The organism is Streptomyces longisporus, assembly GCF_039532765.1.
GTDB classification, from domain to species: domain Bacteria; phylum Actinomycetota; class Actinomycetes; order Streptomycetales; family Streptomycetaceae; genus Streptomyces; species Streptomyces longisporus.
The window spans coordinates 225023-280442 of record NZ_BAAASG010000028.1 but is presented as its reverse complement, the minus strand read 5'-3'; the positions used below and the strand labels follow the sequence as shown (position 1 = coordinate 280442).

The 55420-nt window shown below is 70.2% G+C and carries 57 protein-coding genes and 1 tRNA gene (1 of these 58 only partly in view); 29 read left to right on the top strand and 29 right to left on the bottom strand.

What is annotated here, in order from left to right:
• The 3 genes in view from ABD355_RS42280 to ABD355_RS42270 are tightly spaced (at most 25 nt apart) and all read left to right on the top strand, a layout consistent with a single transcriptional unit that may run on beyond the window.
• A protein-coding gene (locus tag ABD355_RS42280; protein ID WP_344406729.1) for an NAD(P)-dependent oxidoreductase crosses the window boundary here: on the top strand, positions 1-333 show its final stretch. The gene continues 477 nt to the left of window position 1, outside the view; only the last 333 of its 810 coding nucleotides appear in the window; its start codon lies off the left edge, out of view; the stop codon is at positions 331-333.
• Positions 334-342: 9 nt separating this feature from the next.
• Complete coding sequence (locus tag ABD355_RS42275; RefSeq protein WP_344406594.1) at positions 343-732, top strand: RidA family protein; 390 nt, start codon at positions 343-345, stop codon at positions 730-732.
• Between the two features lie 25 nt (positions 733-757).
• A complete protein-coding gene (locus ABD355_RS42270; RefSeq protein WP_344406593.1) occupies positions 758-1096 on the top strand; it encodes a YrdB family protein in 339 nt (112 codons plus the stop codon).
• A gap of 46 nt (positions 1097-1142) precedes the next feature.
• Here the strand turns inward: ABD355_RS42270 and ABD355_RS42265 are convergent, their stop codons facing one another.
• Positions 1143-1721, bottom strand: coding sequence for a TetR/AcrR family transcriptional regulator (locus ABD355_RS42265; RefSeq protein ID WP_344406591.1), 579 nt, complete (start codon positions 1719-1721; stop codon positions 1143-1145).
• Positions 1722-1826: 105 nt separating this feature from the next.
• Between ABD355_RS42265 and ABD355_RS42260 the strand changes: the two genes are divergently transcribed.
• The gene (locus ABD355_RS42260; RefSeq protein ID WP_344406589.1) at positions 1827-4271 is read left to right on the top strand and encodes a beta-glucosidase family protein; all 2445 of its coding nucleotides are present in this window, start codon (positions 1827-1829) and stop codon (positions 4269-4271) included.
• Between the two features lie 77 nt (positions 4272-4348).
• On the opposite strand, the gene ABD355_RS42255 is transcribed toward ABD355_RS42260, so the two are convergent.
• Both ABD355_RS42255 and ABD355_RS42250 read right to left on the bottom strand, forming a co-directional pair.
• Complete coding sequence (locus ABD355_RS42255; protein ID WP_344406588.1) at positions 4349-5323, bottom strand: aldose epimerase family protein; 975 nt, start codon at positions 5321-5323, stop codon at positions 4349-4351.
• 52 nt (positions 5324-5375) lie between these two features.
• On the bottom strand, positions 5376-6257 hold the full coding sequence (locus tag ABD355_RS42250; protein WP_344406587.1) for an SGNH/GDSL hydrolase family protein: 882 nt from the start codon (positions 6255-6257) through the stop codon (positions 5376-5378).
• Positions 6258-6523: 266 nt separating this feature from the next.
• On the opposite strand from ABD355_RS42250, the gene ABD355_RS42245 reads away from it, so the two are divergent.
• Positions 6524-7018: a DUF3145 domain-containing protein gene (locus tag ABD355_RS42245; protein WP_344406586.1), complete on the top strand. Its 495-nt coding sequence runs from the start codon at positions 6524-6526 to the stop codon at positions 7016-7018.
• A 165-nt stretch (positions 7019-7183) separates the two neighbouring features.
• On the opposite strand, the gene fabF is transcribed toward ABD355_RS42245, so the two are convergent.
• The 5 genes from fabF to fasR form a co-directional block, all read right to left on the bottom strand.
• A complete protein-coding gene (gene fabF, locus ABD355_RS42240; protein WP_099928643.1) occupies positions 7184-8455 on the bottom strand; it encodes a beta-ketoacyl-ACP synthase II in 1272 nt (423 codons plus the stop codon).
• 79 nt (positions 8456-8534) lie between these two features.
• A complete protein-coding gene (locus ABD355_RS42235; RefSeq protein WP_015660680.1) occupies positions 8535-8783 on the bottom strand; it encodes an acyl carrier protein in 249 nt (82 codons plus the stop codon).
• Between the two features lie 108 nt (positions 8784-8891).
• Positions 8892-9890, bottom strand: coding sequence for a ketoacyl-ACP synthase III (locus tag ABD355_RS42230; protein ID WP_344406585.1), 999 nt, complete (start codon positions 9888-9890; stop codon positions 8892-8894).
• Positions 9891-9910: 20 nt separating this feature from the next.
• The gene (locus tag ABD355_RS42225) at positions 9911-10828 is read right to left on the bottom strand and encodes an ACP S-malonyltransferase (RefSeq protein WP_344406584.1); all 918 of its coding nucleotides are present in this window, start codon (positions 10826-10828) and stop codon (positions 9911-9913) included.
• A gap of 89 nt (positions 10829-10917) precedes the next feature.
• A complete protein-coding gene (fasR, locus tag ABD355_RS42220) occupies positions 10918-12123 on the bottom strand; it encodes a fatty acid biosynthesis transcriptional regulator FasR (RefSeq protein WP_344406582.1) in 1206 nt (401 codons plus the stop codon).
• Positions 12124-12185: 62 nt separating this feature from the next.
• Here fasR and ABD355_RS42215 point away from each other — a divergent pair, with 62 nt between their 5' ends.
• Positions 12186-12845 (top strand): pirin family protein, encoded by a 660-nt coding sequence (locus ABD355_RS42215; protein WP_344406728.1) that lies wholly within the window; start codon positions 12186-12188, stop codon positions 12843-12845.
• A 48-nt stretch (positions 12846-12893) separates the two neighbouring features.
• Here the strand turns inward: ABD355_RS42215 and ABD355_RS42210 are convergent, their stop codons facing one another.
• Both ABD355_RS42210 and ABD355_RS42205 read right to left on the bottom strand, forming a co-directional pair.
• Positions 12894-13718, bottom strand: coding sequence for a serine hydrolase domain-containing protein (locus tag ABD355_RS42210; RefSeq protein ID WP_344406581.1), 825 nt, complete (start codon positions 13716-13718; stop codon positions 12894-12896).
• 18 nt (positions 13719-13736) lie between these two features.
• On the bottom strand, positions 13737-14207 hold the full coding sequence (locus ABD355_RS42205; protein ID WP_344406579.1) for a GNAT family N-acetyltransferase: 471 nt from the start codon (positions 14205-14207) through the stop codon (positions 13737-13739).
• Between the two features lie 97 nt (positions 14208-14304).
• On the opposite strand from ABD355_RS42205, the gene ABD355_RS42200 reads away from it, so the two are divergent.
• Together ABD355_RS42200 and ABD355_RS42195 are read left to right on the top strand one after the other, a co-directional pair.
• Positions 14305-14745, top strand: a complete 441-nt coding sequence (locus ABD355_RS42200; protein WP_115908394.1) for a MerR family transcriptional regulator — start codon at positions 14305-14307, stop codon at positions 14743-14745.
• Complete coding sequence (locus tag ABD355_RS42195; protein WP_344406577.1) at positions 14742-15758, top strand: aldo/keto reductase; 1017 nt, start codon at positions 14742-14744, stop codon at positions 15756-15758. The genes ABD355_RS42200 and ABD355_RS42195 overlap by 4 nt, the downstream gene beginning before the upstream one ends.
• Before the next feature lie 29 nt (positions 15759-15787).
• On the opposite strand, the gene ABD355_RS42190 is transcribed toward ABD355_RS42195, so the two are convergent.
• The 3 genes from ABD355_RS42190 to ABD355_RS42180 form a co-directional block, all read right to left on the bottom strand.
• Complete coding sequence (locus ABD355_RS42190; RefSeq protein WP_344406726.1) at positions 15788-16657, bottom strand: DUF4429 domain-containing protein; 870 nt, start codon at positions 16655-16657, stop codon at positions 15788-15790.
• Positions 16658-16714: 57 nt separating this feature from the next.
• Complete coding sequence (locus tag ABD355_RS42185) at positions 16715-17932, bottom strand: alpha/beta hydrolase (RefSeq protein ID WP_344406576.1); 1218 nt, start codon at positions 17930-17932, stop codon at positions 16715-16717.
• A gap of 113 nt (positions 17933-18045) precedes the next feature.
• Positions 18046-18672 carry a TetR family transcriptional regulator gene (locus ABD355_RS42180; protein ID WP_344406575.1) on the bottom strand — a complete coding sequence of 209 codons (627 nt, stop codon included), beginning with the start codon at positions 18670-18672 and terminating at the stop codon, positions 18046-18048.
• Positions 18673-18738: 66 nt separating this feature from the next.
• On the opposite strand from ABD355_RS42180, the gene ABD355_RS42175 reads away from it, so the two are divergent.
• Positions 18739-20358 (top strand): MFS transporter, encoded by a 1620-nt coding sequence (locus tag ABD355_RS42175; protein ID WP_344406573.1) that lies wholly within the window; start codon positions 18739-18741, stop codon positions 20356-20358.
• 279 nt (positions 20359-20637) lie between these two features.
• Positions 20638-20946 carry a small hydrophobic protein gene (locus ABD355_RS42170; protein ID WP_344406725.1) on the top strand — a complete coding sequence of 103 codons (309 nt, stop codon included), beginning with the start codon at positions 20638-20640 and terminating at the stop codon, positions 20944-20946.
• A gap of 66 nt (positions 20947-21012) precedes the next feature.
• On the opposite strand, the gene ABD355_RS42165 is transcribed toward ABD355_RS42170, so the two are convergent.
• The gene (locus tag ABD355_RS42165; protein WP_344406572.1) at positions 21013-21750 is read right to left on the bottom strand and encodes a potassium channel family protein; all 738 of its coding nucleotides are present in this window, start codon (positions 21748-21750) and stop codon (positions 21013-21015) included.
• A gap of 38 nt (positions 21751-21788) precedes the next feature.
• Positions 21789-24536, bottom strand: coding sequence for a pyruvate dehydrogenase (acetyl-transferring), homodimeric type (gene aceE / locus ABD355_RS42160; RefSeq protein ID WP_344406571.1), 2748 nt, complete (start codon positions 24534-24536; stop codon positions 21789-21791).
• A 353-nt stretch (positions 24537-24889) separates the two neighbouring features.
• On the opposite strand from aceE, the gene ABD355_RS42155 reads away from it, so the two are divergent.
• From ABD355_RS42155 to ABD355_RS42130, 6 genes are all read left to right on the top strand, one after another.
• Positions 24890-25321, top strand: a complete 432-nt coding sequence (locus ABD355_RS42155; protein WP_020116104.1) for a DUF3052 domain-containing protein — start codon at positions 24890-24892, stop codon at positions 25319-25321.
• Positions 25322-25428: 107 nt separating this feature from the next.
• The gene (locus ABD355_RS42150) at positions 25429-25887 is read left to right on the top strand and encodes a peroxiredoxin (RefSeq protein WP_123964840.1); all 459 of its coding nucleotides are present in this window, start codon (positions 25429-25431) and stop codon (positions 25885-25887) included.
• A gap of 113 nt (positions 25888-26000) precedes the next feature.
• The gene (locus ABD355_RS42145) at positions 26001-26576 is read left to right on the top strand and encodes a calcium homeostasis/redox stress adaptation protein (RefSeq protein WP_115908402.1); all 576 of its coding nucleotides are present in this window, start codon (positions 26001-26003) and stop codon (positions 26574-26576) included.
• Between the two features lie 91 nt (positions 26577-26667).
• Positions 26668-27246, top strand: a complete 579-nt coding sequence (locus ABD355_RS42140; RefSeq protein WP_115908403.1) for a TerD family protein — start codon at positions 26668-26670, stop codon at positions 27244-27246.
• Between the two features lie 52 nt (positions 27247-27298).
• Positions 27299-28447: a DUF475 domain-containing protein gene (locus ABD355_RS42135; RefSeq protein WP_344406567.1), complete on the top strand. Its 1149-nt coding sequence runs from the start codon at positions 27299-27301 to the stop codon at positions 28445-28447.
• Between the two features lie 132 nt (positions 28448-28579).
• Positions 28580-29317, top strand: a complete 738-nt coding sequence (locus ABD355_RS42130) for a TerD family protein (RefSeq protein WP_344406566.1) — start codon at positions 28580-28582, stop codon at positions 29315-29317.
• 37 nt (positions 29318-29354) lie between these two features.
• Here the strand turns inward: ABD355_RS42130 and ABD355_RS42125 are convergent, their stop codons facing one another.
• Positions 29355-30128: a TerD family protein gene (locus tag ABD355_RS42125; RefSeq protein ID WP_344406565.1), complete on the bottom strand. Its 774-nt coding sequence runs from the start codon at positions 30126-30128 to the stop codon at positions 29355-29357.
• A gap of 205 nt (positions 30129-30333) precedes the next feature.
• On the opposite strand from ABD355_RS42125, the gene ABD355_RS42120 reads away from it, so the two are divergent.
• The 3 genes from ABD355_RS42120 to ABD355_RS42110 are packed head-to-tail and all read left to right on the top strand — an operon-like array spanning position 30334 to position 34965.
• A complete protein-coding gene (locus ABD355_RS42120) occupies positions 30334-31500 on the top strand; it encodes an HpcH/HpaI aldolase/citrate lyase family protein (RefSeq protein WP_344406564.1) in 1167 nt (388 codons plus the stop codon).
• Between the two features lie 28 nt (positions 31501-31528).
• Positions 31529-34147, top strand: a complete 2619-nt coding sequence (locus tag ABD355_RS42115; protein ID WP_344406563.1) for a phosphoribosyltransferase — start codon at positions 31529-31531, stop codon at positions 34145-34147.
• Positions 34147-34965 (top strand): HAD family hydrolase, encoded by an 819-nt coding sequence (locus tag ABD355_RS42110; RefSeq protein ID WP_344406561.1) that lies wholly within the window; start codon positions 34147-34149, stop codon positions 34963-34965. The genes ABD355_RS42115 and ABD355_RS42110 overlap by 1 nt, the downstream gene beginning before the upstream one ends.
• A gap of 87 nt (positions 34966-35052) precedes the next feature.
• On the opposite strand, the gene ABD355_RS42105 is transcribed toward ABD355_RS42110, so the two are convergent.
• Positions 35053-35274 carry an FmdB family zinc ribbon protein gene (locus ABD355_RS42105; RefSeq protein WP_344406560.1) on the bottom strand — a complete coding sequence of 74 codons (222 nt, stop codon included), beginning with the start codon at positions 35272-35274 and terminating at the stop codon, positions 35053-35055.
• A gap of 290 nt (positions 35275-35564) precedes the next feature.
• On the opposite strand from ABD355_RS42105, the gene ABD355_RS42100 reads away from it, so the two are divergent.
• The 3 genes from ABD355_RS42100 to ABD355_RS42090 all read left to right on the top strand — a co-directional run bounded on the left by ABD355_RS42100 (position 35565) and on the right by ABD355_RS42090 (position 38642).
• The gene (locus tag ABD355_RS42100; RefSeq protein WP_425585857.1) at positions 35565-36674 is read left to right on the top strand and encodes a penicillin-binding transpeptidase domain-containing protein; all 1110 of its coding nucleotides are present in this window, start codon (positions 35565-35567) and stop codon (positions 36672-36674) included.
• 78 nt (positions 36675-36752) lie between these two features.
• The gene (locus ABD355_RS42095; RefSeq protein ID WP_344406724.1) at positions 36753-38030 is read left to right on the top strand and encodes a polysaccharide deacetylase family protein; all 1278 of its coding nucleotides are present in this window, start codon (positions 36753-36755) and stop codon (positions 38028-38030) included.
• A gap of 63 nt (positions 38031-38093) precedes the next feature.
• Positions 38094-38642, top strand: a complete 549-nt coding sequence (locus tag ABD355_RS42090; protein ID WP_344406557.1) for a hypothetical protein — start codon at positions 38094-38096, stop codon at positions 38640-38642.
• A 53-nt stretch (positions 38643-38695) separates the two neighbouring features.
• Here ABD355_RS42090 and ABD355_RS42085 read toward each other — a convergent pair whose 3' ends face one another.
• Positions 38696-40069: a hypothetical protein gene (locus ABD355_RS42085; protein WP_344406555.1), complete on the bottom strand. Its 1374-nt coding sequence runs from the start codon at positions 40067-40069 to the stop codon at positions 38696-38698.
• Between the two features lie 81 nt (positions 40070-40150).
• On the bottom strand, positions 40151-40933 hold the full coding sequence (locus ABD355_RS42080; RefSeq protein ID WP_344406554.1) for a DUF4097 family beta strand repeat-containing protein: 783 nt from the start codon (positions 40931-40933) through the stop codon (positions 40151-40153).
• A gap of 206 nt (positions 40934-41139) precedes the next feature.
• Between ABD355_RS42080 and ABD355_RS42075 the strand changes: the two genes are divergently transcribed.
• On the top strand, positions 41140-41751 hold the full coding sequence (locus ABD355_RS42075) for a hypothetical protein (protein ID WP_344406723.1): 612 nt from the start codon (positions 41140-41142) through the stop codon (positions 41749-41751).
• Between the two features lie 76 nt (positions 41752-41827).
• A tRNA-Val gene (locus ABD355_RS42070) sits at positions 41828-41899 on the top strand.
• A gap of 93 nt (positions 41900-41992) precedes the next feature.
• On the opposite strand, the gene ABD355_RS42065 is transcribed toward ABD355_RS42070, so the two are convergent.
• Both ABD355_RS42065 and ABD355_RS42060 read right to left on the bottom strand, forming a co-directional pair.
• On the bottom strand, positions 41993-42646 hold the full coding sequence (locus ABD355_RS42065) for a hypothetical protein (protein ID WP_344406552.1): 654 nt from the start codon (positions 42644-42646) through the stop codon (positions 41993-41995).
• Positions 42647-42886: 240 nt separating this feature from the next.
• Positions 42887-43213: a hypothetical protein gene (locus tag ABD355_RS42060; RefSeq protein WP_344406551.1), complete on the bottom strand. Its 327-nt coding sequence runs from the start codon at positions 43211-43213 to the stop codon at positions 42887-42889.
• A 23-nt stretch (positions 43214-43236) separates the two neighbouring features.
• Here ABD355_RS42060 and ABD355_RS42055 point away from each other — a divergent pair, with 23 nt between their 5' ends.
• On the top strand, positions 43237-43689 hold the full coding sequence (locus tag ABD355_RS42055) for a GNAT family N-acetyltransferase (RefSeq protein WP_425585864.1): 453 nt from the start codon (positions 43237-43239) through the stop codon (positions 43687-43689).
• 17 nt (positions 43690-43706) lie between these two features.
• Here ABD355_RS42055 and ABD355_RS42050 read toward each other — a convergent pair whose 3' ends face one another.
• Positions 43707-44609, bottom strand: coding sequence for a ketopantoate reductase family protein (locus tag ABD355_RS42050; protein ID WP_344406549.1), 903 nt, complete (start codon positions 44607-44609; stop codon positions 43707-43709).
• 93 nt (positions 44610-44702) lie between these two features.
• Between ABD355_RS42050 and ABD355_RS42045 the strand changes: the two genes are divergently transcribed.
• Positions 44703-44927: a DUF2277 family protein gene (locus ABD355_RS42045; RefSeq protein WP_344406722.1), complete on the top strand. Its 225-nt coding sequence runs from the start codon at positions 44703-44705 to the stop codon at positions 44925-44927.
• A gap of 151 nt (positions 44928-45078) precedes the next feature.
• Here ABD355_RS42045 and ABD355_RS42040 read toward each other — a convergent pair whose 3' ends face one another.
• The 4 genes from ABD355_RS42040 to ABD355_RS42025 all read right to left on the bottom strand — a co-directional run bounded on the left by ABD355_RS42040 (position 45079) and on the right by ABD355_RS42025 (position 49148).
• A complete protein-coding gene (locus tag ABD355_RS42040) occupies positions 45079-45690 on the bottom strand; it encodes a DedA family protein (protein WP_344406547.1) in 612 nt (203 codons plus the stop codon).
• Positions 45691-45931: 241 nt separating this feature from the next.
• Positions 45932-46387 (bottom strand): DoxX family protein, encoded by a 456-nt coding sequence (locus ABD355_RS42035; protein ID WP_344406546.1) that lies wholly within the window; start codon positions 46385-46387, stop codon positions 45932-45934.
• Positions 46388-46719: 332 nt separating this feature from the next.
• Positions 46720-48354, bottom strand: coding sequence for an alkaline phosphatase D family protein (locus ABD355_RS42030; protein ID WP_344406544.1), 1635 nt, complete (start codon positions 48352-48354; stop codon positions 46720-46722).
• A 149-nt stretch (positions 48355-48503) separates the two neighbouring features.
• A complete protein-coding gene (locus ABD355_RS42025; RefSeq protein ID WP_344406543.1) occupies positions 48504-49148 on the bottom strand; it encodes an HNH endonuclease family protein in 645 nt (214 codons plus the stop codon).
• Positions 49149-49527: 379 nt separating this feature from the next.
• Between ABD355_RS42025 and ABD355_RS42020 the strand changes: the two genes are divergently transcribed.
• Together ABD355_RS42020 and ABD355_RS42015 are read left to right on the top strand one after the other, a co-directional pair.
• A complete protein-coding gene (locus tag ABD355_RS42020) occupies positions 49528-50109 on the top strand; it encodes a TMEM165/GDT1 family protein (protein WP_344406542.1) in 582 nt (193 codons plus the stop codon).
• 160 nt (positions 50110-50269) lie between these two features.
• Positions 50270-50938, top strand: a complete 669-nt coding sequence (locus tag ABD355_RS42015; protein WP_344406541.1) for an HAD family hydrolase — start codon at positions 50270-50272, stop codon at positions 50936-50938.
• Positions 50939-51086: 148 nt separating this feature from the next.
• Here ABD355_RS42015 and ABD355_RS42010 read toward each other — a convergent pair whose 3' ends face one another.
• Complete coding sequence (locus ABD355_RS42010; protein ID WP_344406539.1) at positions 51087-52034, bottom strand: peptidoglycan-binding domain-containing protein; 948 nt, start codon at positions 52032-52034, stop codon at positions 51087-51089.
• A 169-nt stretch (positions 52035-52203) separates the two neighbouring features.
• On the opposite strand from ABD355_RS42010, the gene ABD355_RS42005 reads away from it, so the two are divergent.
• Positions 52204-54285: an MDR family MFS transporter gene (locus ABD355_RS42005; RefSeq protein WP_344406538.1), complete on the top strand. Its 2082-nt coding sequence runs from the start codon at positions 52204-52206 to the stop codon at positions 54283-54285.
• Here the strand turns inward: ABD355_RS42005 and ABD355_RS42000 are convergent.
• Both ABD355_RS42000 and ABD355_RS41995 read right to left on the bottom strand, forming a co-directional pair.
• The gene (locus ABD355_RS42000; protein WP_344406536.1) at positions 54278-54769 is read right to left on the bottom strand and encodes a GNAT family N-acetyltransferase; all 492 of its coding nucleotides are present in this window, start codon (positions 54767-54769) and stop codon (positions 54278-54280) included. The two genes, ABD355_RS42005 and ABD355_RS42000, sit on opposite strands and share 8 nt — an antisense overlap.
• Positions 54770-54773: 4 nt before the next feature.
• Entirely contained in the window at positions 54774-55406 is a 633-nt protein-coding gene (locus ABD355_RS41995) for a dihydrofolate reductase family protein (RefSeq protein WP_344406535.1), read from the bottom strand.
• Positions 55407-55420 lie beyond the last annotated feature (14 nt).

Genomic DNA, 55420 nt, shown 5'->3' with positions numbered 1-55420 from the left:
GCCGCCCTCAAGCTCGTCCTCAACTCGGCCGTCATCGGCGGTGTGGCCCTCGTCGCCGAGGCGTTGCGTCTGGCCGACGCCCTGGGGGTGGACGGCGACACCGCGCGCACCGCCCTCGCGAACAGCCCGCTCGGCGGAGCCGTCACCCGTGCCTTCGCCGAAGGCGTGCACTTCGGCACGGCCCTGGCGGTCAAGGACCTGACCCTGGCGACGAAGGCGGCCGAACTGCCGGCCGTGGAAGCCGCGTTGGGTCACTATCTGCGGGCCGCCGCCGACCCCGCCCTCGCGGACGCGGACCTCTCCCGCGCCGCTGCCCGCATCCGAACCGCCTGAAGGGACCCCATGAAGGTCACGCTGGACAACCCGGCCGACGCCCCTCAACCCGCCGGCCCCTACTACTCCCAGGTCGCCCGCGTCGAACACACCGACGGCAGCGCCCTGTTGTTCGTCTCCGGTCAGATCGCCGAGGGCGCCACTCTCGCCGACCAGACACGCGGCATCTTCGAGGGGCTCGACGCCCTGCTCCGCGCGCATGGCGCGACGCTGTCGGACGTCATCAACATCCGCACCTATCTGACGGACATCACCAAGCTGCAGGAATACGGCTCCGTGCGGCGGGAGTTCCTCACCGGGACACCGCCGACGAGCATGACCTTCGAGGCCTCGCGGCTGTTCCGGCCCGAGGCGCAGATCGAGATCGAGGTCGTCGCCGCCGTGCCCGCACCGGAGTGATCCCTTCCGGGCGATACTGCCGCCCATGAAGGCAATCAAGGCAGTGAACCTCGGCGTCCTGTTCCTCATCGAACTCGGCGCTCTGGTGGCCGCCTCCTACTGGGGCTTCACCCGGGACGTGGCAGCCCCGCTCGCCTGGCTCCTCGGCCTCGGCTCCCCGGCCGTACTGATCGTGCTGTGGGCGCTGTTCGGCTCCCAGAAAGCGTCGTACAAGACGCGCGGCGCGGTCCGCGTCGGGTTCGAACTGCTCTGGTTCGGGGCCGGCGTGGTCGCGCTGTTCGCCGCCGGAGCGGTGGGCTGGGCCGTCGCCCTCGCCGCGGTGTGCGCGCTGAGCAAGACGCTCGCCGTCGTGTGGCGCCAGTAGCGACGGAGTTCGGCGCGGGCAACCGGGACCGGTCAGAACAGGGAGCTCAGGCCTCCTCCCCCAGCAGCGCCAGAAAGTCCCGAAACGCCCCCGGCATGTCCACCGACTCCGGGTCCAGCAGCCACTGGTACTGCAAGCCGTCCATCACGGCCACCAGCAGCGGAGCCGTCCGTTCCGGGGTCAGCCCGTTCGGCAGCCGCTCCCCGTACTCGGCCCGCAACACCGCCGCCATACTCTCCCGCACCTGCCGGTACCGCCCGGTGAAGTACCCCCGCGCCGGATGCCCCTCCGTCACACTCTCGCCCAGCAGCGCCGAGAACGTCTGGATGATCCCGGGACGCATCGCGTTGTACTCGACCAGCGAGGCCAGCAGATCCACCCGCCACTGCGTGGCCGGTACGGCATCCCACTGGTCCCGGTCCTTCAGCACCGCGACCAGCAGCGCGTCCTTGGTCGGGAAGTAGTGCAGCAGTCCCTGCTGGGTGAGCCCGACGCGCTCCGCCACCGCGGCCAGGGACGCGCCCCGGTACCCGCGCTCGGCGATCACCTCCAGCGCCGCCCGCACGATCTCCGCGCGCCGCTCCTCGCTTCTGACCCTGGCGTTCATGGCGTCACCGTACGACATCCCCGTACAGTAAATATTACGGCACGATAACGAAACCTACCGTGTTACAGGGAGCGGGTGCACGATGGGGCGCAGGACGACATGACTCGATGAGGAGGCACCGCCATGGCGGGAACCCCTGGAACCTCTCCGGCCGACAGTGCGCGCGAGGCCGCCGTGGACGCGGCGCTCGGCAAGCTGGACCTGGACGCCAAGGCCCGGCTGCTGTCCGGCCAGGACATGTGGTCCCTGCCCGCCCTGCCGGAGATCGGCCTGAAGTCGCTCGTCATGTCCGACGGCCCGATCGGCGTCCGGGGAGTGCGCTGGACCGCCGACGACCCCTCCGTCGCCCTGCCGTCCCCGACCGCCCTGGCCGCCACCTGGGACCCGCAACTCGCCCGCCGCGCGGGCACCCTGCTCGCGCAGGAGGCCCGGCGCAAGGGCGTGCACGTTCTCCTCGCGCCGACGGTCAATCTGCACCGCTCCCCGCTCGGCGGACGGCACTTCGAGGCCTACAGCGAGGACCCGTATCTGACCGGGCTGATCGGTACGGGGTATGTGCAGGGCGTCCAGTCGGGCGGCGTCGGCACCACCGTCAAGCACTTCGTCGCCAACGACGCCGAGACCGACCGCTTCACCGTCAACAACCTGGTCTCCCGGCGCGCCCTGCGCGAGCTCTACCTGGCGCCCTTCGAGCTCATCGTCGAGAACGCGCACCCCTGGGGCATCATGACCGCCTACAACACGGTCAACGGCACGACGATGACCGAGCACCGCCACCTGGTGAACGAGGTCCTGCGCGGCGAATGGGGCTTCGACGGCTACAACGTCTCCGACTGGATGGCCGCCCGCTCGACGGTCGGCGCCATCGAGGGCGGCCTGGACGTCGCCATGCCCGGCCCGCAGACCGTGTACGGAGCCCCGCTAGCCCAGGCGGTGCGGGACGGCAAGGTCGAGGAGGCCGTCGTCGACGAGGCCGTACGCAACGTCCTGCGGCTCGCCGCCCGCGTCGGAGCCCTGGAGAGCGCCGAGCCGGCCGTCACCGCACTGCCCGAGCCCGTCGACGGCATCGCACTGGCCCGTGAGATCGCCCGCCGCGCCTTCGTCCTGGTGAGGAACGAGAACAACGCCCTGCCCCTCAAGCCGGGCACGGTGGCGCTGATCGGCGCCGCCGCCCGCGACGCCCGCGTCCTTGGCGGGGGTTCGGCCACGGTCTTCCCGGCCCGGATCGTCTCCCCGCTCGACGGCCTCACCGCCGCCCTCCCCGAGGGCACCCTCAGCTACGCCGTCGGCGCCGACCCCACCACCGAACTCGCCGTCGCCGACAAGGGCTTCGAGCTGCGGGCGGTGTGCCGGGACGCGGACGGGAACGTCATCGGCACGGCCTCCGCCCCCAGCGGCCAGATCCAGTGGATGGGTTCCGACCTCCCCGAGGGCGTCACCCACGACCGCCTGCACACCGTCGAGCTGACCGGCACCTTCACCCCGCGCGAGACCGGCCTGCACACCTTCGGTATCAAGGGCACCGGCCACTTCACCCTCACCGTCGACGGCACGACGTACTACGACGACCTCCAGGGCCCCGCCGACGACAGCGACCCCTTCGAGGCGTTCTTCGGCGCCCCGGTGCCCCGCGCGCAGGCCGAACTGACCGCGGGCCGACCGGTCGAGGTCTCCCTCACCTACGTCTACGCGCTCCCCGAGGACTTCCCCCTCAAGGTCGTCGCCTTCGCCCTGGCCCATCTGGAGCCGCAGCGCGACGGCGACGAGCTGATCGCCGAGGCCGTCGAGGCCGCCCGCGCCGCAGACACCGCGGTCGTCGTGGTCGCCACCACCGACCGAGTCGAGTCGGAGGGCTTCGACCGCAAGGACCTCGACCTCCCCGGCCGCCAGGACGACCTGGTCCGCGCGGTCGCCGCCGCCAACCCGAACACCGTCGTGGTCGTCAACTCCGGCTCCCCGGTCGAGCTGCCGTGGCGGGACGAGGTCGCCGCGGTCCTGCTCAGCTGGTTCCCCGGCCAGGAGGGCGGCGCGGCCCTCGCGGACGTGCTGACCGGCGCGTACGAGCCGGGCGGCCGCCTGCCCACCACCTGGGGCTCGCTGTCCGACGCCCCGGTCACCCAGGTGGTGCCCGAGCGCGGCGAACTCGCGTACACCGAGGACGTCTTCATCGGCTATCGGGCCTGGGAGAAGCAGGGCCGCACCCCCTCGTACCCCTTCGGTCACGGCCTCGGCTACACCGACTGGACCTACGAGTCCGTCGAGGTCGACGGCACCACCGCCACGATCCGCGTCCGCAACTGCGGCGAGCGCGCGGGCCGGGAGGTCGTCCAGGTCTACCTGGCGCCGGCCGAGCCCGGCCCCGACCGCCCGGCACGCCGGCTGGCGGGCTTCGCGGGCGTCGAGGCGGCCCCCGGCGAGACGGCCGAAGCGGTCATCGAGATCCCCCGCCGCGCCTTCGAGGTCTGGGACGAGGAAACGAACTCATGGTCATTTGTGAAGGGTTCGTACGAGATCCAGGTGAGCCGCTCGATCACCGACCGCCGACTCACCGCGACGATTAACGTCTGATCCGGGACAAGTCTCCCCACGAACAGCCCCGGCCCGGGACCTGACCCCTGGGCCGGGGCTCGTGCGTTCCCCCGCCGCTAGCGGGTGGTGAAGCCGTACACCGTCTCCGACCGGAACGCCCCGCCCGGCCGCAGCACCGTGCTCGGGAAGTCCGGGTGGTTCGGGGAGTCGGGGAAGTGCTGGGTCTCCAGCGCGATGCCGTCGCCGGGGGCGAAGGGGGCCGACAGGTGGTCCGCGGTGTAGAGCTGGAGGCCGGGTTCTGTGGTGGCCACGGTCAGCACCCTGCCGGAAGCGGGATCGTGCAGTTCGGCCACCTCACGGGCGGTCTCGGTGACTCCGCCGTCGAGCACGAAGTTGTGGTCGTACCCGGCGCCGACCTTCCGCGCCTGACGGAAGTCGAAGCGGGTGCCCGTCACGTCGGCGAGCTCGCCGGTCGGGATCAGGTCGGCGTCGACCGGCGTGTAGCGGGAGGCGGCCAGCCGCAGTTCGTGGCCGCCGGCGCTGCCCGAGCCGCCGAGGCTGAAGTAGCTGTGGTTCGTCAGGTTCACCACGGTCGGCGCGTCCGTCACCGCCTCGTACGCGATGCGCAGGGCGCCGGACTCGTCGAGCGTGAACGTCGCCGAGACCTCCAGCCGCCCCGGGAAGCCCTCCTCGCCATGCGCACTGACCCGGCTCAGCCGCACCCCGTACTCCCCGGCCCGCGTCACCTCCCACACCCGCTTGTCGAAGCCGCGCCCGCCGCCGTGCAGGGAGTTGGGCGGCGTGTTCTGCTCCAGCGCGTACGTCACCCCGTCCAGCGGGAAGCGGCCGCCCGCGATCCGGTTGGCGTACCGGCCGATCAGCGCGCCGAGGTACGGCTCCGGGTGCGTGAGATAGCCGTCCAGGTCCGCGAACCCCAGCACCACGTCCCCGGCCCGCCCGTCCCGGTCCGGGACCTCCAGGGACTGCACGATCCCGCCGTACGACAGGATCCGGACCCGCACGCCGGCCCGCTCCAGGGTCCAGCGGTGGACCGGGGTGCCGTCGGGAAGTGTGCCGAAGAGTTCGTTCATGTGCGGAACTTTAGGTCACGGCCCTGTCGCCCCGGATCACAGCACCTCACGCCTACCTCCCCGTGACCTTCCGGTAGGCGATCTCCGCGAGCCGCGCCTGCCCGTTCACACTGGGATGGAACCAGTCCCACTGGCTCAACTGGGCCGTACCGAACCGGTAGTCGTACACCGCGCCCCCGTCGAACCGGCACCGCCGGTCCTTCGCACAGACCTCCTTGAGCACCGTGTTGTACGCCTCCACCCGCTTCTGCACGGTGTCCCGCCGCAGCGTCGCCGCCGCGTCCAGCGCGTCCGCGTCGCCCAGCATGGAGGGGCAGATCCCGAGCTTCCACACCTGCTTGCCCAGCGGGTTGGTGCGCCCCTCGGACCACAGCCGCTTCAGGTTCGGCACGCTCGCCACGTACACCTGTGTCTTCGGCAGCGACCTGCGCAGGGTGCTCAGCGCGTCCTGGAAGTCGGCGCGGAAGCTCTCCACCGAGGTCATGGCGGCGGTGCTGGCCCGGCAGGCGTCGTTCGCCCCCGCCATCACCGTCACCAACTGCGGCCTGCGCGTCACGGCCTGCGCCATCTGACCCGGCAGGTCCGCCATCCGCGCCCCGGTCACCGCGTAGTTCCAGCTGCGCTCGGCGGCCTGCGCCTTCCCCAGCAGCCGTACGGCGAGGCTGTCGACCTCGGCGCTGCTGCCGGTCGCCCAGGACACCTCGGGGCAGTCCGACAGGACCGTACAGGCGTCGAAGCCGCGGGTGATGGAGTCGCCGACGGCGGCGATCGAACGGGGACTCACGTCCCACGCCGGCGCGGGCTTCGCGCTGTGCGCCTTCGTGCCCGTCGGCCCGGCGGAGTTGCCACCGACGGCGTCACACCCGGCGACGCCCAGGACGGTCGCCGCCACGGCGGCGAGAACGGTCCGTGAACGGTGGCTTGGCTTCCGCATACGCCGGTGATCCCCTCGGTGCGTCCGTCTGTGTACGGATGTGTCACCCCATAACAACGCGCGGGAGTTCCCGATCCACGCACCCTGCAACGGTTCACACCCGTACAAGCGTCCTGCCGGGTGAATGGCGGACGTTTCAGCGCATCGGGACCGACGGTACGTCACACTCCTTGCGCCGCCGCACGGTAGCCTCGCCATCAACGTGGCCGTCCGGCCACGGCCGTCCGCCCGTTCGCCAGATTGTCCTGCTCTGCCCGGAGGTCCCGGTGACGACACGTGGGGTTCTGTACGTGCACTCCGCGCCGCGCGCGCTGTGCCCGCACGTCGAGTGGGCCGTCGCCGGGGTGCTCGGCACACGCGTCAACCTCGACTGGATCCGGCAGCCCGCCGCGCCGGGCACCTGGCGCTCGGAGTTCTCCTGGAAGGGCGAGGTCGGCACGGCGTCCAAGCTCGCCTCCGCGCTGCGCGGCTGGCAACTCCTGCGCTTCGAGGTCACCGCCGAGCCCTGCCCCACCGCGGAGGGCGAACGCTACAGCTGCACCCCCGACCTAGGCATCTTCCACGCCGTCACCGGCATCCACGGTGACATCCTCATCCCCGAGGACCGCCTCCGCGCCGCCCTCGCCCGGTCACAGCAGGGCGAGACGGAACTGGAGTCCGAAATCACCAAGCTCCTGGGCAAGCCGTGGGACGACGAGTTGGAGCCGTTCAGGTATGCGGGGGAGGGCGCTCCGGTGCGCTGGCTCCACCAGGTGGTCTGAACCGCCCTGTTCTTGGTCTTCAGGGGCGCGGGGCTGTATCGATGTGCGGCTCCGCCGCGTGGGCGCGATCAGCCACAGACGGCCCGCAGTCGGCCGACAACAGACGTCAGAACGGCGAGCGGCCCGCCCCCACCCCGGGGACGGGCCACTCGCCGTTCACGGCAATCAGACCGTACGGAACGCCAGCACCACGTTGTGCCCACCGAACCCGAAGGAGTCGTTGAGGGCCGCGATACGGCCCTCGACGGGCAGCTTCCGCGCCTCACCGCGGACGATGTCCGCAGCCGCCTCCGCCTCAGGATCAAGGTTCTCGACATTGATGGTCGGCGGAGCAACCCGGTGGTACAGCGCCAGGATCGTGGCGACGGACTCGACCCCGCCCGCACCGCCCAGCAGATGACCGGTCATCGACTTGGTCGCCGAGACCGCCATGTGGTCGGCATCGTCGCCGAACACCTTCCGCAGCGCCTTCAGCTCGGCCACGTCACCGGCAGGCGTCGAGGTGGCGTGCGCGTTGACGTGCACGATCTCCGCCGGGTCCAGATCGGTGCGCTCCAGCAGGTTCTGCAGGGCGTGCGAGATGCCGCGGCCCTCGGGCTCCGGCTGCACGATGTCGTGGCTGTCGGCGGAGATGCCCTGGCCGACCGCCTCCGCGTACACGCGGGCGCCGCGCTTGGCGGCGTGCTCGGCGGACTCCAGGACGAGGACGCCGGCGCCCTCGCCGAGGACGAAGCCGTCACGGGCGACGTCGTAGGGCCGCGAGGCGCCCTGCGGGTCGTCGTTGTTCTTGGACATCGCCATCATGTTGCCGAACGCGGCGATGGGCAGCGGGTGGATGGCCGCCTCCGTGCCACCCGCGACGACGACGTCGGCGCGGCCGGTGCGGATCATCTCGATGGCGTAGCCGATGGCCTCGGCGCCCGAGGCGCACGCGGAGACCGGCGTGTGCACGCCCGCACGGGCGCCCACGAGCAGGCCCACGTTGGCGGAGGGGCTGTTCGGCATCAGCATGGGGACGGTGTGCGGGGAGACGCGGCGTACGCCCTTCTCCTTGAGCACGTCGTACTGGTCGAGCAGGGTCGTCACACCGCCGATGCCGGAGGCGATGACGGCACCGAGACGGTCCGGGTCGATGCTCGCGTCGTCACCGGCCTTCTCGGTGAAACCGGCGTCCGCCCAGGCCTCCTTGGCCGCGATCAGCGCGAACTGCGCCGAGCGGTCCAGGCGGCGGGCCTGCGGCCGGGGGATGACCTCGGTGGGCTCCACGGCGACCGGCGCGGCGATACGGACCGCCTGCTCGGCGGCCCACTCCTGCTCCAGGGGCTTCACGCCGGACTTGCCGGCGATCAGGCCCTCCCAGGTAGAGGCTGCGTCGCCACCCAGCGGTGTGGTTGCGCCGATACCGGTGACGACCACGGTGCGATTGGTCGGGCTCACGGGAATTCTTTCTCCAACGGATCGGGATTCAGCGGCGCCACCGCCGGGTGGCGGGGCAATGCAGCCTGGCCTAGAAGGCTCAGGCCTGGTGCTTGAGGATGTAGTCGGTCGCGTCGCCGACCGTCTTGAGGTTCTTGACGTCCTCGTCCGGGATCTTGACGTCGAAGCGCTCTTCGGCGGCGACGACGACCTCGACCATGGACAGCGAGTCGACGTCCAGGTCGTCGGTGAAGGACTTGTCCAGCTGGACGTCCTCAACCGGGATGCCGGCGATCTCGTTCACGATGTCGGCGAGACCGGCGACGATCTCTTCCTGAGTGGCGGCCATGTCAGGCGCTCCTTCGTAGTAATCCAGAGGGTGTGGCGCCCGCCGCGTCAGCGGCAGGTTTTGCAGTGCTTTCCGCACCGGATCCGATGATGATCCGGCACGGAGTGCCTAGGGGAGGGTAACGACCGTCGCGGCGTACACGAGACCCGCCCCGAAGCCGATGACGAGCGCGGTGTCGCCGCTCTTCGCCTCACCGGTCGCCAGAAGCCGCTCCATGGCGAGCGGAATCGAGGCGGCCGAGGTGTTGCCGGTGGTGCGTACGTCACGCGCGACCGTGACGTGCTCCGGCAGTTTCAGCGTCTTCACCATCGAGTCGATGATCCGCTCGTTGGCCTGGTGGGGAATGAAGACGTCCAGGTCGTCCGGGGTGATCCCGGCCGCGTCCAGCGCCTGCTGGGCGACCTTCGCCATCTCGAACACGGCCCAGCGGAACACCGCCTGGCCCTCCTGCGTGATCGCAGGGAACTTGTCCGTGGAGCTGTCGTACTCGTTCCACGCCACGGTCTGCTTGATCGTCTCGGACTTGTCGCCCTCCGAGCCCCACACCGTCGGGCCGATCGCCGGCTCCGTGGAGGGGCCGACCACGACCGCGCCCGCACCGTCGCCGAACAGGAAGGCCGTCGCACGGTCCTCAAGGTCGGTGAGGTCGGACAGCCGCTCCACGCCGATGACCAGGACGTACTCCGCGGAGCCCTCGATGATCATGCCCTTGGCGAGGGTGAGGCCGTAGCCGAAGCCGGCGCAGCCCGCGGAGATGTCGAATGCGGCGGCCTTGTTCGTGCCGAGCTTGTCGGCGATCTCCGTGGCCACGGCGGGGGTCTGCTTGAAGTGCGACACGGTCGACACGATCACGCCGCCGATCTGCTCGGCGGAGATCCCGGCGTCGGCGATCGCCTTGCCGGACGCCTCGATCGACATCGCGGCGACGGTCTCCTCGGCGGAGGCCCAGTGCCGGGTCTCGATGCCGGAGCGCGAACGGATCCACTCGTCGGACGAGTCGATCGTCTCGAGGATCACCTCGTTGGGCACCACCCGGGTCGGGCGGTAGCCGCCCACACCGAGGATGCGCGCGTACGGGGCGCCCTTGCTGGGCTTGATCTTCGACATGTTCGTACGGCTCCTTGGTGTCAGGCGTTGGCGTGCTCGGAGATGAGCTCGCGGGCCGCGTCGAGGTCGTCGGGGGTCTTCAGCGCGAGCGTCTTCACGCCCGGCAGCGCGCGCTTGGCGAGGCCGACCAGCGTGCCTCCGGGGGAGACCTCGATCAGGGCGGTCGCGCCGAGCTCCTTGAAGGTCTCCATGCACAGGTCCCAGCGGACCGGGTTGGCGACCTGGCCGACCAGGCGCTCCAGCACCTCGGCGCCGGTCGCGACCGTCTGCCCGTCCTTGTTGGACACGTACGTGAACTTCGGGTCGGCGGGCGCCAGTTCGGCGGCGGCCTTGGCCAGCGCGTCGACGGCGGGCGCCATGTGGTGCGTGTGGAAGGCGCCGGCGACCTTCAGCGGGACGACCTTGCGGACGCCCTCGGGCTTGTCCTCGTTCAGCACGGCGAGCTGCTCCAGCGTGCCCGCGGCGACGATCTGGCCCGCGCCGTTCACGTTCGCCGGGGTGAGGCCCAGCTTCTCCAGGTGCGCGACGGAGACCTCCGGGTCGCCGCCGAGCAGCGCAGACATCCCGGTCTCGGTGATCGCGGCGGCGTCGGCCATGGCCAGACCCCGCTTGCGTACGAGGGTGAGCGCGGAGGTGTCGTCGAGGATGCCCGCGAAGGCGGCGGCGGTGATCTCGCCGACGCTGTGGCCCGCGACGGCCCCCGGCGTGATGGCACCGAGTGCCGCGGCGGACAGGATGCCGGCGGCGACGAGCAGCGGCTGGGCCACGGCGGTGTCGCGGATCTCCTCCGCGTCGGCCTTCGTGCCGTAGTGGGCGAGATCCAGTCCGACGGCGTCCGACCAGGCGGCGACGCGGTCAGCGGCACCGGGCAGTTCGAGCCAGGGAGTCAGGAAGCCGGGCGTCTGGGCGCCCTGGCCGGGAGCGACGAGTACGAGCACTCTCACACTCTCTCTTGTGGACGGCCAAGGCCGCCCGTGGGGACAGGGACGAAGAACACGGGGGGGTTTTGTGGACCCCCGACAAAAGACTAGGCGGGGAGATCCCCGTCGGCCAGACGCCCCAGGATCAGCGCGATCCGCAGCGTGAAGGCGGAGCGTACATCGGAAGGTGACCAACCGGTGACGTCAGTCACACGTCGGAGCCGGTAGCGCACGGTGTTCGGGTGAACGAAGAGCATCCGGGCGGCGCCTTCCAGACTGCTCGCCTGCTCCAGATAGACGGAGAGCGTCTCCAAAAGCGCCGACCCGGCCTCCTCCAGCGGTCTGTAGATCTCCTCCACCAGCTGCTCGCGCGCGCTCGGGTCACCGGCGATCGCGCGCTCCGGAAGCAGATCGTCCGCCAGTACCGGCCGCGGCGCGTCCTGCCAGGCGGAACACGCTTTGAGACCGGCGGCAGCGGCCTGCGCGGAGCGGGTCGCGGCGAGCAGATCGGCCACCACCGGCCCGGCCACCACGGCCCCGGCCGCATACGGCCCGATCAGCGACTTGGCCACACCGATCGGGTTGTCGCTGCCGCCGGCGATGACGACGAGCCGATCCCCGAGCACCCCGGTGAGCACCTGCAGCTTGGCGTGCCGGGCGGCCCGCCGGATCGCCTCCACCGTCAACTCGGAGTCCCCGTCGGGGGCGGTCCCGAGGACGACACACACATGCTCGGGGGCGTTCCACCCCAGGGCGGCGGCCCGGCTGACGGCGCCCTCGTCGGCCTCCCCGCTGAGCACCGCATTGACGACGAGCGACTCCAGGCGCGCGTCCCAGGCACCGCGTGCCTCGGCGGCCTGGGCGTACACCTGCGCGGTGGCGAAGGCGATCTCCCGGGCGTACACGAGCAGCGCCTCGCGCAGCACGCTCTCGTCGCCGGGCGCCGCCACCTCGTCGATCGCGGACTCCATGACCTCGATGGTGGTGCGCACCATCTCCACGGTCTGCCGCAGCGTGATCGCCCTGGTCAGCTCACGGGGCGCGGTCCCGAACACATCCGTCGAGATGGCCTGCGGGGCATCGGGATGCCGGAACCACTCGGTGAAGGCGGCGATTCCGGCCTGGGCGACCAACCCGATCCAGGAACGGTTCTCCGGGGGCATCGCCCGGTACCACGGCAGCGTCTCGTCCATGCGTGCGATGGCCTGCTGGGCGAGAGAGCCGGAGGACTTCTCCAGTCGCTTCAGGGTCGCTGCGTGCGGGTGGACGCGGGGCGCGGCGGCTTCGGGCTTGCTCGTTTCGGGTTCGGGCACGGGGACAAGACTGCCTTATCCGGACGGGAGCGTGCGTCGCCGGGTCTACCGTGGACTTCGTGATGGACGTACGGCGCGCTGCGGAGCGCTACCCAGGGGGCGACCCGGCAGCCGGCATCGAGTCGTGGCACGCCTTCTCCTTCGGCCCGCACTACGACCCCGACAACCTCCGCTTCGGCGCGGTGATCGCCTGCAACGAGGAGCGGCTCGCGCCAGGCGCCGGCTTCGACGAACACCCGCACAGCCACACCGAGATCGTGACGTGGGTGGTCGAGGGCGAGCTGACCCACCGTGACTCCTTCGGCCACGAGACGACGGTCCGGCCCGGCGACGTCCAGCGGCTGAGCTCGGCCGCGGGCGTACGACACGTGGAGCGCAACGACGGCGACGTCCCCCTGACCTTCGTCCAGATGTGGCTGGCCCCCCGCGACCCCGGCGGCGACCCCGCATACGAGATCGTCCACGGCATCGCGGACTCGACCCCGTACGCCGTCCCGGAGGCGGGCGCCATGCTTCACGTACGCCGCCTGACCGCGGGGGAGCGCACGGCGGTCCCGGACGGGAGCCACGTCTACGTCCACGTCGTACGCGGCGAAGTGCGCCTGGAGGGCGAGCGTTTGGGCCCGGGAGACGCGGCCCGCATCACGGACGCCAAGGACATGGAGGCACTGGCCGCGACGACCGCGGAGCTGTTGATCTGGGAGATGACGGTCCCTTCCTGACGCCGGCCGGCACCACTCAGCCCGTCCGGCGTCTGAGGACGAGGCCGGTCAGGCCGACCTCAGCTCCGAGAGCACCGCATCCGTGAACACCGGCCAGGCCTCCACCGCCCACGGCCCGAAGGCCCGGTCGGTCAGGGCCACGCCCGCCACCCCCGCGTCGGGGTCGACCCACAGGAACGTACCCGCCTGCCCGAAGTGCCCGAAGGTCCGCGGCGAGGACGAAGAGCCCGTCCAGTGCGGCGACTTGGAGTCACGGATCTCGAAGCCGAGCCCCCAGTCGTTCGGATTCTGATGCCCGTACCCCGGCAGGACCCCCTTCGTCCCCGGGTACTGCACCGTCATCGCCTGCGCCACCGTCCGCGGATCCAGCAGCCGCGGCCTCTGCACCTCGGCCGCGAACCGCAGCAGGTCCTCGACCGTCGAGACGCCGTCCTTGGCGGGGGAGCCCTCCAGTGACGTACCGCTCATCCCCAGCGGCTCCAGCACCGCCTGCCGCAGATACTCCCCGAACGGGATGTCCGTCGCCTTGGCGATGTGGTCGCCGAGCTGCTCGAACCCGGCGTTGGAGTACAGCCGCCGCTCCCCGGCCGGCGCGGTCACCCGGTGCTCGTCGAACGCGAGCCCCGAGGTGTGGGCCAGCAGATGGCGCACCGTCGAGCCGGGCGGCCCCGCCGGTTCGTCGAGCTCGATCGCGCCCTCCTCGTAGGCGACGAGGGCGGCGTACGCGGTGAGCGGCTTGGTGACCGAGGCGAGCGGGAAGCGGTGGCCGACCGGACCATGGGTGCCGAGGACCGTGCCGTCGCCCCGCACCACACCCGCCGCAGCGGTGGGAACCGGCCAGTTTTCGATCAGTGCAAGGCTCTTCAGCGACATGCCGTCGAGCCTAAGCGCTCACAGGGTGAGCTCCAGCAACGGGTCGGGCTTGGGCTTGAACCCGAGCGACACATAGAGCGGCTCGGCGTCCGGGGAGGCGGTCAGGTGCACACGCGCGGCGCCGCGCTGCCGGAACCAGTCCAGCAGTACGTCCATGCATGCCCGCGCATACCCGCGACGGCGCGCGTCCGGATCGGTCGCCACACTGAAGACGAAGCCGACCGCCCCGTGCGGATCGCCCGCCTTCCCGATGCGGTAGTCCACCGTCCCGGCCACCAGCGCGGCCAATGCCCCCGGCCGCTCGGGATGGTCGACGACGAACGCGGCGAAGTTCCCCTCCGTCTCGCCCAGCCTCTCCCGCAGCCCCGGCAGCGACTGCGCGTGCCAGTCCGTGGCAGGATCCGACCCCGGCAGCGCATCGATCATCACCTGGCGCAGCCGCAGCACTTCCTGCGCGTCCTCGGGCACGGCCCGGCGTACAAGACTCATGCCCCGCACGCCAGCCACCGCCGACGCGCCATGTCCCGCCGATTTCTTACCGGTTCCGCTTGCTTGGAGTGCACTCGAAGGCCATAGCGTTGAGGTCATGACGGTGATGGAGACCACGCCCACCCGGACCGACAGCTGCGGTGCCCCGCCCCACCCCCATCGACGCCCCGAAGGCCAGGACAGTTACACGATCAGCGAGGTCGTCGCGTTCACCGGCCTCACCGCGCACACCCTGCGCTGGTACGAGCGCATCGGCCTGATGCCGCACGTGGACCGCTCGCACACGGGCCAGCGCCGCTACAGCAACCGCGACCTCGACTGGCTGGACCTCGTGGGCAAGCTCCGGCTCACCGGTATGCCGGTCGCCGACATGGTGCGGTACGCGGAACTGGTGCGCGAGGGCGACCACACGTTCGGCGAGCGCTTCGAACTGCTCGAGCAGACCCGCCGGGACGTGCTGTCCCGGATGGCGGAGCTCCAGGACACCCTCGCGGTGCTCGACCGGAAGATCAGTTTCTACGCGGAGAAGGTGCGATGACGGACAGCAGGATCCCGACCGTACGACTGGGCGCCGACGGCCCCGAGGTCGGCGTACAGGGCCTCGGCTGCATGGGCATGAGCTGGGCGTACGGCCCCTCGGATGCGGAGGAGGCGCGGGCCACCCTGGAGCGGGCGCTGGAGCTGGGCGTCACGCTGTACGACACGGCGGAGGGCTACGGCGACGGCGACAACGAGCGTTTCCTGTCGCCCTTCTTCAAGGCGCACCGCGACGAGGTCGTCATCGCGACGAAGTTCGGCGTACGCGTGCCGGCGGGCGACCGCACCAAGCGGGTCATCCGCGGCGACGCGCCGTACGTCCGCCAGGCCGCCGAGGGCAGCCTGCGCCGCCTGGACGTCGACGTCATCGACCTCTACTACATGCACCGGCGCGATGTGAACGTCCCGATCGAGGAGACCGTCGGCGCCATGGCCGAGCTGGTCCGCGAGGGCAAGGTCAAGCACCTCGGCCTCAGTGAGGTCACCGCCGACGAACTGCGGGCCGCGCAGGCCGTGCACCCGATCGCCGCCGTGCAGTCGGAGTGGTCCCTGTTCAGCCGGGACATCGAGGCCAACGTGGTGCCGGCCGCGCGCGAACTGGGCGTGGCCCTGGTGCCGTACTCCCCGCTCGGCCGTGGCTTCCTCGCCGGCTCCTTCTCCAACGCGGACAAGGACCTCACCGACGGCGACGTCCGCCGCACGATGCCCCGCTTCCAGGGCGACAACGCGGCCGCCAACGCCGCCCTCCTCGACCCCATCCGCACCGTGGCCGAGGCCCACAACGCCTCCCCGGCCCAGATCGCCCTGGCCTGGGTCCAGCAACGAGCCACGGTCCACGACCTGGCCGTGGCCCAGATCCCGGGCACGACAAAGGTCAGGCGGGTGGAGGAGAACGCAGCGGCAACGGCGATCGTCCTGACGGACGACGAACTGGCGGCACTGGAGCCGATCGCGTCCAAGGTGGCCGGCACGCGTTACCCGGACATGTCCTTCGCTTCAGCAGGCAGGGAGTAGGGCAAGCGCCCCCGCACCCGGCGACCTGCCTAAAGCTCCGCCAACAACTCCGCCTTCTTGACGGAGAACTCCTCGTCCGTCACCAGCCCCGCCTGATGCAGCTCCCCCAGGTGACGAATGCGCTCGGCGATGTCGGCCGGATCGCGCCTCGGCGCACCGGCCGACACCACAGCCGCCGCCCCGGCCCCCCGCACCGCAGCCAGCACAGCCGCCGCGAACGGCAACGACTCATGCACAGGCCCGTACCCCAAGCCGAACACCACGGCCGCCGGATCCTGATCGACCTGCACAGCCTGCGCAGCCTCCTGCGCAGCACTACGCCGCAACAACCGCAGATGCCCCTCGAACACCTCCGGCGACCGCCACTCCACCCCACTCAGCTCCCCGACGGGAAAGCTCTGGTCGCCGGCCTTCCACTTCGCCGACGACGCCCCCGTCCAGAACCACCTGAAGTGCACGGTCTTCCCGTCGAAGGACGCCTTGGCGTCATACGCCTTGAACTGCCGGGGCGCCTCGGGCGCGGCCACCAGAAACCGCTCGGCGGGCTCCCCGTCCGCGGTCAGCAGCCCCCGCAGTTCATCGGCGTAGTACTCGGCGAGAGCGTCCCGCTCGGCAGGCAGCACCAGCCGGTACGGATCGCACCCTTCCTTCAGCTGCCCCGCAGCCGCCTCCAGCAGCGGATCCGCCCCGGGCCGCAGCTCCGCCCGCAGGACGACGGTGCCGCGCTTGCCGGGGGACAGCGTCACCCCGGAGATCGCCTCCAGCGGCACCCGGCGTTCCCCCAGGGCCTGGAAGAGCTTGGGTGTTCGAATCCCCCGTTCGTAGCGGATGAGCACGGAGTCGGACTCGAACTCCCAGGCGGCATGAAATCCGGCCAGTACGTCACCCATGCGGCTCATCGTATGCATGACCCGCTCCTTCGTCTCCACCCCGCGCAGACCGCAGTTTCTGCGCCTCTACGCGCGTCCGGACGTGGACGCGCCGGACAAACCCTCCCGGCACACGTTCTCCTCGCGTGCGCAGTGCACCGACCGGTACGCGCCAACTCCGATCTCCGCGAAGTTCCGCACGCTCTCCGTGCCCGGCTCGAAATAACCGGCATGTCCCTTCGCACCCCGCGCGGACAGCACCCGCGCCCCGAACGCGGCCGACACCGGGTCGGCCCCGTGGCCCAGCCCGCCGAGCTCCAGGTACGGCACGTCCTGCACCCAGTCGGTGGCGTCCCGCATCGCCCACACCTGGGCGGTGGTGCGCAGATGGGAGGCGTTCGACACGCGCATGCCCGGGCTGGCGGCCACCGCTATGTCGGCCACCCGGCGCGGCAGTCCGGGCGCGGCGATGCCGCACACCACGGAGCCGTAGCTGTGGCAGAACAGCGAGACCGGCGCCTTGCCGGGCAGCCCGCGCAGCATGGCGTTCAGCCGCAGCGAGCCCTCCGCCGCGCGCATGGCCGTCGCCGAGTCGATGCCGAGCCCGGCGGGCGCCGTGTAGTCGGCCCAGGCGATCACGGCCGTACGCATCGTCGGGCTCGCCGCCTGCTCCGCCGCGTACAGCGACTGGGCCATGCCGAGGGCCGCCGAGTACGGGCGGTTGGTCTTCTGGAAGGTGAGCAGGTCGGTGTCGACGCCGGGGACCACGACCGACACACGCTCCGCGCGCTGCAGGTCCCCGATCACCTCCGCGACCCGCCCCGAGCCCTCGGGGTCGAAGGCCAGGATCTGCCGGCCCTTCTGCAGCAGCGACTCGTAGCGGTGCATGCGCCGGCCGGCGTCGTGCTGCCCGAGGAGCGAGAGCCGGCTGTCGTGCATACGCCCGAGCTCGACCTTGCGCTGCTCGGCGAGCGCGAGCCGGTTGGCGCGGTAGCGCAGCGCGAGGGGGGCACCGTTCATGTTGCCGACCGCGAGGGGGTAGCGGTGGGCGAGGTGGGTGCGCTCCTGGGCGGTGAGCGAGGCGAAGAAGCGGGCGAGGCGCGCGGGGGACGCGTCGGGGTCCGGCAGATGGTGTCCGTGGAGGGCGCCGTGCTCCCAGGAGGAGAGCGAGGCCTGCAGCGGAGTCACCGCGCGATGGCTGCGCAGGGCGGTCCATCCGGTGGTCGCCAGCATCACGAACACGACGGCCAGCGCGAGCAGGGCGCGCCAGACGTTCAGTTGCGGGGAGGTGTCGAAGGAAGTCACTGGGAGGACACACTAGGAGAACGAGAGGGTCTCGCGTGAGCTGAGTGACGGGTATCACGTTTCGATAAACGCGGCGATGACCTCAGTGTCTGTCAATGTCCTCGCGATGTGTCTCAGCGTGTTCGCCAGCTCTCCGTGAGTGCGGGCCCCACCTGTTCGAGGTACGAGATCGTCAACGCGCGCATCGCCTCGACGCTGAAGTCCTCACCGGTGGACCACTGCCGTTCCGTCACCCGCATCACCCCGCCGAAGATCGCCACGGCAAGGCGCGGCCGCGGGTCGGCGTCCACGTCCAGGCCCTCCCGCTCGGCGAGCACCCGCGCGATGGCGTCCTCCGTCTCCTCGTTGCGCCGCAGATGTGCGGCGAGCAGGACCGGCGTCGACTCGATCACCCGGTACATCCGCAGATACAGCTCGACCGGTACGACGGCCTCGATGACCTCGTGGAGCCTGTCCCAGCCCTCCAGGACCGCCTGGCGCAGCGCCGCCATCGGCGCCTCGTCCGCCGGCCGCTCGCGCAGGGCCTCGACGAACCGCGCCACCGCCAGCTCCTGCAGGGCGAGCGCGGCCTCCTCCTTGCCGGCGAAGTAGCGGAAGAAGGTGCGCTGCGAGACGTCGACGGCCTCGGCGATGTCGTCGACGGTCGTCTGCTCGTACCCGCGGGTGGTGAACAGTTCGACGGCGGCCCGCAGCAGCGCGTCCCGGGTGCGCTGTTTCTTGCGTTCGCGGAGTGTTTCCATATGCGTCAGTTACTGACTTGTGAATTGGTTTGTCAATTGTCAGTGGCTGTCACTAGCCTCGAACGCATGACTAGTCAGACCACCATCGACACGACGGGGCCGGGGGACGAGGTGCCGGCAGCCCCGTCGGACGCGCCGGGGGCCTCCGGGCTGCGCGGCCACCCGTGGTTCACCCTCATCACCGTCGCCGTCGGGGTCATGATGGTGGCCCTCGACGGGACCATCGTGGCCATCGCCAACCCGGCCATCCAGAAGGACCTCAAGGCGAGCTTCGCCGACGTCCAGTGGATCACCAACGGGTACTTCCTGGCCCTCGCGGTCTCCCTGATCACCGCGGGCAAGCTCGGCGACCGCTTCGGGCACCGCCAGACCTTCCTGATCGGCGTGACCGGCTTCGCCGCCGCCTCCGGTGCCATCGGCCTGTCGAACGGCATCGCCGCGGTCGTCACCTTCCGCGTCTTCCAGGGCCTGTTCGGCGCGCTGCTGATGCCGGCCGCGCTCGGCCTGCTGCGGGCGACCTTCCCGGCCGAGAAGCTCAACATGGCCATCGGCATCTGGGGCATGGTCATCGGCGCCTCCACCGCCGGCGGCCCGATCCTCGGCGGCGTCCTGGTCGAGCACGTCAACTGGCAGTCGGTGTTCTTCATCAATGTGCCGGTCGGCGCGATCGCCCTGCTCCTGGGCCTTCTCATCCTGCGCGACCACCGCGCGGAGAACGCCCCCCGGTCCTTCGACCTCCTGGGCATAGCCCTGCTCTCGGGCGCGATGTTCTGCCTGGTCTGGGCCCTGATCAAGGCCCCGGCCTGGGGCTGGGGCGACGGCAGGACCTGGACGTTCATAGCCGCCTCGATCGTCGGCTTCGTCCTCTTCTCCTTCTGGGAGACGAAGGTCGAGGAGCCGCTGATCCCGCTGACCCTCTTCCGCTCGGTCCCGCTGTCCGCGGGTGTCGTGCTGATGGTCCTGATGGCCATCGCCTTCATGGGCGGCCTGTTCTTCGTGACGTTCTACCTGCAGAACGTGCACGGCATGAGCCCGATCAAGGCCGGCGAGCATCTGCTCCCGCTCACCGGCATGATGATCGTCGGCTCCCCGCTCGCGGGCGCGCTGATCACCAGGCTGGGCCCGCGCATCCCGCTGGCCGGCGGCATGGCGGCCACCGCGATCGCCATGTACGGCATGTCGACGCTGAAGGCGGACACCGGCAGCGCCCTCATGTCCCTCTGGTTCGCTCTGCTCGGCCTCGGCCTCGCGCCGGTCATGGTCGGCGCCACGGAGGTCATCGTCGGCAACGCGCCCATGGAGCTCTCCGGCGTCGCCGGCGGCCTCCAGCAGGCGGCGATGCAGATCGGCGGCAGCCTCGGTACGGCCGTCCTCGGCGCCGTGATGGCGTCCAAGGTCGACAGCGACCTCGCCGGCAACTGGAAGGACGCCGGCCTCCCGCCGCTCACCCCGACCCAGCTGGGCCAGGCCTCCGAGGCCGTCCAGGTCGGTGTGGCCCCGGTCGCCAAGGGCACCCCGGAGGCGATCGCTGCGAAGATCGCGGGCGTCGCGCACGACACGTTCATCTCCGGCATGAGCCTGGCGTCCCTGGTCGCGTGCGGAGTCGCGGTCGTGGCCGTCTTCGTCGCCCTGCTCACCAAGCGCGGCGAGAACGCGGAGGCGGGTGCGGGCGCGGCCCACATCTGACGCGGTGAAGCCCGGCGAACTTGACGGGTTTTCAACGGACTTCGCCTATCAGGGTGAAGAAGCTAAAGATTCCTCGCGTCCGGTGCGCACCGCAGGCCACAGTGGTCAAGCCCTCCCACACGGCATGTTCCTCGGGCAAGTTCGTACGGTGTGGAGGGTGACCGGTGCTGCGGCGCGCTGCCGGAGGGGGGCAGCGCGCCGGCAGCTCCGAGGATTAGGAAGCGCACCGTGGGTACCCGCTCGTTGAACCCCGAACAGACCCCGGGGTTCAGGGAGTTGATGATGGCGGGCTTCGGACACGGAACGCGCAGGTACCCCCGCTCACGTGGCCGTACGTGGTCACGGACCGGGCCGGATCGCGCAACGCTCGGAATCATCGGAACCATCTGCGCGGTCGCGGGATTCTTTGTGCTGGGGATCATCCTCGGCCCCGCCGCGATCGTCTGCGGCTGGCTCGCAATGGGCCGCACCTGGGCGGGCAGCCGCTCGGTTCCGGCCTTGGTCGCCTTCGTACTGGGCGCCATCGACACGCTCCTGGCGATCGTGTGGCTCGCCGGAGCGGCAACCCCGGGCAACGGTCTCTTCTGACCCGGGGCGAGTGAGGGAAGGGCCCCCGGCGGATCGGCCGGGGGCCCACCCGCGGGGCAGCCCCGTTCACGGTCTGGCCGACGGCTCCCGCAACGCCGCCACCTCGGCCCGAAGCGCCCGCACCTCCTCCGTGAGCGCCTCGATCGCCTCCGTCTGCCGCCGCTCCTCCACGTCGTCCATCTCGAACCGCGAGATGAACCACGCGGCGATGTTCGCGGTCACCACACCCAGCAGCGCTATCCCGGCCAGCATCAGCCCGACGGCGATCATCCGCCCCAGCCCGGTCGTCGGCGCATGGTCCCCGTACCCCACGGTCGTCATCGTGGTGAACGACCACCACACCGCGTCACCCAGCGTCCGGATGTTCCCGTTCGGCGAGTCCCGCTCCACCGAGAGCACGGCCAGCGACCCGAACATCAGCAACCCGATGACGGCACCCGCGACATACGTCGTCAGCTGGATCTGCGAGGCCATCCGCGCCCGCCGCCCGACGAGTATCAGCGTCGACACCATCCGCAGCAGCCGCAACGGCTGAAGCATCGGCAGCACGACCGCACACAGGTCTATCCAGTGCGTCCGCACGAACTCCTTGCGCCGCGGGGAGAGCCCCACCCGTACCAGATAGTCCGTGGCGAACGCCCCCCAGACCACCCACTCCACCACCGTGCACGCGGACGTCAGCGAGTGCCCCGCGGAGTGGTCCACGATCGGCACGGCATACGCAACGGCAAAAGCCACCGCGAGCGCCAGCAGGGGCCGTTGGGTGTGCTGCTCCCAACGCCCCTGCGCCGTCTGTTGCTTCATGCCCGCATCGTATGGAACGCGGACGCGCGGTTTTGCGACTAGGCGTCGCCGCCCGCGGCACCCGGGTCCGCCGCCGCAACATCCAGCAACTGATACCGGTCGATGGCCTGCTTGAGCACCGACCGGTCCACCTTCCCCTCCTTCGCCAGTTCCGTGAGCACCGCCACCACGATCGACTGCGCGTCGATGTGGAAGAACCGCCGAGCCGCCCCCCGGGTGTCGGCGAAGCCGAACCCATCGGCACCCAGGGACTGGTAAGACCCCGGCACCCACCGAGCGATCTGGTCCGGAACCGACCGCATCCAGTCGGAAACGGCCACGAAGGGCCCCTGCGCGCCCGACAGCTTCTGCGTCACATACGGCACCCGCTGCTCCTCCTCGGGGTGCAGCAGATTGTGCCGCTCGACGTCCACGGCCTCGCGACGCAGCTCGTTCCAGGAGGTCGCCGACCAGACGTCGGCCCTGACGTTCCACTCCTCGGCGAGGATCTTCTGCGCCTCGACGGCCCACGGCACCGCGACACCGGACGCCATGATCTGCGCCGGAATCGACCCCGAAGTCCCCTCGGAGAGCCGGTGGATGCCCTTGAGGATGCCCTCGACGTCCACGTTCTCCGGCTCGGCCGGGTGCTGGATGGGCTCGTTGTAGACGGTGAGGTAGTAGAAGACGTCCTCGCCGTGCGGGTGCTCCGCGTCCCCGCCGTACATCCGCCGCAGACCGTCCTGCACGATGTGCGCGATCTCGTACGAGTACGCCGGGTCGTAGGCGACACAGCCCGGGTTGGTCGAGGCGAGCAGCTGCGAATGGCCGTCCGCGTGCTGCAGCCCCTCACCGGTCAGCGTCGTACGGCCGGCGGTCGCACCCAGTACGAAACCGCGCGCCAGCTGGTCGGACATCTGCCAGAACTGGTCACCGGTGCGCTGGAAACCGAACATCGAGTAGAAGACGTACACCGGGATCAGCGGTTCGCCGTGCGTGGCGTACGCCGAGCCCGCCGCGATCAGCGAGGCCGTGCAGCCCGCCTCGGAGATGCCGTCGTGCAGCATCTGGCCGGTCGGCGACTCCTTGTACGCGAGCAGCAGATCGCGGTCGACCGCCTCGTACTGCTGGCCGAGCGGGTTGTAGATCTTCGCGCTCGGGAAGAAGGAGTCCATGCCGAACGTGCGGTACTCGTCCGGCGCGATCAGCACGAACCGCCTGCCGAGCTCCTTGTCCCGCATGAGGTCCTTCAGCAGCCGTACGAAAGCCATGGTCGTGGCGATCGACTGCTGACCGGAGCCCTTCTTCACCGTCGCGTACGTCTTGTCGTCCGGCAGCGCGAGCGGCTTGGAGCGCACGACGCGGGTCGGGACATAGCCTCCGCACTGCTTGCGGTGGTCGTGCATGTACTGGATCTCTTCCGAGTTCCGCCCCGGGTGGTAGTACGGCGGAAGCCCGCTCTCCAGGTCCTTGTCGGAGATCGGCAGGTGCAGCCGGTCGCGGAAGCGCTTGAGGTCGTCGACCGTCAGCTTCTTCATCTGGTGCGTGGCGTTGCGGCCCTCGAAGTTCGGGCCGAGCGTCCAGCCCTTGATCGTCTTGGCCAGGATCACCGTCGGCTGGCCCTTGTGCGCCTTGGCCGCCGAGAACGCCGCGAAGATCTTCCTGTGGTCGTGACCGCCGCGGCCCAGGTGCAGGATCTGGTCGTCGGTCATGCCCTCGACCATCGCGCGCAGCCGCTGGTCGTCGCCGAAGAAGTTCTCGCGGATGTACGCCCCGGACTCGGTGGCGTACGTCTGGAACTGACCGTCCGGCGTCGTGTTCATCTTGTTGACGAGGATGCCGTCGCGGTCCTGCGCGAGCAGCGGGTCCCAGGAGCGGTCCCAGATCAGCTTGATCACGTTCCAGCCGGCGCCGCGGAAGACCGACTCCAGCTCCTGGATGACCTTGCCGTTGCCGCGCACGGGGCCGTCCAGGCGCTGCAGATTGCAGTTGACGACGAAGGTCAGGTTGTCCAGGCCCTCACGGGCGGCGATGGTCAGCTGGCCGAGCGACTCCGGCTCGTCCATCTCGCCGTCGCCGAGGAACGCCCAGACATGGGACTTGCTCGTGTCGGCGATCCCGCGCGCATGCATGTAGCGGTTCATCCGGGCCTGGAAGATCGCACCGATCGGGCCGAGGCCCATCGACACGGTCGGGAACTCCCAGAAGTCCGGCATCGAGCGAGGGTGCGGGTAGGAGGACAGGCCGTTCGGAGCCTTCGACTTCTCCTGCCGGAAGCCGTCCAGCTGCTGCTCGCTGAGGCGGTCGAGCAGGAACGCGCGGGCGTAGATGCCCGGGGAGGCGTGGCCCTGGAAGAAGACCTGGTCGCCGCCGTCGCCCTCGTCCTTGCCGCGGAAGAAGTGGTTGAAGCCGACGTCGTAGAGGGACGCGGAGGAGGCGAAGGTGGCGATGTGGCCGCCGACGCCGATGCCGGGGCGCTGGGCGCGTGAGACCATGACCGCCGCGTTCCAGCGCGTCGCGTTCAGGACCTTGCGCTCGATCTCCTCGTTGCCGGGGAAGAACGGCTCGTCCTTGGTCGCGATCGTGTTGACGTAGTCCGTGCTGCGCATCTCGGGGACGGCCACGCGCTTCTCGCGGGCCCGCTCGATCAGCCGCAGCATCAGATAGCGGGCCCGCTCACGGCCGCGCTCGTCGACTGCGGCGTCCAGGGAGTCGAGCCACTCCTGGGTTTCCTCGGGATCGAAGTCAGGAACCTGACTCGGAAGGCCGCCAATGATGATCGGGTTGCGATCGGATCCGGAAGCCACGCTGTTCCTTACCTGTCAGAGGGCTGCATTGAGCTGCTTTTCGGTATGCCTGCACCGTTCCCCATCGTGTACCTCGGGGAAGCAAACGTCATCTCTACTGAGAGGTAACCGAGACCTACGTCAGCTCCGGCTGGTTCCCAATGCCACAAAGGGGGCAGAAGGGTGTGGTGTAGGTCACTTGTGGCGGCGGTTGCATGCCTGGAGTTGGGGTGACACGGCCAGGATCGTCACCGTTTCGGCGGTCTGAACGGCCGGGTACTTGCGCGATCCGCCCCGCCCGTGTGGACTACGGCCAATGCTTCGCGCACGCGCGTGGCTGAGATACTCACCAAGACATGATCAGGAGGCAACCCGTGAGCGCGACCGCGGACCACGCGGAGACGAGCCCTGCCGTCAGGCTGGGGTTCCAGCCCGAACAGGTGGTCCAGGAGATCGGCTACGACGACGACGTAGACCAGGAACTCCGCGAGGCCATCGAGCAGGTCATCGGCAGCGACCTTGTGGACGAGGACTACGACGACGTCGCCGATGCCGTGGTGCTCTGGTTCCGCGACGAGGACGGCGACCTGACCGATGTGCTGGTGGACGCCACCACGTACATCGAGGAGGGCGGCTCGATCCTGCTGCTGACGCCGAAGACCGGCCGCGACGGCTACGTGGAGCCGAGCGACATCTCCGAAGCCGCGACGACGGCGGGGCTGTCCGCCTCCAAGAGCGTCAGCGTGGGCAAGGACTGGAGCGGCAGCCGGCTGGTGACGCCGAAGGCCGCGAAGTCCAAGAAGTAGACCACTGGGGGACGGGCTGAGGACGCTCAGCCCGTCCGTCGGCTTTCGGTGATCTCTGCGTAGGGTGGGAGCCACCCGAACAGCCCCACCGAAAGGGACGTATCCCGATGGCGATCCAGGTCGGCGACAAGGCCCCCGACTTCGAGCTCAAGGACAACCACGGCGCCACCGTGAAGCTCTCCGAGTTCCGTGGCAGCAAGAACGTGGTCCTGCTCTTCTACCCCTTCGCCTTCACCGGTGTGTGCACCGGCGAGCTGTGCGAGGTGCGGGACAACCTGCCGCAGTTCTCCGACCGCGACACCCAGGTGCTCGCCGTCTCCAACGACTCCATCCACACCCTGCGCGTCTTCGCCGAGCAGGAGGGCCTGGAGTACCCGCTGCTGAGCGACTTCTGGCCGCACGGCGAGGTCTCCCGCGCCTACGGCGTCTTCGCCGAGGACAAGGGCTGCGCGGTGCGCGGCACCTTCGTCATCGACAAGGAGGGCGTGGTGCGCTGGACCGTCGTCAACGCGCTGCCGGACGCCCGCGACCTGAACGAGTACGTGAAGGCGCTCGACACCCTGTGATTCTTCGGCTCCAAGCCATGCGTGGGGCGGGAACCCGTCACTAGGATCGACTCGTTGATCCGGTATCAAACGCACGGCGGGGCTCCCCGCCCCTGGACACCAATGGAGGACTCGTGGGAGTCAGCCTCAGCAAGGGCGGCAACGTATCGCTGACCAAGGAGGCCCCGGGCCTGACCGCGGTCATCGTCGGTCTGGGGTGGGACGTCCGCACCACGACCGGTACCGACTTCGACCTGGACGCCAGCGCACTGCTGCTGAACTCCTCGGGCAAGGTCAGCAGCGACGCCAACTTCGTCTTCTTCAACAACCTCAAGAGCCCGGACGGCTCGGTCGAGCACACCGGTGACAACATCACCGGTGAGGGCGAGGGCGACGACGAGCAGATCAAGATCAACCTCGCGGCCGTCCCGGCCGACGTCGAGAAGATCGTGTTCCCGGTCTCCATCTACGACGCCGAGAACCGCCAGCAGTCGTTCGGCCAGGTGCGCAACGCGTTCATCCGCGTGGTGAACCAGGCGGGCGAGGCGGAGATCGCACGCTACGACCTCTCCGAGGACGCCTCGACGGAGACCGCCATGGTCTTCGGCGAGCTGTACCGGCACGGCGCGGAGTGGAAGTTCCGCGCCATCGGCCAGGGGTACGCGTCGGGGCTGCGCGGCATCGCGCAGGACTTCGGCGTGAACGTCTGAGACCCGTCACCGTCCGGCGTCGCACCGTTTGAGTGCGGCGCCGGACGTGCAGGACAACCAAAGAAGCACCATCTCGGGGAGGACCAGCATCATGGGCGTCACGCTCGCCAAGGGGGGCAATGTCTCCCTGTCCAAGGCCGCACCCAACCTGACCCAGGTGATGATCGGGCTCGGCTGGGACGCGCGCTCCACCACCGGAGCCCCGTTCGACCTCGACGCCAGCGCCCTGCTGTGCGGCGCCGGCAACCGGGTCCTGGGCGACGAGTACTTCGTCTTCTACAACCAGCTCAAGAGCCCGGAGGGCTCGGTGGAGCACACGGGCGACAACCTCACCGGTGAGGGCGAGGGCGACGACGAGTCGATCCTGGTCGACCTGACCCGGGTGCCGGCCCACTGCGAGAAGATCGTCTTCCCGGTCTCGATCCACATGGCCGACGAGCGCGCCCAGACCTTCGGACAGGTCAGCAACGCCTTCATCCGCGTCGTCAACCAGGCCGACGGCCAGGAGCTCGCGCGCTACGACCTGAGTGAGGACGCCTCCACCGAAACCGCGATGATCTTCGGTGAGCTCTACCGCTACCAGGGCGAATGGAAGTTCAGGGCGGTGGGACAGGGGTACGCGTCGGGGCTGCGCGGCATCGCTCTAGACTTTGGGGTCAACGTTTCGTAAAGCCGAGTACGGCGCGGGGGAGAGACCCGTACCGATACGGATTGGGTAGCCAGTGCTTCTGAAAACCTTCGGCTGGTCGTTCGCGATTACCGCGGTCGGCCTGGCCGTCGCCGTCCTCTACGGGGGGTGGGAGGCCTTCGGCATCGTGGCGATCCTCTCCATCCTCGAGATCTCGCTGTCGTTCGACAACGCGGTGGTCAACGCCGGAATCCTGAAGAAGATGAACGCCTTCTGGCAGAAGATCTTCCTCACCGTCGGCGTCCTCATCGCGGTCTTCGGCATGCGGCTGGTCTTCCCGGTCGTCATCGTCGCGGTCACCGCCAAGAAGAGCCCCATCGACGCCGTCAACCTGGCCCTGACCGACAAGGACCAGTACCAGCAGCTCGTCACCGACGCCCACCCGGCGATCGCCGCCTTCGGTGGCATGTTCCTGCTGATGATCTTCCTCGACTTCATCTTCGAGGACCGGGACATCCAGTGGCTGCGCTGGATCGAGCGCCCGCTGGCCAAGCTCGGCAAGGTCGACATGCTGTCGGTCTGCATCGCCCTGGTCGTCCTGCTGATCACCTCCTTCACCTTCGCGGTCCACGCCCACCAGCACGGCGGCGCGCACGTCGACAAGGCGCAGACGGTGCTGATCTCCGGCATCGCCGGTCTGATCACGTACATGGTCGTCGGCGGGCTCTCCGGCTACTTCGAGGACAAGCTCGAGGAAGACGAGGAGCGGGAGCACGAGGAGGAGGAAGAGGCCGCGCGCACCGGCAAGAAGCGCTCGGCGGTCGCCCTCGCCGGCCAGGCCGCGTTCTTCATGTTCCTCTACCTCGAGGTCCTCGACGCGTCCTTCTCCTTCGACGGCGTGATCGGCGCGTTCGCCATCACCAACGACATCGTGCTGATGGCGCTGGGTCTCGGCATCGGCGCCATGTACGTCCGTTCGCTGACCGTGTACCTGGTCCGCCAGGGCACCCTCGACGACTACGTCTACCTGGAGCACGGCGCGCACTACGCGATCGGTGCGCTGGCCGTGATCCTCATGGTCACCATCCAGTACCAGATCAACGAGGTCATCACCGGCCTCGTCGGTGTCGTCCTGATCGGCTGGTCCTTCTGGTCCTCGGTGCGCCGCAACAAGGCGCTCGCGGAAGCCGAGGGAAAAGCGGCGGGCTCGGACGAGAAGACTGAGATCTCGTCCGGGGTGTGAGGCACCTCCGGCCGGGGATATGACACAGGCTCTGAGGGAACGCTCTGTGCGGGGCGGCCGGTCTCCGGTCGCCCCGCCGGTTTTTCAAGTGGAGCCGGGTCCAGTGGGGCCCGGGTGAATCTGGGGGCGGGAATGGGCTTCTTGGACGGACTCTGGCGCGGACGCGAGGCCGACTTCGACTCGGGCAGCGCCGCCACCAACTCCATCGAGCTGACCAAACGGCACCACCAGGTCTCCCTCACCAAGCAGGGCGCCGCCACCGGGCATCTGCGCATCAATCTGAGCTGGCGGATGCGGACCTCCGACATCGGCGGCTCACAACGGGAGTCCCTGTGGCGGCACCCCTTCAAGGCGCTCAGGCCCCCGGAGGTCATGGGGCACAGCCAGAGCATGGTCAACGTCGACCTCGACCTGGCGTGTCTGTACGAGCTCCAGGACGGCACCAAGGGTGTCGTGCAGCCGCTCGGCAACTACTTCGGGGACGTCAACACACCGCCGTACGTCAAGCTCAGCGGCGACGACCGCTTCGGCTCGGCGTCCGGCGAGACGATGTACGTCAACCTCGACCACCGGGACGAGATCAAGCGGCTGCTGGTGTTCGTGTACATCTACGACCAGACGCCGGCGTTCGACCGTACGCACGCGATCGTGACGCTGTATCCGAGCAATGGGCCCCGGATCGAGATCCATCTTGACGAGCGGCATCCGCAGGCTCGGTCGTGTGCGGTGGTGATGATCGAGAACGTGAAGGGGGAGTTGGTGGTGCGGCGTGAGGTGAAGTTCGTGTACGGGTTCCAGGCGGAGCTTGATCGGTTGTACGGGTGGGGGTTGCAGTGGGGGCGGGGGTACAAGTCCGCGGTGGAGCGGTAGGCGCACCCTGGGAACTCGGCCTTGAGGGGCGCCTCCGCTACCGCCCGATGAACTGCGGCCCCTGCGGCGGGAGCCGGAAATCCGGGTTCGGGGCCGGGACCGTTGCCGGGGGTGGGTAGCCGTAGCCGGTGGAGGCTGCTGCTGGCTGGGGGTAGCCGTAGGCGGGCTGGGAGGCGGGCGGCTGCTGGGGGTAACCGTAGGCCGGTTGCGTGGGGACCGCGGTGGGCTGCTCCGGGGGGAGGGGCTGGGATAGCTCCGGGGTGGGCTCCGACTCGTCCACCGAGATGCCGAACTCGGTGGCGAGGCCCTTCAGGCCGTCCGAGTAGCCCTCGCCCAGGGCGCGGAACTTCCACAGGTCGTCACGGCGGTACAACTCGCCGCAGATCAGGGCGGTCTCCTGGCCCGTCTGGGGCTTGATGTCGAAGAGGATCAGCGGCTCGTCGGCCGCGCTCGCCGCGTCGTACAGCAGGATGCGCAGGCCCTGTACGCGGTCGAAGGTGACGTCGTCCGCCGAAGCGACCAGGAGAATCCGGCTGACATCGGCCTCGACTCCGGCCAGATCTGTCTGGATCGTGTCGGTGAGGCCGTCGGCGACACGTTTCTTGCCGAGCCACCTCGCCTTCCCGGAGGGGTGCCGGGGCTGGTTGTAGAAGACGAAGTCCTCGTCGGAGCGCACACGACCGTCGGGGCCGAGGAGCAGCGCCGAGGCGTCGACGTCCGGGACCCCCTGCCCGGGCGTCCAGCGCAGCACGGCGCGCACCGTGGTGGCCTCGAGCGGGACGTTCGACCCCTTCAGCATCGCGTGCGTCATGCGGTCATCCTGCCCTCTCGGTCCTGGTCACGACAACGCGGGGGTAGGGGCCCGCGGCCGGGTCGACGGCTTGTCGAATCGGCGTCGACATGGCCGAGTTACCAGAAATTCATGCCCTGCGGGAACCCCTGACATGACTTTCTACGTACTATTACCGGCCACCCATTACCAATCCATAGCCTTACCGGCGGCACGGGGGAGTTCTATGCGTCATTTCGGGCACATCGCCCCGGAGGTGCGGCAGCGCCTCTTCCATCAGGAGCCGTGCGAGTTCGACACGGACTCCCCTGCCCGGCTGCTCTCCGCGGCCCTGGGCGCCACGCTCTACAGTCCGGCCACCAGGCCGCGGCTGGCCGACGACATCGTCAAGCAGGCCGGACTCGGCGTGGTCTCGATGGTGCTGTGCCTGGAGGACTCGATCGACGACGCGGACGTGGTCGCGGGGGAGGAGAACCTCGTCCGCCAGTTCGCCGACCTGGCCGGGCGGGACGGAGCCGAGCTGCCGCTGCTGTTCGTCCGGGTCCGTACGCCCGAGCAGATCCCCGACCTGGTTCAGCGGCTCGGGGCGAGCGTCCGGCTGCTGTCCGGGTTCGTGATGCCCAAGTTCACCGAGGAGCGGGGGATCCCCTTCCTGGAGGCCCTGGCGAGCGCCGAGGCCGCGAGCGGGCACCGGCTGTTCGCCATGCCCGTGCTGGAGTCGCCCGAGCTGCTCTACCGCGAGTCGCGGGTGGAGACCCTGGAGGGCATCGCCCGCGCCGTCGACAAGTACCGCGACCGCGTGCTCGCACTGCGCCTCGGCGTCACCGACTTCTGCTCCTCGTACGGCCTGCGCCGGGCTCCCGACATGACGGCCTACGACGTCCATGTCGTCGCCTCCGTGATCTCCGACGTGGTGAACCTGCTGGGGCGGGCCGACGGCACCGGGTTCACGGTGACCGGGCCGGTGTGGGAGTACTTCCGGGTCCCGGAGCGCATGTTCAAGCCGATGCTGCGGACCAGCCCCTTCCTCGAGGGGCAGGCGGTCGAGCTGCGCGAGAAACTGATTGAGCACGCCATGGACGGGCTGCTGCGGGAGATCTCCCTGGACCAGGCCAACGGCCTGCTGGGCAAGACCTGCATCCACCCCTCCCATGTACTGCCCGTGCACGCGCTGTCCGTGGTCAGTCACGAAGAGTTCGGCGATGCCGCGGACATCCTGCGGCCCGAGCGGGGCGGCGGGGGTGTACTGAGATCGGCGTACACCAACAAGATGAACGAGGTGAAGCCGCACCGCGCGTGGGCCGAGCGGACCATGCTGCGGGCCGAGGTGTTCGGCGTCGCCCGCGAGGACGTCAGCTTTGTGGATCTGCTCGCCGCGGGCATTCCCGGCTGAGCCGCACGATCTAGGTATCTAGGGGCTAGTGATCAACGCAGTGAACAACCCGGTCTGGTCCGGCACATGGGTCGCCGAGCGGCTCGGTGTCGAACTCGTGGGCGACGACAAGCTGACCGACCTGTTGGGGCTGGCCCTGCGGCGCAATCCCAAGCGGGCGCATCTGCTGGTGTCCAACGTGCTCGGCAAGCATGTGCCGCAGTCGCCGTCCGTGGTGTACGGGTACGGGTTCGCGCTCGGCCGCCGGGTGCGGGAGCTTCTGGGCGCGGAGGAGGCCGCCCGCGCGGTCGTCCTCGGGTACGCGGAGACGGCGACGGGCCTCGGCCACTCGGTCGCCGACGGCGTCGGACTCGCCCCGTATCTGCACTCCACGCGGCGTCCGGTCGCCTCGGTCGCCCCGGCGGGCGGCTTCGAGGAGTCGCACTCGCACGCCACCTCCCATCTGTTGCTGCCGGAGGATCCGGCGCTGCTGGTGGGGGACGGGCCGTTGGTGCTGGTCGACGACGAGTTCTCGACGGGCAACACGGTCCTGAACACCATCCGGGACCTCCACGGGCGGTATCCGCGGCGGCGGTACGTGGTGGTGGCCCTGGTCGACATGCGGTCGGCGGCGGATCTGGGGCGGCTGGAGGCTTTCGCGCGGGAGATCGGCGCGAGGGTCGACCTCGTGGCGGCCGCTTCCGGGACGGTGCGGTTGCCTCACGGCGTGTTGGAGCGGGGGCAGGCTCTCGTCGCGCGGTACGAGGCAGAGAGTGCCGCGGCGGCTGGTTCGTCGTCTGCGGGCGCGTCGGGGCTGGTCGCGCAGTTCCCCGCGCCCCCAGACAAGGGCGGTGCCGTTGAAGCCGACTTGGGCAGCACCCCCCCAGGGGCGCGGGGAACTGCGCGACTAGCCCCACACGACCTGCACCCGGAAGACAATCGCACCCGGCAGACGCGACCCGAAAACGGCCACGTCACCCGCGTCGACCTGTTCTGGCCCCGCGGCCTCCCCGACGGCGGTCGTCATGGCTTCACGCCGAGCCACCGTGCCCGTCTCGAAAACGCCCTGCCCGCGATGGCCGCCCGCCTCGCAGAGGCACTCCCGGCCGACGCGCGCCGCGTACTCGTGCTCGGGTTCGAGGAGCTGATGTACACGCCCCTCAGGCTCGCCCGCGAGCTGGAGCAGGTCGCCGACGCCGAGGTGCGGTACTCCACGACCACCCGCTCACCCGTCCTCGCGGTCGACGACCCCGGTTACGCGATACGCAGCCGCATAGTCTTCCCCGCCCACGACGACCCCGCCGACGGCCCCGGCGAGCGCTACGCCTACAACGTCGCCGGCGCCGGCTTCGACGCGGTGGTCGCGGTCGTCGACTCGGTCGCCGACACCCCCGAACTGCACGCGCCGGACGGCCTGTTGGCCCAGCTGGCCGCCCACACCCCGCAGGTCCTGCTGGCGGTCGTCCCCTCCTATGTGCCAGAGCCTCTGTACGTTCCCGAAAGGCCCGCCATGCTGCCCGAGCCCCTCCGCGGCCCCGCCTTCTCCTCGTACCCGCCCGAGGAGGTCGGCTGGCTGCTGCAGGACCTCTCGGACGTGACGCTGGAGGCGCCGACCGAGGAGCGGGAGGAGGCCATCCAGAGCGGCGGTGCGCACTACGCGGAGTCGCTGCCGGTGGAGTACCAGCCGAGCGAGCAGTACCAGGAGCTGTTCCACGCGGCGCTCGACGAGTCCGCGGCGCGTCTCGCCCTGGCGGTCGGCGCCGTCACGGAGATCGTGCTCGCCGAGCGGTCGCCGCGGCCGGTGCTCGTGTCGCTGGCCCGCGCCGGTACGCCCGTCGGGGTGCTGATGCGGCGCTGGGCGCAGTTCCGGCACGGCCTCGATCTGCCGCACTACGCCGTCTCGATCGTGCGCGGCCGCGGTATCGACGCCAACGCGCTGCGCTGGCTGGCCGCCCACCACGACCCCTCCGACGTCGTCTTCGTGGACGGCTGGACCGGCAAGGGCGCCATCACCCGCGAACTCGCCGACGCCATCGAGGAGTTCGAGGCGTCCGACGGCATCACCGGCTTCGACCCGGAGATCGCGGTGCTGGCCGACCCGGGCTCCTGCGTACGGACGTACGGCACGAGGGAGGACTTCCTCATACCCTCCGCCTGCCTCAACTCCACCGTCTCGGGCCTGATTTCGCGGACCGTGCTGCGCTCGGACCTGGTCGGTCCGCACGACTTCCACGGCGCCAAGTTCTACCGCGAACTCGCCGGCGCCGATGTCTCGGTGGACTTCCTCGACGCCGTTGCCGCCCGCTTCCCGGAGGTCGCGGACGCCGTCGCCACGCAGGTCAAGGAGTTGCTGTCCGGCGACCGCGAGCCGACCTGGGAGGGCTGGACCGCGGTCGAGCGGATCAGCGAGGAGTACGGCATCCACGACGTGAACCTGGTCAAGCCCGGTGTCGGCGAGACCACCCGCGTGCTGCTGCGCCGGGTGCCCTGGAAGATCCTGGCGCGGGCCGGAGCGGGCACCGACCTGGACCATGTACGGCTGCTGGCCGAGCAGAGAGGGGTCCCGGTGGAAGAGGTGGCCGAACTGCCGTACACCTGCGTCGGGTTGATCCACCCCAAGTACACGCGGGGCGCCACGGGTGCCGACGGCAAGGCGGTGAACGTCTGATGCCGGTGCTGGTGGCGAGCGATCTCGACCGTACGCTCATCTACTCCTCCGCCGCCCTCGCGCTGACCATGCCGGACGCACGGGCGCCCCGGCTGCTCTGCGTCGAGGTGCACGAGAGCAGGCCGCTGTCGTTCATGACGGAGACCGCGGCCGGCCTGCTGACCGACCTGGGCGACGCGGCGGTCTTCGTACCGACGACGACCCGGACCCGCAAGCAGTACCAGCGCATCAACCTGCCGGGCCCGGCGCCGAAGTACGCGATCTGCGCCAACGGCGGCCATCTGATGGTGGACGGCGTCTCCGACCTCGACTGGCACGCCCAGGTGACGGAACGGCTCTCGGAGCAGTGCGCCCCGCTGGACGAGGTGCGGGAGCAGCTGCTGGCCACGGCGGACCCGGCGTGGGTGCGCAAGCACCGGGTCGCCGAGGACCTCTTCGCCTATCTCGTCGTCGAGCGCGAGCTGCTGCCCGAGGAGTGGGTCAAGGAGCTGGCGGTGTGGGCGGAGAACCGCGGCTGGACGGTGTCACTGCAGGGCCGCAAGATCTACGCCGTCCCGAAGCCGCTCACCAAGAGCGCGGCCATGCACGAGGTCGCCCGCCGCACCGGCGCGTCCCTCACACTGGCCGCAGGCGACTCGCTCCTCGACGCCGATCTGCTGCTGGCCGCCGACCGCGCTTGGCGGCCGGGCCATGGGGAGCTGGCCGACGCCGACTGGACGGCCCCGACGATCAGCGCGCTCCCGGAGCGGGGGGTCTTGGCGGGCGAGCGCATCCTGCGGGAATTCCTGAAGGCGACCCGAGCAGGAGCGCCCCAATAGGGGCGCGGGGCTGTGTCTGATACGCGGCTACCGCCGCGTGGACGCGATCAGCCCCCACAGCCCGCAGACGACAACGCCCGGTTCTACCTAGCCGCAGCACCCTCCACCACAACACCCGCCCCCGCCGCCACCGCCCCGCGGTGCCGCGGCAGGGGCGGACGCGGTCCCGCCCACCGCCACGGTGGACAGCAGCTTCACCGTGTCCTCATGCCCGGCAGGGCACGTCGCGGGGTCGGAGGACTGAACCATCGGCCGGCTCAGTTCGAACGTGTCGCCGCAACTCCGGCAGCGGTACTCATAGCGAGGCATGACACCAGGTTAGCGGCGGCGCGACGCGGCGAGTGTGATCCAAGTCACGCGTCCATCATGTTATCTACTGCTCGGTATGTGATCGTTCCTGTTGGATTCTCATGTGGAGAACTCGCGAAGATCGTTGGTAGTTTCCGGGCGTGACCGGGACAGCACAACGACGTGGCCGACCGGCCGGCCACCGCCGCCGACGCGCGGCACCGAGGTGGTCTCCCCGGGCGGCGTTACGCCGCTTACGCCCCGCCCACCCGCGCCCCGGCCGGCACCGCTGGCTGCCCTCCTGGCGCCAGGTGCTCGGCGGCTTCGCGGCATCGACCGGCCTGACCGCCCTGTGCCTGACCGTCGCCGCCGCCATCGACATCCCGCAGAACCTGAACAGCCACGCCACCCAGCAGGACACCGTCCACTTCTGGTCCGACGGCACCCCCATGGCCCGTACCGGCTGGGTGCGGCGGCAGGCGATGCCTGTTCCGCGCCCTGTGGCGCACCCGATGAGCAGGGACGACATCCTCGACGGCGCCGCCTCCGTCGCCACCGACGGCCGGAACCTCGCCGTCCACGGCGGCCCCGACCACCGTACGCAGGGCTTCAACGAGCCCAACGCCGCCACCGTGCAGGCCGGTTCGGCCTTCCTGCCGTTCGTCTACGCGGCCGGTCTGGAGCACGGCGTCCGCAAGACCCGCGGCGGACCCGCCACCCGGATCACCCCGCAGACCCTCTACAACGGTGTCGCCGTCACCACGCCCGAAGGCCCGTACTGGGACCGCAGCGGCAAGAAGGTCACCGCCCACAACGACGACGGGAAGTCCCACGGGCCCATCAGCCTCGGCACGGCGCTCGCCCGGTCCGTGCACACGCCGTTCATGCAGCTCGGCATGGACACCGGCCTGAACGAGGTGCGCGAGACGGCCCTCGCGGCCGGCCTGCTGCCGTCCAGCCTGGGCCCCCAGGTGCCCGCGCTCTCCCTGGGCAGCTCCACACCCAGCGCCATCCGGAGGGCCAGTGGCTACGCCACCTTCGCCGCGGCCGGGCAGCACACCGAGCCGTACTCGGTGCGCCGTATCACCCACAACGGCGCGGAGGTCCGCCTGACCACCCCCACCGCGCGCCGCGCGATCGGCGCCGAGGTGGCCGAGCAGGTCTCCGAGGCGCTCACGGACTCCCTGAACGCCGCCCACCCCGGCGTCTCCACCGCGACCGCGACCGGCAGGTCCGGCACCACCGCCGACGACACCGCCGCCTGGTTTGCGGGCACCGCCCAGTCCGTGGCGACCGCGGTCGTCGTCCACCGCATGGACCTGGCCGCCTCCCTGGACCCGCTGCCGCTGAACGGAACCGCAGGAACGCCCGCCGACAGCGTCCCGTACGCCGTCTGGTCGGGCGCCATGGGCCTCGACTGACCGCCGGGACCCGCACCGCACCCCCCACCCCACTCGCAGAATGAGCACCGCATGCCCCAGGAACGCCGCATGCCCGGCATGACACCGCCCACCGGCCGACGACGCGCAGGACCCGACCGCCGCACCCCCCGGCTGGGATTCACGACCCTGGCACCCTTCCTGATGGTGGCCTCGCTGGTCGCCGCCTCCCTGATATTGACCCGCCAGGACCACACCCAGCCCGCCGCCGAGACCGACAAGAGCCCCAACGCCGCCGCCCCCCGGGCCACCCCGCCACCCACCTGGGACGGAAAGACCAGGGTCATCGGCGACGGCTCCACCTCCGACACCGGCCCGCAACCAGGCGAGTTGAAGGCCGAACCCCTCAAGCCCGGCCAGAAACCGCCCCAGTTCGTCGTCTTCTCCTGGGACGGCGCACTGGAGGGCGGCGACCATCTCTTCTCCCACTACCGGGAGCTGGCGAAGAAGTACGACGCCCATATGACGTTCTTCCTCACCGGCATCTACCTGCTGCCCAAGAACAAGGCGAAGCTCTACCACCCGCCCCAGCACCCGGCAGGCGCCGCCGCCATCGACTACGCCACCGACGACCACATCCGCACCACCCTCGAACAGCTGCGCCTCACCTACCAGGACGGCAACGAGATCGGCACCCACTTCAACGGCCACTTCTGCGGCAAGAAGGGCGGCGGCGACTGGAGCGTCGACGAGTGGAAGAGCGAGATCGACCAGTTCTACGCCTTCGCCGAGCAGTGGAAGACCAACACCGGCTTCACCGACGTCCCCGCCCTGCCCTTCGACTTCAAGAAGGAGGTCACCGGCGGCCGCGCCCCCTGCCTCGAAGGCCGGCAGAACCTGCTCAAGGCCATCAAGAGCTACGGCTGGCGCTACGACGCCTCCTCCACCGGCGACTTCCAGATCTGGCCCACCAAGAAGAACGGCGTCTGGGACTTCCCGCTCCAGCTGCTCCCGTACTCGGGCACCGACTACCAGGGCCTGTCCATGGACTTCACCTTCCTCTACAACCAGTCCGACGGCGCGACCCACGGCAACCCCGCCGACTACCCCCAGTGGGAGAAGCAGACCGTCGCCTCCTACATGAACGGCTTCAACCGCGTCTACTACGGCAGCCGCGCCCCCCTGTTCATCGGCAACCACTTCGAGGACTGGAACGGTGGCATCTACATGAAGGCGGTCGACCAGGTCATCAAGAACGTCTGCACGAAGAAGGGCGTCAAGTGCGTGTCCTTCAAGGAACTGGCCGACTGGCTGGACGTGCAGAAGCCGGAGACCTTGGCACGACTGCGCGGCCTGGACCCCGCCCAGTCGCCCGCCTGGCCGACGGTCGTGAAATGAACCACGCCCCACCGCAGGGAGAAACCCCGTGAGACCCAGCAAGCCCGGTGCGAGCAGGGCCCGTTGTACGGCCGTTGCGGCCATGTCCCTCTCCGCCGCCCTGGTCGAAGGGTCCCCGCGTACGTCCCTGAAGGCGACCGGCGGCGTGCGGCTGAGGGCCGCGCGAGGATACGCGGCGACGAACCGGCCACCACGGCCTTCACCGCCCACCACCAACTCACCTTCACCGCCCACCACCAACTCACCTTCACCGCCCTCCCGGACGGCACCTGGCAGCTCACCCGCGAACGCCTCACCGAACAGGGTCCCGGCCCCGTCAACGAGCCCGCCCCGGCGACCAGGGCAACCCCCGTCCGCCCCGGCGCCGTCATCGACGCACCCCGGTCGGCCATCACCCACCCCGCCCCCGCGAACCCCAAGAACCCCGGCACGGGTACGCCGTACGGCTACGCGGCGATGGCGACGTACGCCGAGAAGTACTGGAAGAACCGGCTCGAAGGACCACTCGATGATGACCACTACCGCAGCAGCAGCAGCGGCGTCCCGTACCTGACCTGCCACGACACCGACACCTACCGGCAGTCGCCGGCCAGCCTGATCGCTTCCTACTGAACTCGGCGTACTACGCCTACCGCAGCCAGCAGGAAGATGTGAGGGGCGGCGGCTCAGTGGCCGCCGCCGCGCTCCTCCCGGATCTGCGAGACGACCCGCGCCACCGTCTCCCGCACCGCCTCCGTCTCCGTCAGGAAGTGCCAGTAGTCCGGGTGGCGGCCCTCCAGGCCGGCGATCGCGCGCTCCAGCCGGGCCACCGAGTCGTCCAGCGGGCGCGCGTGCCGCGGATCCGGCGTCGCCCGGCCCGTCATCGCCAGCCGCTGGGCGTCCCGGATCGCGAACCGCGTCCGGTCGATCTCCTGCTGCGGATCCTTCTGCACGGCGTTCAACCGCTGCAGCCGGTCCCGCGCCGCCGACACGGACTCGTCCGTCGTGTTCAGCAGCGCCCGCACCGTCGCCAGCAACGAGGTCGCGTCCGGCCAGCGCTGGGCGTCTCGCGCGGCCTGCGCCTCCTTCAGCTTCAGCTCCGCCTGGCGCACATTCTCCGCCGCCTGCTCCGGCACATGCTGCAGGTCCTGCCAGCAATCCGCCACGAACCGCCGCCGCAGCTCGCTCAGCACCGGATCGACCTGCCCGGCACGCGTGGTGAGCGCCTGCGCACGCGTCCGCAGCGAGACCAGCCGGTGGTCGATCTCGGCCGCCTTCTGGGGCAGCCGCTCGGCCTCCACCCGGATCGCCTCGGCCTCCCGCGCCACCCGCTCGGCCCGCTCCAGCGTCTGCGGCACCCCGTGCTGCCCCGCACCCTGGTTGAGCTTCGTCAGCTCAGGGCCGAGAGCGGCAAGACGGGCCGCGAGATCGTCCGCCCTGAGCTTCGTCTCCCGTACGGCATCCAACGCGTTCGAAGCGGCGAGCAGCCCCTGCCGCGCCCGCTCCACCGCCGGAGCGAGCCGGGCCAGCTGCGTCTCCGCCTTGCCGAGCAGTGGCCCGAGACCGTCACCGAAACGATCCAGCTCCCGCTTGACGTTCGCCAGCTCGTCCTTGGCCCTGGTCAGCTCGGTACGCGCGTGTGCCGCGACCGACGCATCCAGATCGTCCCGGTCCAGATCATGCGCGTCGACGGCCTCGATATAACGATGGCTGGCCTCGTCGATCCGCCGCCCCAGCGCCTCGAAGTCCGACACGGCCCGCCGGGCGGCGGGAGTGTCGTCGACGGCCCTGATCGTCTCGATCGAGATGCGCAGTTCACGCTGGGCGGTGTCCAGCTCGTAGAACGCGGCCGCCGCGGCGTCCTTCGCGGCCTGCGCCTCCGCCCGCTGACTCTCCGCCCGCCCCCCGAACCAGCGCCGGGTGCCCCCGCCGGCGAACGCGGCGGGCAGCGCCAGCGCGGCGACGAGGGGCAGGGCGAGGAGGGTGAAGACATCCGTCATCACCTGACGGTGTGCACCCGGCACCGACGGCGAGTACGGCTTCGAAGGTGTCGCCGTCACATCCCTCTCCCGTGCTGTCATCCGTCCAGGCCGGTGCCTCGTTTCATTCTCCCACCGGTTAAGGACGAACACACGGGCCGGTTAGTTCGCGGTCTTCAGGGTGACTTTGCCGTCACCGCTGCGCGCGGACACCACGTGCGAGCTGGAGTCGGACCGCGGCACGGACACATCCACCGAGCCGTCGCCCGTCTGGGTCGTCACCCGGTACGTGGCCTTCGGCAGCGCAACGGTGACCGAACCGTCATGACTGCGGGAGTCCACCAGGTCCGGCACCGCACCGAGTTCGAGGTCCACGGAACCGTCACCCGTCTCGACACGCACCTGCCGCGAGGAGACATCGGCACGCACGGACCCGTCCCCGGTGCGCACCGCCAGCGGCCCACTGGAATCCGTCACATGCACGGAACCGTCCCCCGTACGAACACTCAACGCATCCTCGAACCCCCGAGCCCGCACGCTCCCGTCCCCGTCCTCCACCTTCACGGTGACCCCGCGCGGCACCTCGATCCGATGCCTGGCCGAACAGTCGGCGACCACACCGGAGCACTCCATCCGCAGCGTCAGCCTGTCGCCCTCCATCTTCCAGCTCACCTTCGGGCCCTTCCCGAGAGTGACGCTCCCCTGGAACCACCGGGTGACCTCGACCTTCCCCGCCGGATTCCCCGCCGCGGCGACGATCTCCAGCGCCGAGTCGTCGGAATCCACGGTGAGGGTGCGCCCCACCAACGCGAACGCCCGATGATCGGGCTCCTTGTCGTCCCCAGCGGAAGCGCCACAGCCGGCAGCACCCCCCACAAGAACCCCTACGACCCCGACGGCAAGACCGACACGAACGACAACGGAACGGGCACGGACGCGGGCCATGACGATCTCCCCCTGGACGGATTGCTGAAGTGCTCCGACGGTACGGAGCGGGGGGCGGCGGGGCGATCCCGGCTGCTACCGGATGTGGGGTGGGGCTAGCCCCCGTATGGGCTTGAAGGACACACGTGCGTGCATCGAATGAGTGACCTTTTCGGATGGTCGTCGTTGCACATGATGAACGGATCTTCGATATCGATGGAGTGCGAATGGGCGGGCTGCGTGGGTTGGTGCCGCCCTTCGTGGTGCCCGGTCCTGTCGGCGTCACGATCCGGTCGCGGCTGCGGGTGTCGTCGGCAGAGGCGACAGTGCTGACGTCCGTGGGCGGCTCTTTGGCGTCGAAGGATCTCGCGGTGCGGTCCCGGGAGGGGGTCGGCCACGATGCCTCTTCTTGGGCGGCCCGGAAGCGGGAGCTGTCGGGGCTCTCATCGGCGCGGTGGGCGGGAAGTATTACGAAGGCGACGCACGACCAGTGGGCGCTGGTGCAGAAACCGCTCACGACGAAGATCCGTAAGACCACTCGCCACGACGCGGCAGCCGTGGCGATCGGACGGCGCGCCCTCGGGCATTCGATCCGGCGACGGACGGCACCGCCCCGTACCCACCAGAGCGATGGATACGGGTATCGGACCGTCCAGGCCGGACCGGACACCCCGGAGCGTGAAGGACCCCGCCCCCGCCTTCCCGGACCACGGACACGATTCGTGCCGTCTGGACGCGGAGTGAAAGCGGGTGACCAGCGGGCCCAACACCGCTCGGGGCACGCGGCCGGGCATGCGTCCTGGGAGCAGGACGTACTCCCGCTCGGTCTCCAGGAGTAATGGCTGCAGTTCTGCCCTCCCGTGATTCGGGATTGCAGGACAGCGCCCGGGACAATGTAGGCTGTCGACCTGTCCAGGGTGCGTAGCTCAGCGGTAGAGCGCCTGCCTTACAAGCAGGATGTCGGCGGTTCGAAACCGTCCGCGCCCACCGGGCTTGAATAGCGGGCCAGAGGCCTCTCGGTGTGATCACCGGGAGGCCTTTCCTGTGATCAAGCGGTGGTAGGGCGCAGGGTGCCGCCGGTCAGTTCCAGCCGCCGAGCAGGCCGGAGCTCAGCTGGGCGTCGCAGATGTTGTAGCCGCCGGCCGCGTGGCCCTTTTTCGTGTGGCCGTCGACAGTGACCGAGCAGGTGATGTCCCCGGAGCCCTGGAGCTGCGCGCTCACGGTGTAGTACATCGCGTCCTTGTTCAGGGGCAGGGTGGCCTCGAACTTGCCGTTCTTGAAGCTTCCCTTGCGGGTGTCGGAGTCGGAGCCGTATGTGATGTCGAGCGGACCGAGGGCCCCGGAGGGGGCGGTTCCCCACACCTTGAAGGTGACGACCTTCTTCGCAGGCTTGGTGTCGGTCTTCTTCGCGTCCTCGCTCTTGCTCTTGTCGGCGGCCGGCTTCTGGCTCTTGGGCGCGCCGGCGGTGGCCTTGACGTCATTGGAGCCGTCGGCCTTGTTGGACTTCGAGTCGCTGCCGCCGCCTACCGCGACACCGATGATGCCGATCAGCACGAGCACGGCGACGAATCCGAGACACCCGAACCCGATGATCTTCCCGGCGCTGGACTTCTTCGGCGGCTGCGGAGGCGCACCCCATCCCTCCTGCGGGCCGCCCCACGGCTGAGGCTGCCCGGGCTGCTGCGGGCCGTTCCAGCCGGGCTGCTGCGGCTGCTGCGGGTATTGGTTGCTCATGTTCCCCCCTGGGGCCGTACTTGTGGCTTGCGCGTGTGTGACTGGTGAAGGATCTGTGTGGTTGCCTCGAATCGGCGATCTTCACCTGATCGTGATGAACACTCGCGTAGCGGCACCGTGTGGCCGAGTGGACATACAAAAGACCCGCCATCGCGAGGCAATGGCGGGTCTTCGCATGGAGGGCGACTCCAACTTCCTTGAACTGCCCGTTCGTCGACGGTTCCGCCCGGACGGCGTTGGTCATGCCTCGTGGGCGTGCTTCAGCCTGGTGCGGGCGTCCACTCGCTTTTCGGTCTCGATCTCCGACCAGAAGCGGTGGGTGCTGACGAACACTGCGAGTTCGTGTTCGCGTTGGCGGAGCTTCTCCACCTCGGCCTGTTCGTCGGCCGTCCAGCCGGGGGAGGCGGGGCGTTCCACCTTGCGCCAGCCGCCCGTGTCGCTGAAGCCGTCCAGGGGCTCGACCGACCAGGGCAGCCGCTTGAGCAGGGCCGACAGCTCCGAACGGACCTGATGCAGCTCCTCCTGACCGGCGAGGAGGTCACTCGGAAAGTCGTAGGTCGTAGCCACGAACCAATGCTACGCCTGTTCGAATTAGGGATGCGAGTTCCTTCCGGGGTTCATGTGGAGCCGGGGCGTTGTCGGACCCGGCTCCCGAGAGTGAGGAGAAGCTTGCCGATCGGCGTCGGCGGTATCTGGTGCTGGGTGACGGGCAGATGTACCGGGTCGTGCTGGCGGGCAGTGGGGAGAGCGTGGGGTCGGTCGGGTTCTGGGCCCGGCAGTGGCGGGGCGGCACGGTGTGGGAGGTGGGCTGGGGGGTGCTGCCCGAGTTCCAGGGACGGGGGCTGGCGCGGGCTGCGCGGGATACCGCTGAGCACCGGTATCTGCACGCCTTCCCGAAGGAGGACAACGGCCCGTCGAACTCCGTCTGCCGGCGGGCCGGGTTCACTCTGCTCGGGCCCGTCGACATCGAGTACCCGAAGGGGCACCGCATCACGTCCAACGGCTGGCGGGTGGACCTGGAGTCCGTACGGAAGCCCGGGTGACGGGGCCCGCTCCGGTGTCAGTGGCCGGTGTCCGCCAGCTCCCGTACCACGCGCGCCGTCACCGGCACGCTCACCCCGTGCCGCTCGGCCGCGCGCAGCAAAGCCCCGCCGATCGCGTCCAGTTCGAGCGGGCGGCCCGCTTCGGCGTCGCGCTGCATCGAGGACTTGGTCCGGGGCGGGAAGGCGTCGTAGCGGGCCAGTGCCTGGGCCGGATCCGCCGGGCCTCCGCTCGCGCGGCTGACCGCGGCCGTCTCCGCCACCAGGGCCGTCAGCTCGTCCCGGTGCCGGGTGCGGACGTCGCCGAGCGGAAGGCCGTACCTGGTGGTGAGCAGGGCGAACGGCGCCAGGAACGACATCTTCGCCCACAGGGCGGCCGCCTCGTCGTCGAGCACCCGGGTGGCCGGACCGGCGGTGCCCAGGGCCTGGGCCAGCAAGTCCAGTCGGTCGCGGTCCACTCCCTCGCCGGTCAGGTCGATCTCGGCGAAGGGGCTGCCGTGCTCGATCACTCCCGCCGCGACCCGGGTCGACTCGACGCGGATGACCGCGGGGGCGATCAGGTCGGGGCGGTAATGGGCGCGCAGGGTTGCCGGGTGTTCGACGCCGTTCAGGAACGGTACGAGGAGGGCGTCGCCGAGGGCCGTGGGCGGGACGCGGTCGAGGGCGTCGTCCAGGGAGGTGTGCTTGACGGCGACCAGGCAGGCGTCCACCGGTTCGCGCAGGGCGGTGTCCGCGTTCACGCGGGCCGTGAAGTCGCCGAACAGGCCGCTGCGGACGCGGATCCCGTTTCTGCGCAGCGTCGCCGTGGTGGTCTCGCCGGTCAGGCAGATCACGCGGTGGCCGGCGCGGGACAGCAGCCCGGCGAGCAGGCCGCCGATGCCGCCGGGGCCGAGGACGGCCACCGTGAGTGGGTCGTTCGCCATGATTCTTTTGTCCTTCCGTCGGTCGGCCCCGTGGTGGTGGCCGCCTCGCGAAGGATCATCGCAGGCACCCCCGAGTTGGGCGAGACTGGTCTCATGTGCCGGAGCATCAAGACACTTCGCCCGCCGGTGTTGCCCGAAGAGGCGACGGAGGAAGAGATCAGGGCTGCGGCCCTGCAGTTCGTGCGGAAGGTGTCCGGCTTTCGGGCGCCGGCCGCCCATAACCGGGAGGTTTTCGAGCGCGCCGTCGAGGCGGTTGCCGCTGCTACGGCCGAGCTGTTGGCCGGGCTTGAGGTGCGGGGGCAGAAGGCGTCTGCCTAGCGTGCTTTGCGGCTCCGCCGCGGGGGCGTGACGGTTGTCCGTTGTCTGCGACTCCGTCGTGGCTGGTCGCGCCCGCGCGGCGGAGCCGCAGATCGACACAGCCCCGCGCCCCTTTGGGCGCTCCCCGAACCCGGCGGACTCCCGAAGGGCCCTACGACGCCTTCGCCGGGCGGCGCATGACGTAGGCCGCTCCTGCCCCTGCCCCGAACAGCGCCAGTACCGAGACCGCCGTGGCCACCCAGGTGGTGCCCAGCCACTGGCCGCCGTAGTAGCCGAGCGCCACGCTGTAGGTCGCCCAGGTCAGGCCCGCGAGGGCGGACCAGGGGAGGAAGTCGCGGGCGCGGCGGTGGGCGGCGCCCGCGCCGAGGGAGACGACCGAGCGGCCGGCCGGGGCGAAACGGGCGAGGATGACCAGGGCGCCGCCGCCGCGGGCCAGGGCGGCGCCGAGACGTTCCTGCGCGGTGGTCAGCCGGCGGGAGCGGGCGATGGCGCGGTCCAGCCGCTCGCCGCCGCGCCAGGCCAGCCGGTATGCCACCAGGTCGCCGAGGACGGAGGCGATGGCGGCGCAGAGCGTCAGGCCCAGGATGTCGGGGACCGCGTGCGGTACCTGGCCGCTCGCCGAGCCCGCGGCCGCCGCCGTGGCGGCGGTGATCACCAGCACCCCGCTCGGCAGGACCGGCACGAACACGTCGAGCAGGACCGACAGCGCCACCATGGCGTAGATCCATGGGCTGCCGGTCAGCAGCTCCACACTCTCCAGCACCGCGAACTCCCCGTGACTCCCCCGTGGACCGAACCGTGCCGCGAACGTCGCGAGGGAGCGGCAAGGGCGGCCATGACAGCCATACAGCGTACGCCGGGGCTGTGACGGGAGTTTCATGGGGGGCGCGTGGGATCGGCACAGGACGTTCACCGGCCAACGCCCGCCCATGAACGCACAGGTCTTTGAACGTGCAGAGCCTTCCCCCACCCGCGGGGGAAGGCCCCAGGATCAGCACACCGGATCAGGCAGCGACCGGCGTCTGCTCTGCCGCGGTCTTGTCCTGCGCCGTGGCGCGCTTTGCGAACAGCCGGTCCAGGCCGAACGCGCCGGAGCCGGTGAAGACCAGCAGCAGAAGGGTCCAGCTGAACATCGCGGCGGCCTCGCCGCCGTTCTCGATCGGCCACAGGGCGTTCGGCTGGTGCACCTTGAAGTAGGCGTACGCCATCGCGCCCGAGGCTATGAAGGCGGCTACGCGCGTAGCGAGGCCGAGCAGTACGAGGGTGCCGCCGACCAGCTGGATGACGGCCGCGTACCAGAACGGCCAGGCACCGGTCTGGACGGTGCCGCCGTTGGTGCCGGCCACGCCGCCGAGGACGCCGAAGAGTGAGGCGGCGCCGTGGCAGGCGAAGAGCAGGCCGACGACGATGCGGAACAGTCCGAGGGCGTACGGCTGCGCGTTGTTGAGGCGAGCGGTCATGTGGGGGGTACTCCTTCGGTCGGCCGGTCCGGGGCGGACCGGTCTGGGGGACGAGCCGAGCGAGTAATTCACCGTAGGTCTGCTCCATGGATGCTTGCAAGTTCAACATTCGGCCATCGGTTCGGTTCCGTTTCCGGCTCCGTTTCACCCGTAGCCGCACGTAGCAGCGCCCTGGCCATGGCTTCCACCTCCGAAAGCGTGACCGAATCCACTCCCGGCGGGGCTCCGGCCGCCGTCACCCAGTGCACACCTTGCGTGGGCGCACCCCAACGGCGAACTGCCGTGAATGCAAGCACCATTGACGATCCGTCAGCCCATACCGCCGCTCGGTTTCACATGGAGGTGAGGGTGGACTCCTCCACGGTCTTGAGCACCCGGTTCGGCTGCGCCTGTTCCAGCCGCAGCCGCGCCGAACGGCCCTTCAGCGTCAGCGTCATCAGCTGGTTGCCGAACCAGGGCCCGCCCTTCTTGCGCCAGCCGACCGGCGGCCGCTCGCACCGCCCGTGCCGGGCGAACCGCCGGCCCAGGGCGCGGGCCGCTGCGCTCCAGCCGAAGCGGAAGCCGATCCGGATCGACAGCGGGACGGAGTTGTGGACCGGGGAGCAGGTCAGCTGCAGGACGCGGGCGTCCGGGGCGGCGGAGGACCAGACCGGCTCGGCCACATACGCGTGGTGCACGTCCCCCGACAGGACGAGCACCGTCGCAGGCGCCTCCGCCCCCGAACCGGCCTGGGCGATCAGCCCGGTCAGCGCGGCGAAGGAGGCCGGAAAGGCCGCCCAGTGCTCCAGGTCCGCCCGCCGCCGCAGATCCTCCCCGAACCGCGCCCAGCGCGCCCCGCGCTCGCCGCGGCACAGTGCCGCGTTCCACGCCTCGGCGTCGTGCACCAGATGCGGCAGCAGCCAGGGCAGGGAGGTGCCGATGAGCAGATGGTCGTAGGACCCGCGTTCCGCCAGGGCCTGCTCGCGCAGCCACTCGGTCTCGCCGGGGTCGAGCATCGCCCGGTCGTCCTCGTCCAGGACGCGGGCCGCCCGGGTGTCCACCATCAGCAGGCGTACGCGGCCGAAGTCGCGCCGGTAGCTCCAGCGCACGGCGCTCGGGTCGGCGTCGGCCTTGCAGGCGAAGGCGCGCAACTCGTCCGTGCCGTCAGGAAGTTCGCGTACGGCCGCATACAGCGGGTCGGCCGCCAGCTCGGCCGGTGAGAGGTTCCCCAGATGCTGGTGCACCCAGTACGACATCAGACCGCTCAGCAGCCGCTCCCGCCACCAGGGGGTCGCCCGCATGTCCTCAAGCCAGGCTGCGGAGGTGTTCCAGTCGTCGATGACGTCGTGGTCGTCGAAGATCATGCAGCTGGGCACGGTGGACAGCAGCCAGCGCACCTCGGGGTCGAGCCAGGACTCGTAGTAGAGGCGGGTGTACTCCTCGTAGTCCGCGACCTCGTTGCCCGGCGGGTCGCTCAGGTCGCGGCGGGCGGCCAGCCAGCGGCGGGTCGCCTCCGAGGTCTCGTCGGCGTACACCTGGTCACCCAACAGGAGGAGCACGTCCGGCCGTTCGCCGTCCGGGTCGGCCGCGATGCGCGCGGCGAGGGTGTCCAGGGCGTCGGGTCCGACGGGGTCGTGCTCATCCGGTGGAGGGGCGGCCCAGCGGCAGGAGCCGAAGGCGACGCGGACGCCGTCGCCGCCGTGCGGGGTGCGGATGACGGAGGGCGGGAACCTCCGCGGGGAGCCGGCCGGCGGCCACACGCAGGTGCCGTCGAGGAGGACGTCGTACGGCGTCGTCGTGCCCGGTGTGAGGCCGGTGACCGGCACGAGGGCGTAGTGATGGCCCGCGATCTGGAAGGTGCGGGCCTCGCCGCGGGCGCCGTCCGTGCAGCGCACCTCGGCGGTGCACGGACGGCTCGCCTCCAGCCAGACGGTCGCGGACGAGCCGTCGGCATACCTCAGCAGTGGACCCAGGCGCAGTTCGGCCACGTCATGCCCGCCCTTTCCATGGCCGGGCTCGCCTCCGGGGCGTCTCGGCCGCCCCTTCGGCTCACCCTCCTCCGTCGCCCCGTACGGTACGGAACGACGGGGGCCGGCGGGGAGGTTCCTTTACAGAATCCGCCGCAATATCCGCGGTATCAGCAGCCGGAGAGGTAGCTGGTCAGCGCGGACTTCTCGGCGGAGTCGACGGAGAGGTCGTAGTAGTACTTCACCTGGACCCAGGCGCGGACGTAGGTGCAGACGTACGCGGAGCGGGTGGGCACCCACTCGGCCGGGTCCTGGTCGCTCTTGGAGCGGTTGGAGCTCGCGGAGACGGCGATCAGCTGCGGGCGGGTCACGTCGTTGGCGAACGCCTGGCGCCGGGCGGTGGTCCACCCGCTGGCGCCGGAGTCCCAGGCCTCGGCGAGCGGCACCAGGTGGTCGATGTCGAAGGTGCTGGGGTCGGTGGTGGTGACCCCGTCGTACTGCGAGTACCAGGAGCCGCTGGTGGCGGTGCAGGCGGAGTTGGTGACGACGTTGCTGCCGTCCCGCTTGATGACGTACTCGCGGGTGTTGCAGGTCCCGGAGATCGTGATCCAGGTCGGGAACAGGTCGCGGTCGTAGCCGGTGCGGTTCTCGGTCGCCACGGTGAGCGAGGCGAGGTAGGTGCGGGCGGTGGCGGCGCTGACGGGGGTGGGGAGCGCGGCGGAGGCGGCCGGAGCGTCGAGGAGTGCGGCGGAGGCCATGAGTCCGGTAAGAACCGCGAGTATGCTGAGCCGTCGACGCGCGTAGAACTTCGGCATGCGAACTCCCTTGGGGTGTGGGGGCGTTGGGGTGCGAGCAGGGGAATGCTCGTGGCGTCGTGTTGCCGAGAGGTGAGCGTTCGGTAAGAAGCTAATGTCACGTACATGACACGACAAGGTGTACGCCTGAACTTTCGCCCGTGCGGCGGTCGCGTACGATGGATGGCGCAGAAGGGGAGTAGCTCTTCGCCGGACCGTCGACATACTGCTCAGCTCGTCTGAGCCGGCGCCCGGAGGCAGGCCTCGGTCACGGGGCCGGCCAGCGAGACCTTCGGCAAAGCAGTGCACCACTGTGTCTTCCGCTGTGTGCTGCCGTGCCGAGGTGTCGTATCGCAGTCACAGCACTCTCGGCGGGGCGGCCCCGACCGATTGAGGAACCTTGATCAGCTTCACCGTCACGGCGCTGGTGTTCGGCGTCGTCTTCCTTGCCGAACTGCCCGACAAGACCGCGCTCGCCGGGCTGGTGCTCGGCACCCGCTACCGCGCCTCGTACGTCTTCGCCGGTGTGGCCGCGGCCTTCGCGCTGCATGTCGCGCTGGCCGTGGCGGCCGGAAGCGTGCTCACCCTGCTGCCCCAGCAGATCGTCCATGCGCTGACCGGCGTCCTCTTCCTGGGCGGCGCCGCGGTCCTGCTGATGAGGAAGGGCGAGGACGAGGAGGAGATCCGGGGGCCCGGGAACCAGTCCTTCTGGAAGGTCGCGGGCGCCGGTTTCATGCTGATCCTGGTCGCCGAGTTCGGGGACCTGACCCAGATCATGACGGCGAACCTCGCGGCCCGTTACGACGACCCGCTCTCCGTCGGCCTCGGAGCGGTGCTGGCGCTGTGGGCGGTGGCCGGACTCGGGATCGTCGGCGGAAAGGCCCTGATGAAGCGGGTTCCGCTGGCCCTCATCACCAAGGTCGCGGCGCTGCTGATGCTGGCGCTGGGCGTGTGGAGCCTGTGGGAGGCCGTCGCCGGGTGAGTGGGACGCCGGGTGCTGAACACCGGGTGAACTGTCTCCGGGGGTACTGGCGGATGCCGGACGTGTTTTGTACCGTAGAAAAACAAAGTGGCTCCCGCCCGTTTTCCCTGACCGGCGGGCGGGGCCGCCTTGTTTCCTTCCTCGCGCCCTGGAGCTGCCGATGACGGTCACCACCGTGCCCACCGTCCTCACCGCCCGCGCCCTCCTGCTGGACATGGACGGCACCCTCGTGAACTCCGACGCCGTGGTCGAGCGCATCTGGCGTCGCTGGGCCGAGCGGCACGGGCTGGACGCCGACGAGGTCATGCAGGTGGTGCACGGACGCCAGGGCCACGCCTCCATGGCGCTGCTGCTGCCCGACCGGCCGATGGAGCAGAACCTCGCCGACAACGCGCGCATGCTCGCCGAGGAGACGGCCGACGTGGACGGCGTCGTGGCGATTCCTGGCGCTCCTGAGTTCCTCGCCTCGCTGCGGGGGCTGCCGCATGCCCTGGTGACGTCGGCTGACCTTGCTCTCGCCACGGCGCGGATGGGGGCGGCGGGGCTTGCGCTTCCCGAGGTGCGGGTGACTGCCGAGTCGGTGGGGGCGAGCAAGCCGGATCCCGAGGGGTTCTTGAAGGGGGCGGCCGAACTGGGCGTCGAGCCGGGCTCGTGTGTTGTCTTTGAGGATTCCGCTGCGGGGATCGAGGCCGGGCGGGCTGCGGGGATGCGGGTCGTGGGAGTGGGGGCTCGGGCGGATCTGTATGAGCCGGATGTGGTGGTGCGGGATCTGACCCGTGTGCGGGTTGAGGGCGTGGCCGGTGGGGGGATTCGGCTGTACGTCGGGTGAGGGTGCCGTCGGGGGGCGCAGTCCGGTGGTGCGGGGTGCCGCCCCGCAGTCTGTGGTGTTTTTGAGCCCGTCCGGCGTTTGAGGACGAGGCCGTTCAGGCCGAAGCGGGGGTCTGGGGGCGGCAGCCCCCGGTCGGGGGCGCGCGGCCTCACGGCTGCGACGTCTCAGACTCCAGCCGCGCACGCGTGACCGCCCCGTACACGCCCAGCTCGTCCTCCGTGATCCCCCGCGCCCACTGGTACCGGCTGACCGCGTCCTCGACGCCCTCGTCGTAGTGGCCGTCCGGCGTTCCCGTGTAGAGCCCGAGCTGCGTCAGGCGCAGTTCGAGTTCGACCACCTCGGGGCCCTCCGAGCCGGGGCGCAGTACGGGAGGTGCCGTCTGGCGGCTGTCGGTCGCTCCGATGCTGGCGCCGGCGGTGGCCGTCGGCGGGGTCCGGGCCGGCTCGGGCGAGCGGGACGGCCTCGGCGAGGCGCTCGTCGCCGACGGGGACGGCGAGAGCGACGGGCTCGCGCTGTGCACCGGTGCCGGCGGTGCGGGCCGCCCCGCCGTGGCGCTCTTCGACGGCGACGCGGACTCCGAGCTCGGCGTCACGTCCGGCACGCTCGCCCGTACGTCGTCGGGCAGCGCGGTGTCCCGTGTCGGCGCCTTGTAGGAGAACAGCCCGCTCGCCATCCCGGCCGCCGTCATCACCGCGACGACCGCCCCGCCGACGCCGAGCAGCACGGTGCGGCGTCTGCGGCGCCCCCTGCCGGGTGCGTCGTCCTCGTCGTACGGCTCCTCGGCGGCTTCCGTGCCCGCGCCCTCGAACAGGCGCAGGGCGTCGGCGCTCGGCACCTCGGCACCCACCGGCCGTAACGGCATCGTCGCCTCGACCGCAGGCGGCGCAGGAGGTGCGACGGGCTCGCTTCCCTCGCCCTCCAGCTCCACATACGGACGTATCCGCAGTGGGTCGAAGTCCTCCGCCGCGGCCTGTTCGGCCGAACGGGCCGCGCGCAGAGCGTCGGACGCCCGTTGAGTGCAGCCGCAGGACGGGGTGTTGTCCGCCCCTCTGGGCGCTCCGCACTCCGGGCACTGGTGACCTTTCGGGTCTGTCACGCGTTCGTCCCTCCCTTCACGCTCCCCTCGCGAATTTCAGAGGTTATCCAGATCAGCTTCACGCCGTGCCCGGAGCCCCCCGGAATATCGGGTTCCATGAGGACTCAACAGGCCATAACCGGTCACACCGATCACCATGGACCTGTAACGAGAGCCGCAGGAGGTCTTCATGGCCGGGGATGCGCACGGTATGACGGGCGATGTGCGAGACGCACAGGCATCCGCGAAGCCCCCAAAGCGGGGCGGCGCCACCCAGGAACACGTGTCCGGGAACGTACTCGTGTCGATCGGCGCCCTGCTCCTCGGGATGCTGCTCGCCGCCCTCGACCAGACCATCGTGTCGACCGCGCTGCCCACCATCGTCAGTGACCTCGGCGGCCTCGACCATCTGTCCTGGGTGGTCACCGCGTATCTGCTGGCCTCGACCGCCGCGACCCCGCTGTGGGGCAAGCTCGGTGACCAGTACGGGCGCAAACGGCTGTTCCAGACCGCGATCGTGATTTTCCTCATCGGTTCCGCGCTCTGCGGAATGGCGCAGAACATGCCCCAGTTGATCGCGTTCCGGGCGGTGCAGGGCCTGGGCGGCGGCGGGTTGATGGTGCTGTCGATGGCGATCGTCGGGGATGTCGTCCCGCCGCGTGAACGCGGCCGTTACCAGGGCCTGTTCGGGGCCGTCTTCGGTGCGACGAGCGTGCTGGGGCCGCTGCTCGGCGGGCTGTTCACCGAACACCTCAGCTGGCGCTGGGTCTTCTACGTCAACCTTCCCGTCGGTGTCGTCGCGCTCGCCGTGATCGCGACCGCCCTGCACATCCGGCGCCGGACCGCGCAGCACGTCATCGACTACCTCGGCACCTTCCTCATCGCCGCGGTCGCCACCTGTCTGATCCTGGTCGCCTCCCTCGGCGGCACCACCTGGGGCTGGGGCTCGACGCAGATCGTCGGGCTGATCCTGCTGGGCGTCGGACTGGCCGTCGCGTTCGTGGCCGTGGAGCGCAGGGCCGCCGAACCCGTGCTGCCGCTCAAGCTGTTCCGCATCCGGACCTTCGCCCTCTCCGCGGTCATCAGCTTCATCGTCGGCTTCGCCATGTTCGGTGCGATGACCTATCTGCCGACCTTCCTCCAGGTCGTCCAGGGCGTGACGCCCACCATGTCCGGTGTGCACATGCTGCCGATGGTGTTCGGCATGCTGCTGTCGTCCACCACCTCCGGCCAGATCGTCAGCCGCACCGGACGCTGGAAGGTCTTCCCGATCACGGGCACGGGCGTCACCGCACTCGGCCTGCTGCTCCTGCACCGGCTCGACGAGCACAGCTCCACGGCCGAGATGAGCGTCTACTTCTTCGTCTTCGGCCTCGGACTCGGCCTGGTCATGCAGGTGCTGGTCCTCATCGTGCAGAACGCCGTCTCGTACGAGGATCTCGGCGTCGCCACCTCGGGCGCGACCTTCTTCCGCTCGATCGGGGCCTCCTTCGGCGTGGCGATCTTCGGCACGGTCTTCGCGAGCCGTCTCGGCGACAAGCTGACGGACGCCTTCCGCGGCGTCCGGCTCCCCACCGGCATCTCACCGGACGCCCTCAAGTCCGACCCGCGCGGCATCGGCTCCCTGCCGCCCGCCCTGCGCGGACCCGCCCTGCACGCGTACGCGGCGTCCATCACCGACGTCTTCCTGTACGCCGCCCCCGTCGCCCTCCTCGGCTTCGTGCTGGCCTGGTTCCTCAAGGAGGACAAGCTGCGCGGCTCCGTCACGGCGCCCGACGTCACGGAGACCCTGGCCAGCAATCCGGTCGAGCGGTCCTCGTACGACGAGGTGTGCCGCGCGCTGTCCCTGCTGGGCACGCGGGAGGGCCGGCGCGAGGTCTACGAGAAGATCACCGAGCGGGCGGGCTACGACCTGCTGCCCGCGGCGAGCTGGCTGCTGCTGCGGATCAAGAAGCAGGGGTGGGCCGAACCGGCCGTGCTCGCCGAGCGCAGCACGGTGCCGCTCCAGGTGGTCATCGCCGCCGCCCGACAGGTCGAGGAGCGGCGCCTCGCCACCCGGGAGGGCCTCGATCTGGTCCTCACCGAGCAGGGCCACGAGGTGGCTGAACGGCTCGCGCGGGCCCGTGAGGAGTCGTTCGCGGCACTGCTCGGCGACTGGTGGGGCCCGGAACGGCCGACCGATCTCAACCGGCTGGTCAAGGAGCTGAACGAGGAGATGTGCGGCTCGGACCAGGAGCAGCCGCACAAGGAGTCCGCTGCGAAGGTCAGTTGAGGACCTTGCGGAACCAGTGCTCGGCGTACGCGGCGTCGTTGTGCGGCCCGGTCTCGGTGTAGCCGAGCCGTGCGTACAGGGCGCGGGCCTGAGTGAGGTCGCTCCGGGTGTCGAGGACCAACTGCTCGGCGCCGAGGTCCCGGGCGGCCTCCTCGGCGGCGCCCACGAGGAGCGCGGCCCCGCCCTTGCCGCGCATCCCCTCGTGCACGAAGACCCGGGTGAGCTCGGCGGTCGTGGCGTCCAGCAGCCGTACACCCGCGGACCCGGCGGGTTTGCCGCCGTACCGTGCGATCAGCAACCGTCCTGTCGGCGGGGCGAGTTCGCCTCCGGTGTTGGCCGCGATCTCCCGCTCCAGCTCGGCCGGGTCGGTCCGGCGCCCCTGGTGCAGGAGGTAGTAGCGGTCGCTGACCTCCGTGTAGTACGCCCGCCAAAGGGCGGCGGCCGCGGGGGAGTCGACGGGTTCCGGGGCGATCGTCCAGGTCACCGGGTCATTGTGCGGGGACGGTGTGCGGGGCACGCAACCGAATATGGGTCACCTCCGGCGAGTCCAGGACCTGGGTCTTCTGCCACTCGATGTGCTGGTCGCCCAGGTCGTCGAAGAGCCGGCGGCCCCCGCAGGCGAGGACCGGCACGACGTGCAGGAGGAGCTCGTCCAGCCATCCCGCGCGGATGAACTGCTGCACCAGGTCCGCACCGCCCGCCAGCGACACGTCCTTGGCCCCGGCCGCCTCCCTGGCCAGCTCCAGCGCCCGCCCCGGGCCCTCGGTGACGAAGTGGAAGGTGGTACCGCACTTCTTCACCAGCGCCTCGCGGGCGTGGTGCGTGACGACGTACACCGGCGCGTGGAAGGGCGGCTCCTCGCCCCACGGGATCTCCCCGGTGATGTACATGCCGTGCCCCATCACGACCGCGCCGGGCCGGGCGACATGCTCGGCGAGCAGATCGTCGTCCGGTCCGGTCTCCCCGCCCGGCATCCCCTGCATCTGCCGGAACGTCCGCAGCCCGAACACCCACGAGTGCAGCCGCTCCCCACCGATCCCGAGCGGGTGCTCACGCCCCGACTCGGGCCCCGCGATGTACCCGTCGAGCGACATGGCCAGCCGCGCGATGACCTCTCCCATGACAACCTCCTCAG

Excerpts from the sequence above, each read along its gene's own strand:
- ABD355_RS42275 (WP_344406594.1), top strand. The coding sequence starts at position 343 with ATGAAGGTCACGCTGGACAACCCGGCCGACGCCCCTCAACCCGCCGGC.
- ABD355_RS42270 (WP_344406593.1), top strand. The coding sequence starts at position 758 with ATGAAGGCAATCAAGGCAGTGAACCTCGGCGTCCTGTTCCTCATCGAA.
- ABD355_RS42265 (WP_344406591.1), bottom strand. The coding sequence starts at position 1,721 with ATGTCGTACGGTGACGCCATGAACGCCAGGGTCAGAAGCGAGGAGCGG.
- ABD355_RS42260 (WP_344406589.1), top strand. The coding sequence starts at position 1,827 with ATGGCGGGAACCCCTGGAACCTCTCCGGCCGACAGTGCGCGCGAGGCC.
- ABD355_RS42255 (WP_344406588.1), bottom strand. The coding sequence starts at position 5,323 with ATGAACGAACTCTTCGGCACACTTCCCGACGGCACCCCGGTCCACCGC.
- ABD355_RS42250 (WP_344406587.1), bottom strand. The coding sequence starts at position 6,257 with ATGCGGAAGCCAAGCCACCGTTCACGGACCGTTCTCGCCGCCGTGGCG.
- ABD355_RS42235 (WP_015660680.1), bottom strand. The coding sequence starts at position 8,783 with ATGGCCGCCACTCAGGAAGAGATCGTCGCCGGTCTCGCCGACATCGTG.
- ABD355_RS42230 (WP_344406585.1), bottom strand. The coding sequence starts at position 9,890 with ATGTCGAAGATCAAGCCCAGCAAGGGCGCCCCGTACGCGCGCATCCTC.
- ABD355_RS42215 (WP_344406728.1), top strand. The coding sequence starts at position 12,186 with ATGGACGTACGGCGCGCTGCGGAGCGCTACCCAGGGGGCGACCCGGCA.
- ABD355_RS42210 (WP_344406581.1), bottom strand. The coding sequence starts at position 13,718 with ATGTCGCTGAAGAGCCTTGCACTGATCGAAAACTGGCCGGTTCCCACC.
- ABD355_RS42205 (WP_344406579.1), bottom strand. The coding sequence starts at position 14,207 with ATGAGTCTTGTACGCCGGGCCGTGCCCGAGGACGCGCAGGAAGTGCTG.
- ABD355_RS42200 (WP_115908394.1), top strand. The coding sequence starts at position 14,305 with ATGACGGTGATGGAGACCACGCCCACCCGGACCGACAGCTGCGGTGCC.
- ABD355_RS42195 (WP_344406577.1), top strand. The coding sequence starts at position 14,742 with ATGACGGACAGCAGGATCCCGACCGTACGACTGGGCGCCGACGGCCCC.
- ABD355_RS42190 (WP_344406726.1), bottom strand. The coding sequence starts at position 16,657 with ATGAGCCGCATGGGTGACGTACTGGCCGGATTTCATGCCGCCTGGGAG.
- ABD355_RS42180 (WP_344406575.1), bottom strand. The coding sequence starts at position 18,672 with ATGGAAACACTCCGCGAACGCAAGAAACAGCGCACCCGGGACGCGCTG.
- ABD355_RS42175 (WP_344406573.1), top strand. The coding sequence starts at position 18,739 with ATGACTAGTCAGACCACCATCGACACGACGGGGCCGGGGGACGAGGTG.
- ABD355_RS42170 (WP_344406725.1), top strand. The coding sequence starts at position 20,638 with ATGATGGCGGGCTTCGGACACGGAACGCGCAGGTACCCCCGCTCACGT.
- ABD355_RS42165 (WP_344406572.1), bottom strand. The coding sequence starts at position 21,750 with ATGAAGCAACAGACGGCGCAGGGGCGTTGGGAGCAGCACACCCAACGG.
- ABD355_RS42150 (WP_123964840.1), top strand. The coding sequence starts at position 25,429 with ATGGCGATCCAGGTCGGCGACAAGGCCCCCGACTTCGAGCTCAAGGAC.
- ABD355_RS42140 (WP_115908403.1), top strand. The coding sequence starts at position 26,668 with ATGGGCGTCACGCTCGCCAAGGGGGGCAATGTCTCCCTGTCCAAGGCC.
- ABD355_RS42130 (WP_344406566.1), top strand. The coding sequence starts at position 28,580 with ATGGGCTTCTTGGACGGACTCTGGCGCGGACGCGAGGCCGACTTCGAC.
- ABD355_RS42125 (WP_344406565.1), bottom strand. The coding sequence starts at position 30,128 with ATGACGCACGCGATGCTGAAGGGGTCGAACGTCCCGCTCGAGGCCACC.
- ABD355_RS42120 (WP_344406564.1), top strand. The coding sequence starts at position 30,334 with ATGCGTCATTTCGGGCACATCGCCCCGGAGGTGCGGCAGCGCCTCTTC.
- ABD355_RS42110 (WP_344406561.1), top strand. The coding sequence starts at position 34,147 with ATGCCGGTGCTGGTGGCGAGCGATCTCGACCGTACGCTCATCTACTCC.
- ABD355_RS42105 (WP_344406560.1), bottom strand. The coding sequence starts at position 35,274 with ATGCCTCGCTATGAGTACCGCTGCCGGAGTTGCGGCGACACGTTCGAA.
- ABD355_RS42095 (WP_344406724.1), top strand. The coding sequence starts at position 36,753 with ATGACACCGCCCACCGGCCGACGACGCGCAGGACCCGACCGCCGCACC.
- ABD355_RS42080 (WP_344406554.1), bottom strand. The coding sequence starts at position 40,933 with ATGGCCCGCGTCCGTGCCCGTTCCGTTGTCGTTCGTGTCGGTCTTGCC.
- ABD355_RS42075 (WP_344406723.1), top strand. The coding sequence starts at position 41,140 with ATGGGCGGGCTGCGTGGGTTGGTGCCGCCCTTCGTGGTGCCCGGTCCT.
- ABD355_RS42065 (WP_344406552.1), bottom strand. The coding sequence starts at position 42,646 with ATGAGCAACCAATACCCGCAGCAGCCGCAGCAGCCCGGCTGGAACGGC.
- ABD355_RS42050 (WP_344406549.1), bottom strand. The coding sequence starts at position 44,609 with ATGGCGAACGACCCACTCACGGTGGCCGTCCTCGGCCCCGGCGGCATC.
- ABD355_RS42045 (WP_344406722.1), top strand. The coding sequence starts at position 44,703 with ATGTGCCGGAGCATCAAGACACTTCGCCCGCCGGTGTTGCCCGAAGAG.
- ABD355_RS42035 (WP_344406546.1), bottom strand. The coding sequence starts at position 46,387 with ATGACCGCTCGCCTCAACAACGCGCAGCCGTACGCCCTCGGACTGTTC.
- ABD355_RS42025 (WP_344406543.1), bottom strand. The coding sequence starts at position 49,148 with ATGCCGAAGTTCTACGCGCGTCGACGGCTCAGCATACTCGCGGTTCTT.
- ABD355_RS42015 (WP_344406541.1), top strand. The coding sequence starts at position 50,270 with ATGACGGTCACCACCGTGCCCACCGTCCTCACCGCCCGCGCCCTCCTG.
- ABD355_RS42005 (WP_344406538.1), top strand. The coding sequence starts at position 52,204 with ATGGCCGGGGATGCGCACGGTATGACGGGCGATGTGCGAGACGCACAG.
- ABD355_RS41995 (WP_344406535.1), bottom strand. The coding sequence starts at position 55,406 with ATGGGAGAGGTCATCGCGCGGCTGGCCATGTCGCTCGACGGGTACATC.